The sequence below is a fragment of the Paenarthrobacter sp. YAF11_1 genome, from assembly GCF_052113445.1.
In the GTDB taxonomy this organism is placed as follows: Bacteria; Actinomycetota; Actinomycetes; order Actinomycetales; family Micrococcaceae; genus Arthrobacter.
On record NZ_JBFRDF010000007.1, the window covers coordinates 173015 to 230061 of the forward strand.

Sequence of the window (57047 nt, forward strand, 5' to 3'; positions counted from 1 at the left end):
GCCTTTGCTGCTTCCAGTGCCTCGTCAAGTTCTTCCACAGAACGGCCGCCCGGCTTTTCGCAGAAGGCATGCTTACCCGCGCGTGCTGCCGCCGCGATCAGCCCGGAATGAAAGCGGGCCGGCGCGGAGATCAGGACAGCATCCACTTCGGGATCATTCAGCACATCCTCCGGGTCAGTACTGATCTTGCGGACGCCCAGTCGGCCAGCCAGTGCCTGGACGGCCGGAAGGGCCGGATCCACGATGGCCTCAAGCCGGGCATTGGGGATGCGCTGCGCGACGGATTCGGCGTGGAAACTGCCAATCCATCCCGCTCCGATCAGAGCAATACGAACCGGTCGGTCTTCATTGACCTGGTGCTGAAGGTAAACCATTAAGAGCTCCTGACGCATGTCTTCTAGATCGTTCTAGTTTGACCATACTGACACGTGGTTTACGTCCCGTCTAGATCGTTCTATACACTGGTTGCAACGGGAGGAAACATGTCAGAACTGCAGCGCCGCCCCACCCTGATGGACGTAGCCGAGGCGGCCGGCGTCTCGCGGGCCTTGGTTTCCATCGTGATGCGGGGCGCACCCGGCGCGGCGGAATCCACCCGGCAAAGAGTCCTGCAGGCGGCCAGCGATCTCGGTTATCGGGCGGACTCCCGCGCGAGGCTGCTGCGGAGCAGCAGGACGAAACTCCTGGGCCTCGCCTTTTCCAGCTCACAGCCGTTTCACGCTGAAATCGTCGATGCCGCCTACGCGGAGGCGTCTGCCAGGGGATATGAGATAACGCTGAGCGCAGTGGCCGGCGGCAGGCCCGAGGCCCGCGCCATCGAGACCTTGCTGGATGTCGGCGCCGAGGCGTTGATCATCATCGCCCCCACCCTCAGCGTGGATAACCTGGCACAGCACGCCCGCCAGGTCCCGGTGGTCAGCCTCCTGCGCGACGATGTGGGCGAGTATGTGGATTCGGTCAGCAGCGACGATTACGCCGGCATCGCACTGGCCGTTGACCATCTGGTCAGTCTGGGTCACCGCCGGATCGTCCACGTGGACGGCGGCACGGCCATCTCGTCGGACAAGCGCCGGGAGACGTACCGCGCGGAAATGATCCGGCACGGCCTGCAACCTGTGGTTGTTTCCGGCGGCACCGGAGAGGAGGACGGCATGAGAGCGGGTCACACCCTTCAGGCTGATCTGCCAACGGCTGTTATTGCCTTCAACGACAGGTCGGCCCTCGGAGTCATGGAATGTTTCAGGGCCGCGGGAATCGGCATTCCCGCGGATGTCTCGGTACTCGGCTATGACGACAGCAACTTCGCCAAGCTGAGTTACGTCCAGTTATCCTCAGTCAGCCAGGACGCTCCGCTCCTTGCCGCCGCCGCCGTTGGCCGCGCCGTGGACCGGATCGAAGGAGTCTCGTCGCCGGGCAGCGTGGTCCGGACACCGCACCTGGTCATCCGTAAAACCACGGCCCGGGCTCCTGAAGGAAACAGCGACACCTGACAAACCCGCAGCTCTTAGTGACAGATCACTGTAAAGTGTCTATATGCCCAGGATCACGGCCGCCACGAATGCTGCCCAACGCGCCGAGACCCAACGGAGGATTCTCACTGCCTTCGGTGAACTCCTCTTCACCCATGGCCTCCCCGGCCTGACCATGACGGACGTCGCCCGTCACGCAGGAGTAGGCCGCACCGCCGTCTACAACTACTACGCTGACATGGAGCAGCTCCTCATCGCCTACGCCCTGGACGAGACCGAACGCTTCATTGTCGATCTCCGCGATTCGCTGGCGGCGCTGGAAAACCCGGTGGACAGGCTGGCCCTCTACGTCCGCGCGCAGGTGGAAGATCTGAGCCGCCGCCACCTGCCTCCGGGTCCGGCCATGGCCGCGGTCCTCTCCCCCGGTTCCTTCGCGAAGCTCGCGGACCACGTGGGCGACCTCAATATCCTTCTGCAGGACATCCTTCAAGACGGGGTCCGCCAGGGCTACCTTCCTGACGTCGACGTCGCCCAGCTGGCGCGACTCATTCACGGAACGCTGTCTGCCAGCGCCGCACGACGCAACCGAACGCCCGACGGCGGGACTACCGCGCCTGCCCCGGCCTCCGACGTCGAGATCAAGGCAGCTGTTGAGGCACACGAATCTGTTGAAGCCCATACTGCGCAGACCGTACATTTCATCCAGCTCGGGGCCGGCGCACGCTTCGACGAAGCCGGGCGGCCGATTCGGCTGGAAGCAGCCGTCCAGGAAGCACCCATCCACGACGCCCTGGCGGGCTAGTACAGGGGCGCGGCGCCAGTGTTGCTTCCTGCCGCTACTGTCCCGCCGGAAGCGTCGGAATGATCGGCCACTTGGAGTTGTCCGCAATACGCAGGTCTTCGCGGGGGCACAGCAGCTTCCCCGGGGTCTGATCCACCAGTTCGGGCTCCACCAGGCCTTCGTATCCTGAGGTGAGGATGACGTCCACGGACTCGTCCTCACGGTTGTCCTGGAAGTAGTCCGTCCCGGCAAGGTTGCGCTGGACATTGAAAGCAGCCGCCTGGCCCTTGACGCCGGAAACCACTACGGCCACTCCGGCATAGGCGGTCTCGCTATTGTCCACCGAGGCCACTTTGAAGCCCCGGGCAGTAAATTGCTCCGCCACGGTGCCTGCCAGACCGCCGCGGGACGTGGCGTTGAAAACGTTGAGGTTAACTGCTTCGTTCGGAACGTAGTCGAACGTTGTGGTGGGGCACAGGCTGATGGGGGCTTTGCTGGCGATCGCGGTGGGGACTTTGATCACGCCATTCATGATCGCCCAGGCGCCAACGGCCCCGGCAGCGATCAGACCCACGAGAAGGACCAGAACAATTCCGTGGAACAGCCGGCGCCGGAAACGGCTCTTCTGGGCCGCGGCATCCTCAGCAAAAGTTGCCCGGAGCTCTGGGCCGGTGACCACATGGTGGCCATGGAGCTGCGTCACATCCTTGGGACGCTTACGTTTTTTTGCTGGGGACTCCTCCGGGCTGGTCGGACCCGTCCGCCTAGCCATCGATCACCAATACGCGTGCGTGGATCGCGGTCCTCTGGTGGAGCGCCGTACGGACGGCCCGGTGGAGCCCGTCCTCGAGGTACATGACGCCCTGATACTGGACAACGTGCGGGAACAGATCGCCAAAGAAGGTTGAGTCCTCAGCCAACAATGCCTCCAAATCCAAGGTTCGTTTGGTGGTTACCAGTTCATCGAGGCGGATAGGGCGCGGGGGCAAGGCAGCCCAGTCCCGCGGCGCGGAGTATCCATGGTCAGGGTACGGGCGTCCCTCGCCCACAGCTTTGAAGATCACCCTGCAAGCCTATGGAAGTTGGCGCCCTAACGGAACTTGTGACCCGCGGCACAGGCAGGTTGTAGCCAAAAGGTGACTTCCGGCTTCTGCTCCTACGGCCCCTGACCTGGATGCCCGCAAATCACTGGCTCAAGCAACGCCTTGCTTTGCTTCACTGACACATTCAGTTCCTCGGCCACCTGTTCCGTCGTCAGGAATCGGTGCTTCATGCTTTCATCCGGCATGCATCCCTCCTAAAGGCGTCGAACACCATGGACCTCCGATCGGAACAAAGAGCAGTTATGCTAGTCGTTGGATTTATTGTTCTGGTTTGGGGGCGGGCATGGTAATTGCTTTTGATGACGGCGCGGCCGACGCGCTGATCACTGCCGCGAACTCCGCCGACGAGGTTCTGCGTGCCGAGGGAGGCTTCCTGTGCGGGGCCGTGGAGCAGGCAGTGCAGGATTTCAACGGGGGCTACGGGCGCTTGTTCAAGGACGCCTGCGCCATCAGGTCCGATGATCGCGGCAAGCTTTCAGGTGTCCTCGCGGCTCTGGCCGAGGACGTCGGCGAGGCCAACCACAGGGCCCAGCAAGAGAAGGCCCGGCAAAAGAACATGGAAGCCTGGCAGCAACGCGACAACATCCGCAAACAGCACCTGCTCTCCGGTGACATCGCCGAAGCATCAGTGACAGTTGCCACCATGGTCCTGGACCCGATGCCCGAGAGCACGCCGGTCCCTGCACCGGCTGTTTCAGCGGTGTTTTCTCCCCGGGACCGGCCCCGGTTCGCCGGCGGACCAGGAACCGGAACCACCTCGGCTGACCCGGAAAAGCTCCGCGGCTTTGCCTCAGTGTCCCGGACGGCCACGAACACCTTGAACTCACACTTTGTCGCAGTCCGGAACGCCTGGAGCAGCTTCACAGCATCGTGTTCCTGGGTGACCATCGAGACTGAATCTTTTGTTGCTGGTTTCGAGATGCTCCTCGCCGCCAACGCAGCAGATGCCGATTGGATAGAGCAGGTCGCCACCGCATTCGAAACAGCAGGCAGCGGCTCTATCGCGGACAGCATGCTCAACGGGCTCTTCATCCAGTACGCAGCACCAAACCAAGTCGGCTTGAACGACATCGCGGGCCTGAACGCCGCGCAACTGACAACCTGGCTTGCCGCACCTGCGAACAAAGCCCGGCTCCAGGGACTCCTGCAGAACCAGGAATACAACCCTGCGGTGACCGCAGCATGGTGGACCAGCCTCGGCCACACAGTAGATAACGGCACCGGCAAAGTTACCCTCGGCGAGACCCAGCAGCTCCTCATCAATACATTCCCGTCGATCATCGGGAATCTGCAAGGGGTCTCCTACACTGCAAGGAATCAGGCCAACCAACTGGTACTGACGCAGATGCTTAAAGAATTCGACGTCTTCGTGCATGAAACTGCGGTGGGGCGGCATCCCATTGCACCACCGTGGATCAATACTCCGGGATATTTGGATCGACTTCGGAGCATCAAAACCGCCCTGGAAACCGGGCAACATGGCGTTGCGAAGCAACTGATCAGCCTCAATCTCGATCAGCCCGGCGCTGCTATCAGTGTGGGAGACCTCGATGCAGCCAAAGTCACCACCTACCAGGTCCCTGGCGTCGACACGACCGTGGCCAAAAGCATGCCGGACCTCGCCCTGGCCGCTGACACGCAATATCATCAGCAACTTCGTGTTGCACAGCTGAACGACACCCACGCGGGTATCCCACCTCGACTGGCTGTGGTGGGATGGGTAGCTTTCGAACCGGCCCCGGCGGCTGGGGTCTTCGATGATGCCAATGCCCGGACAGGCGGGTCGTTCCTGAGCAAGGACATCAACACCCTTGCCGCCGTTCAAAACAGTTTGGGAAACACCGCCAGCAACAACATTTCAGGCTTGTCCTATGGCACGTTGACGGCCCAGGCTGCGGCAGTGGAGGGCATGGCCGTAGACAGCATCAATCTTAATGCCGACATTGGCGTACTGAAGGGTGTAGCAGGTGTCCAAGACTTCCATCTGAACCCGGGCGCTGATGTGTACCAAACCAAATTCACCGTCGACAACGTATCCGACATTGGAAATGTGAGCAGAGAACGCATTCAGGGATTCCACTATCAGACCAATCAGGCTCCCCAAGGTGGACCTTCGTTCACGGTTCCCGTCCCGGCGTACGGAGCAATACAGATCGGGGCCGACGGCGTGGGTACTGATGCGGGAAGTCTAACGCCACTGTCAACAGAGAATCATGGCTGGCTCGAGGACGGTGAGAAGCTTGGGTATGCATCTCTCAATACTGAGTCGAGCTTCAACCAAGCATATGTCTCTCTGGGGCTCACGGATAAGCTGACCAATTCAGGAGAACCTGTGGAAAATCACGAATGAAGGAAATCAGATTGTTGAATCGACGACGACTGACTGCAGCAGCCGTTTCCGCGGGCACCGTCCTGATGCTGCTGATATCCGGATGTGCCTCCGCCCCGCAGGACGGCGGCAACACGACACCGACTGTGTCTTCTCAAGCCACGTCAACGAACAAACTTCCCGACGACGGGAAAGGGGCAACTATGACACCGGAAGATGCCAGTAAGGAGTTCTTCGGACTCCTCGATGAGATCCAAGCCCTGGCACCAAATGAATGGGTGAACGAGGACGTTCCGGCAGGTGGATACTGCAACTTCCAGGACACCGGAAGCGGCAAGCAGTTCTCCGGCGGCCGGACCACGGGACCCCTTAGCGCCACCGAGCGCGAGACACTCAGGCAGAAAGTCTCAGCATTTTATGAATCACGCGGGTACAAAATTCAGACCCTCGATAAATCAACCACCACGAATAATTTGCTCATCACTACTGCATTCGGACCCGATGGGTTATCCGTCGCCCTATACACGGGCGACCTCGGCACAATAATTGATGGCAGCAGCCGCTGTGTCCCGGACCCGGAGGTAGCAAAATAGCCTCTCCACGGGCACGGTAATGGTTACAGCGGCCAAAGAGGGAATCAAGAAACGTTGAATCGACTGCTGATGCCGTCTAGGTCCAGGCGCGCCCTTCCCGCCGCGGCGATCATTCTTCTCACCCTTGCAGGGTGCGGGACAACGCCGAGCACCACCCCACCTACCAGCGCCGCGGAGCAGACTATGGGACCAGAACAAGCCCGCACGGAATACCTCGACATCTTCACACAAATTCAAGCTCTCGCCCCGGGCGATTGGACGAAAATTACACCCGATAAACCCGGTATGGCGTGCCCCCTCCCGGACGGGACCGAGGGCACTCGGTTCAATTACGACAGTACGCAGGGCGCGATCTCAGAAGATCAGGCTGAAGCGATACACAAGACGGTAAAGGAAATCTTTGAAAGCAAAGGGCTAAGAGTCGTACAAACCCAGCCCTCGGGGGCGAACCGAGACCAGACGACCACAGGCTATGGCGATGGCAAGTTCTCCATGCAGCTTGGAACGAGCAGCTTCGGAACCACGCTCGGCGGCAACACCCGATGCGCGCCGGATCCCGAGGGAAAATTCCGCTAGGAAACGATGACGACGATGCACCACCGCCGGTACTGGCGCGTACTTTCCACGAGTGCCGTCTTGCTGCTGCTCGTGTCCGGATGCGTTCCTGGGTCTTCGGGTGAGGGCACAGCCCCATCAACCTCTCAAACCACCGCAACGAGCAACATGCTTCCCGAAGACGGGAAAGGAGCAACCATGACACCGGAAGAGGCCAGAACGGAGTTCTTCGGACTCCTCGACGAGATCCAAGCGATGGCACCGGGCGATTGGACCAATAAGGATGTTCCGGCGGGCGGCTACTGCAATTTCCAGGGAACTGGAAGCGGCAAAGAATTCGGCGGATCCAGGACCAGAGGTCCCCTTAGTGTCACGGACCGCGAGGTGCTCAGGCAAAAAGTCGAGGAGTTCTTCAAGTCCCGCGGATACGACGTGAAGGTCTTTGATCAATCAACGGCCACGAACAAGCTCATCATAACCAACGGCTTCGGGCCAGATGGACTGGTTCTCCAGGTTTATACCGGCGATCTCGGCACTACTGTCGCCGGCAATAGCCGCTGCGTTCCGGATTCGCAGGGTAGCAATTAGCGTGTCCTGCGGAGGCTAATGGTTAGCGGCGAATGAGGGAATCAAGAATGTTGAATCGACTACTGATGGCGTCTAGGTCCAGACGCGTCCTTCCCGCCGCAGTGGCCCTTCTTCTCACCCTGCCAGGGTGCGGGACAACACCGAACACCAACCCGGCGATCAGCACAGCAGAGCAGACCATGAACCCGGTACAAGCCCGCACAGAGTACTTCGACCTCTTCAACAAGATTCAAGCCCTCGCCCCGGCGACTGGACAAAAGTCACTCCAGAGGCACAGGGGGACGTCTGCCATCTGCCTCTGGGCATGGGAGGGACTCAATTCAGCTTCGACAGTACGCAGGGCGCGATCTCAGAAGATCAGGCTGAAGCGATACACAAGACGGTAAAGGAAGTCTTTGAAAGCAAAGGGCTAAGAGTCGTACAAACCCAGCCCTCGGGGGCGAACCGAGACCAGACGACCACAGGCTTTGGCGATGGCAAGTTCTCCATGCAGCTTGGAACGAGCAGCTTCGGAACCACGCTCGGCGGCAACACCCGATGCGCGCCGGATCCCGAGGGCAAATTCCGCTAGGAAACGATGACCAGCCAAGTCCGCCGGTATTGGCACGTCCTTTCCACGATTGCCGTCTATATCCTTCGTGGGGCGTCACAGACGTCACAGCTGTGAGGGTCACCGTGCGGACTGACAGAATAGGGGCATGACTCAACCGCTCCAAGGTACTGACCGGACCGCTGCCCACGCTACGCCTGCCCTGGCGTTGCTGTTGGATGTCGACGGCCCCATCGCCAGCCCTGTGACGCGCGACGTCAAGCCGGACATCATCGCGGACATGGTGGCGCTGGCCTCGGCGGGTATTCCCGTCATTTTCAACACGGGCCGCTCCGACGCGTTCATCAGCGAGCAGGTCATGGAGCCCATGATTGCCGCCGGGATGCCGTCCAACACCGTCATCCACGCCATCTGCGAGAAGGGCGCTGTGTGGTTCAGCTACACGGCGGAGGGCCCCGGTCCCATCCATGTGGACCACGAACTCGCAGTGCCCAAGGCCTACGGCGACGATATACGCCGATTGGTTGCCGAGGACTATTCCGCGCACATGTTCTTTGACGAGACCAAGCGCGCCATGGTTTCCGTGGAGCAGCACCTCGACGTGGCCAGTGCGGACTACCTGGCCGAACAGAAACTCTTCGACGCCGACGCCTTGGACATCATGGGACGGCACGGCCTCAACGCGGCGATCCTGGACCACCATGCGCCGGAATCCGATGACACGGCGGATTACCGCTTGGACCCCACCATCATCTCCACGGACATCGAATCCGTCCGCCTCGGCAAAGACCTCGGAGCCAGCCGCGCCGTCGAACTGCTCGCGGCCCAGGGCATCACTCCGCTCTCTTGGCGGACCGTGGGTGATTCCCGCACGGACTATGCCATGGCAGACTGGCTTCACCACAACGATCACGACGTAAAGCACGTGGACGTCCGGCCCGCAGACGGCGTACCGGTGAAGCCCTACACCATACTGACGGCCGCTGACCTCCAACTGGCGGACGACGTCATCCACGATGACGCCGGCGGCGCTTTCCTCCGCAGCTGGCGCGAGGCCCTTTCCATCTAACAACCAGCGAGTCCAGTTTCACGCACCGACGATCCCGGAGATACAGCCATCACACAAGCACAGGTCGATCCGATTTACCACGGCAGCCCGTCCATTGAAGAGGACACGATTGCTGAGGCGATCTCGCCTGCCGTCGTCGCGCATCTTAAGCACAGGTCCGACGTCGTCCGTCACCGTGGGCGGTACGCCCTGATCAACGCCGACCTCACCCCGCAACAGGCCATGGTGTCCGATCTCCTGGCTGTCAGGGCGGCGCTGGACGCTGCCGGCATCGATTTCATCCTGGTGCGCGGCAATGACGAGAGGCCGGTTGTCGCTGTCGACTGGGAGTCGCGCAAGGAGGTCCGTGAGGCGCTGGTGTCAGCGTTCCACAACGAGCCTTTCTACTCCATGACTGTGGACGCCAAGAAGAAGACCTCGGTCCTGGTAGCCGACGGCGAGTTGTCCGCCAACAGGAAAGCCCGCATCTTCCGCCTGTACCGCCCGCGCGTCGAAACAGGCGGTGGCCTCTGGTACGGCCCGGCGCTGGGTGTGCAGCTGGAGCTGTGGCGGTTTGAAGGCGACCACCTTGAGTTGCCCGTGGAGAACTCCCTGACCCGCCGCACCATGCTGCGGCAGGACGCCGTCCGTGGCACCGTCCAGCGGCACGGCCTGACCTGGCCCACCATCGAGAACATGTTCGCGGACCACGCCAGCGACATCGACTTTGATGTCGATATGGTTTTCTCGTGGGTGGATGGCAGCGACCCCGAGTACATCGCCAGGCGGCGCGCGCAGCAGGCCGATACCGTCCTGGGCGAGGGTGACGACCATGAGGCACGCTTCCGCCAGATCAACGAACTGAAGTATGCGCTGCGATCAGTGCACATGTTCGCACCGTGGGTACGGCGTATCTTCATCGCCACCGACTCCCCCGCCCCGGAATGGCTGGCAGACCACCCCTCTGTCACGATCGTTCGCAGCGAGGATTTCTTCGCCGATACCTCGGTCCTGCCCACGCACAACTCGCAAGCCGTGGAATGCCAGCTCCACCACATCGAGGGGCTTTCAGAGCACTTCCTGTACTCCAATGACGACATGTTCTTTGGCCGCCCAGTGGGCCCGGACATGTTCTTCACTCCAGGCGGCATCACCAAGTTCATCGAGGCTGACACCCGGATCGGGCTCGGCGAGAACGACACCGAACGCAGCGGCTTCGAGAACGCGGCACGCGTCAACCGCAAGCTGCTCTGGGAGCGCTTCGGCCGGATCACCACCCGGCACCTGGAACACACCGCGGCTCCCCTGCGGCGCAGCGTGGTGGCCCGCATGGAGAAGGAATTTCCGGCGGAATTCGCCAAGACCGCCGGCAGCCGTTTCCGCGCCGCGGACAACATCTCGGTCACTAACTCGTTCTACCACTACTACGCGCTGCTCACGGGCCGCGCCGTCACGCAGACCAACGCCAAGGTCAGGTACGTGGACTCCACCATGTGGGCCGGTCTTCACTACCTGCCCAAGCTTCTGGCGAAGCGCCACATGGACTTCTTCTGCCTTAACGACGGCAGCTTCCCGGAGGTTGAAGCCAACGAGCGCGCCGATCTGGTGACGGACTTCCTGGAGAAGTACTTCCCGGTCAAGGCGCCTTGGGAGAAGTAAAGCCACCGGGAGCAACAAGCGGCATCGACGAGGTGTGCGTGCCCGGTGACGTGTGGGCACCCACCCGCGATTCGTGGGGAATGCGGATGCCGGCTTCAGCCAGCCGACGCTGAACCTCGTCAGCGTCCACGGGCTCGCCCACGGTGACCCCGCCTGACATTGGCACCACCGAATGCACGATCGTGTGCTCGTATACGTGGATCATGTTGTACGACTGCGCGCCGTCCCTGCCTCGCTGTGCCCCTGCACGGACGCCAAGGTCCTGTGTGTAACACGTGGCCGAGGCCACCGATACCGGAATGCCGGCGAAGCCCGCCGTCGTGGAGTAATGCAGGTGGCCACCCAGGATGGTGCGGACGTCGGTATTACGCACGACGGCGGCCAGCGCGGCTTGGCCGCGCAGCTCCACCAACACGGCGAGGTCCTGGACGCACGGGACGGGCGGGTGGTGCAGGGCAAGGATGGTGCCGTCGGGGGCCGGGGTGGCCAGCTCGGCAGCGAGCCATTCCAGCTGGGACTCCGACAGTTCACCGTAGTGGTGGCCGGGGACAGTGGTGTCCAGCGTGATGATGCGGAGCCCGTTGACGAAGTAGCTGCGGTCCACGGGATCGTGGGGCTTGCTGTCCTCGGAAGCATCCACGAAGGCGGAACGGAAGTTGGCACGGTTGTCGTGGTTGCCCATGGCCCAGATGGCTTTGGCGCCGAGGGCGTCGCAGACGGGTTCGATCATGTCACGGAGCCGCTTGTAGGCTTCCAACTCACCTTTGTCCGCGAGGTCTCCGGTGAAAATGATGGCTTCCGGCCTGATCCGGGAGGCGATGATCTGGTCGCAGATCTCCTGGAGCCTGGTGGCGCTGTCCACAGAGCCGTAGAGCGTGCCCGGACCACCCACCAGGTGCAGATCACTCAGGTGCAAAAGCACATGACCTGGTTTGGGGTACTCGGCCTCGATGAGCTCCATAGCTTGCCTTAGCGTTTGGTGGGAGACGGCGTCTCCCGTATCAATCCAGTAGGGCTAATCCAACCAGACAACTAGCCAACAACTGGCTAACACCCGGCGGAATGTTGGAAAATTACTTTCCTCCCTTCAGAATTGATGGCTTTATGCCAGCGCCTTTTCCACTGCCTTTACAAGGTCTTCGGAGTCAGGCTCCACTGTGGATGGGAACCTCGCCACGAGATCTCCGCCCCGGTTTATGACGAACTTCTCGAAGTTCCATTTCACCTTGGCAGGCTGGCCGTCCTCGTCCTGGGTCAACTCCGCGAACAGGGGGTGCTGCTGCTTCCCCAGGACGTTCGCTTTGCTGGTCAGGGGGAAGGTCACGCCGAAATTCCGCTCACAGAATTCCGCGATCTCCTCATCCGCGCCGGGTTCCTGCCCACCGAACTGGTTGCAGGGCACCCCGAGGATCTCCAGTCCCTGTTCGCGATATTTGCCGTACAGCTCCTCGAGCCCGGCGTACTGGCGGGTGAAGCCGCATTCAGAAGCGACGTTGACCACCAGGACTGCTTTCCCCTCGAACCGGCCGAAGTCCGCTTCGGTGCCATCGTTAAAGGTGAGGGGAATGCTGTACAGGCTGGTCATGGGATTCGCTTCCTGACGACGTCGGCTGGCGGGCTTGCCGCCATCGAGCTTACGGGAGCCGGCTTTGGGGCGCGAAACGCAGGCGTTCAGGCGTTTCGCGTGTCCTCAGCGTCGTGACCTTTAGGGCGTCGGAGGAAGTACCAGGGTGGACAACAGGACCACCGTGCCATTGGGCAGCCGAACCTTGTCCGGTGCCACCAGGACATATCCAGGCGGAAGAACTACCGCTGGGAGCGTCGAGGGCAGGACCGCGACGGGAGCCGGAGCAGGCACAGGAGCCACCGGCGCTACGGGTGCCGGAGCAGGAGCCACGGCCTGCGTTACGGCCGGCGCAGCAGGCGCCGGAGCGACCACTACCGGAGCCGGGACTACTGCGGCCGGCACAGCAGGTGCTGGAGCGGCCGGGGCAACCACAGCGGGCGCCGCCGGCGCTGGTGCCACAGGAGCGGGAGCAGCCGGGGCTGGAGCCGCCGGAGCCGGTGCCGCAGGGGGCACGACGGCGGTCGGCGCGGAAGCGTCCGACGACGTCACTGGCGGTGCCACAGTCTTCGCGGCAGGCGCCGTGGTCGTAGCAGGCGACGTGGTGGTCGCTGGTGCCGTGGTGGTCGCTGGTGCCGTGGTGGTCGGCGAAGGTGTCGGAGTCGGGGTAGCGGTCTGCGTAGGCGTGGCCGTGGGTGAAGCAGTCTGTGTAGCGGTCGGCGTCGGGGTGGGCGTAGCAGTCTGCGTCGGAGTCGGGGTCGGCGTTGCCGTCACGGACGGTGAGGGGGTCGCCGTCGGCGTCTGCGTTGGCGTCGGCGTGTGCGTAACCGGCGGCGTCGTGGTGGTAGGCGGAACCACTACCGGCAGCGGCTCGGGCTCTTCGTGCTCGCCGCCGATGACGGCGCGGTTGGTGCCGTCGGCTACCGGCACGGCCCAGACCGGAGTCGCGGACGTTCCTGTTCCGACACCGGGCTGGTAGTTGACCATGGAGATGGTCTGCAGCGGATCAATCTGCCGCATGGGCAGATAGGTCCAACCGTTGGGGTTGGTGTGCAGGCCGTTCACGATTGTTTCGAAGTGGAGGTGGCAGCCTGTGGACCAGCCGGTAGTGCCAACCTGGGCGATGACCTCGCCAACCCGAACGGATTGGCCCTTGGTGACACCGATGGCCTGCAGGTGGTTGTAGGTGGTGACCAGGCCGTTGCCGTGTTCGATCTCCACGCGGTTTCCGCCGCCCCAGAGGTGCCAGCCGACGGCCCGGACCACACCGGCGTCGGCCGCGTAAACGCGCGTGCCGCAGGCGGCGGCGTAGTCCTGGCCCCAGTGGAACTCACCGGCCAAGCCCGTCAATGGGCTGTAACGGTAGCCATAATTGGAACTCAGATTGAGGACCTCAAGGGGTGCGTACAGGGCACCGGTGGGCGGACGGGACAGCCCAGCGGACGCTACCGTGAGGCCTGTGGAACCGTCTTTGCTGACAGTTCGGACCATGGCGCGGTCGAAGTAGACCATCGGCGTTCCGGGAAGTTGCTCCGGGGGTTCGGGCATGGGGTCGATGACGAGTGTCTCGGCCTCCGGCGGCACCAAGGTCCCCAATGCCGTGGGCCCGACGACGCCCTGCGCCAGGGAATTATCAACCGTAGTGGTGGGAACCGCATTGAGCGGCTGGAAGCCAAAAGCGAAGAAAGCCAGAACTGCGAGGCTTCCCGCGATGAGAACGCGATGGAAACCTTCGGCGCGGATCAAATCAATTGCCCGGTCTGAATCATGATGCTTGCCCACAAAACACTCCCCAAAGCCAGCGGCACCAAACCCCAGCCTGGCGTGCAAGCACCATTGTTGCGGGTATCAGGGGAGAAATAAAGGCTTCATGGGTCCTTGTCGCGGAAAGGTTCCATCAGTTTTAGCTCAAGATGTCTTGAGCTTCGATCTGAGTGCAAGCGTCAACGACAGTCCAATCCTTCCTGGCCTGCGTTGAGGCGAATCGGATCTAGTATTCGTTCTTCTTCGTAGGCCGTTCAACTTTCGATTCCTTCACCATGCGCTACGGGCGTTCGACGGCTTCGGCTTCATCGAGCCATCCACGGGTTCTTTGCCCAGCCCCGCTGCGATAGCCGAGGCCGTTTCACGCCAGGAGGTAAGCTCGGCAATCGCGAGGTGGGGCTGATGGGTGGCGAATGAGGCACGGGCTGCTGCCAGCACAGCAGTCGCGCAGGCTTCCTGGTCAGCCGGGCTCAGGGCCAACATCCAGGGGAAGCGGTCGCTCATGCGGCAAGCCAGGGTCCCTTCGACGGTCGTGGATACCGCAACGAGTTGCGCCGCGAGATCCAGCAGTGCATCGCGCGCTTTGTCGGCACTCTCGGACATCAGCACCAGCGATTCGCCGTCGCGTCGCGTTAGTCCATTAGCCCAAGGGGCGTTACCTAGCCCAGGTTTTCCTTCAGCAGCGCGCGGTGCTCGACGGCGGCCGTGGAGTGGAGCGCACGGCCGGCGTCCGTCAGTTCCAGGAACAGCGAGCGGCGATCATCCGCACAGGTTTGGCGGGACACCAAGCCTGCTTTTTCGAGCCTGTCCACCACCTTGGAGACGGCGCTCTGCGTCATGGGGGTACGCTCCCCCAGGGCCTTCATCCGGCAGGCTGATTCTTCGCTTTCAGCCACGAGGTCCAGGATTTCGAACTCATTGAGCCCAATGTCGAACTTGGCTTCGAGGGCGCGGTCGATCGCTCCTGCGGTGCGGAAGTAGGAGTTCTGGATGCTGCGCCACTGCTCAACCAGTTGACGGTCACGCGTCGTTGCCATGTGCCGATTCTAGTTCATTACGCGATTTGAATCCACGTCATACAATTCTGCGTCACCCAATGACATGTCATCGTAGTCCTTGTCATTGAATGACGCGTCATATAGATTGAAGCGCATGACATCACCCACCACCCTCAAAACCTCAACTGAGCCGCCTTTGGTTTCAGCCGTTCACTGGACCCGTGCCCAGTGGCTGCTGCTGATGGTTGTCTGCACCGTTTTGGCCCTCGACGGGCTGGACGTTTCCATGGTTGGCGTTGCCCTGCCTTCCATCGGACAGGAACTCAATCTCGGAACCGATTCACTGCAGTGGATCGTCTCCGCCTACGTTCTCGGCTACGGAAGCCTGTTGCTCCTGGGCGGCCGACTCGCGGACCTGTTGGGCCGCCGTCGTATCTTCCTGATTGCTTTGACCGTTTTCGCCGCGGCGTCGCTTCTTGGCGGGCTGGTGGACGACCCCGCCATCCTGATCGCCACCCGGTTCATCAAGGGACTCGCGGCCGCCTTCACCGCGCCCACAGGATTCTCCATCATCACCACCAACTTCGCGGAGGGACGCGAGCGCAACAAGGCGCTGTCCATCTTCACGACGTTCGGCGCCAGCGGCTTCTCGTTGGGCTTGGTGGTGGGTGGCCTCATGACCAGCCTCAGTTGGCGCTGGACGTTCCTGGTCTCGGTGCCGATCGCGGTGGTGGTTGTCCTTCTGGGCATGAAGTTCATTCCCAAGGACAAGCCGTCCGTTGAGGACAGCGGCCACGATGTCTGGGGCGCCGTGACCCTGGCACTGGGCATGCTTGGCCTCGTCTACACCTTGGTTTCAGCACCGGAACAGGGATGGGGATCTGTGGCAACAATCGCCGGATTCGCAGTTTCCGTTGCCGTGCTGGCAGCCTTCGCGGTGATCGAGAACAAGGTCAAGCACCCCCTGATCCGCTTCAGCATCCTCAAGGAAGGCTGGGTGGCACGGGCCAACCTCAGCGCGGTGGGGTTGTTCGGGTCCTACCTGAGCTTCCAGTTCATCGTCACCATGTACCTGCAGTCGGTGCTCGGCTGGACCCCGCTGGGCATGGCACTGGCCCTGCTGCCGGCTGGCCTGTTGGTGGCGACCAGCGCACCTTTTGCGGACAAGCTCATCGAAAAGTTCGGCGCCACCCAGCTGATCCTGACAGGCCTCACCGCCCTCGGATTGGGCTACGTCCTGTTCCTGCGCGTCGGCACCACGCCCAACTATGTGCTGGATATCCTGCCGTCGGTGGTCTTGCTGGGTATCGGATTTGCCCTGGCTTTCCCGTCCATCAACGTGCAAGCGACCGCCGGGATCAAGGATTCCGAACAAGGGCTGGCAGCCGGCCTGATCCAGACCAGCACCCAAGTGGGAGCCGCGCTGGTTCTGGCCGTCACCACAGCCTTGGTCAGCGGTCACGGCCAAGCCGCCGGAACCGTCAGCGCCCAAGCCATGCTGGAACAGTACCGGCCGGGGCTCATCCTGAGTGCCGCCGTCGCCATTGCCGCCCTGCTGGTGGCAGCGGCACCATCCAGGCGCCGCGTCCGCTCCTGACCCACCGGAGTTTTTGTACAGATAATGCCCTTATGTGACCCTCATAAGGGCATTATCTGTACACAATCTGCTCTGTACACCTCCGCCAAATGGAGGTCTCATGGGACCTATGAGTAATTACCTCACGGAGTACAGGCACGAATTGCAGCGCACCTTCACGGGAACGTCGGGCACGCCTCCGGAGTGGGTGCCGCGCCTCGCAGACGGGAACGACGCCGGATATCACCTTCCGGGCTCGGCCGTCTGGGCGGTGCATGGCCATGTGGCCACCATCGTGGCGGGCATCCGCGTCCTGCTGATGCAGGCCCTCCATCCCGGCGCTCTTGCCGGTGTGTACGAACACTCCGGCTTCCAGAAAGACCCCTTGGGCCGGCTCGCCAACACCGTGCGGTGGATCTTCACGGTGACGTACGGCTCTACGGAGGCCGCCGAGGCCGCGACCGCACGGGTCCGGAAGATCCACGAACGTGTCCGCGGATCCTACCTTGATGGACAGGGCGTGGAGCGCGAATACGCAGCCAACGATCCCGAACTGCTCCGCTGGGTCCACGTCACCTACGCGGACTCCTTCATCACGGCCAACCGGATCTGGGGCAGACCCATCCCCGGCGGACCGGATGCCTATGTCCGCGAGTGGGCCGCGGCCGGCCGGCTCATGGGGGTCACCGATCCCCCGCTCACCGAAGCCCAGGTCCGCGAGGAACTGGAGCAGTGGTACGCCTCGGGGATACTCCGGGCCGATGAGCGGCTGGCCGAGACGGTGTCGTTTATTCGCTACCCTCCCCTGAGCCCCTTGCTGGCGCCTGGCTACCGCATCCTGTTCGCGGCCGCCGTCGCAAGCCTTGAGCCCAAGTATCGGGACTTACTAGGCCTTCGCGCCCCGCGGGTTGGGCCAGTTCCTTTGCCGGTGGTCACCGCTACCAGGGCCGTGCTGGGCATGGTCCGGTTTGCCCTGGGCTCCCATGGACCGAGCGAGCTAGCCGCCCGTCGCAGGCTGCAAAGGCTGGGCTACGCGGAGGCTTGAGGTGCCTTTCGCTCTCCCCACCTCCGCCGAGGGGTCAGCTCTCAACCCTTAGGCACCTATCGCTTCTCCCCCACCTCCGAGGGGTTAGCTTTCAACCCTTTTCACGCGCACTTTACTGCCGGGAATTCACCCCTCGACGCAGACCCCTTAAGGCGAAAGCCAACCCCTCGGCGGGGACCCACGTGGTGTGGACCTCGCCGAGGGGCTGGCTTTCAACCTTTTGAAGCGTGATTACTGCCGAGAGCTCACCCCTCGGCGGGAACTTACTGCCGAGAGCTCACCCCTCGGCGGGAACTTACTTCCGAGAGCTCACCCCTCGGCGCACACCGTGACGCGCCCTAGATCAGGTGATCGGACAGGTGGTTCGGCGTGCCGAAGCGGTGGGCGGTGATGGACACTGCCTGTTCGTGGAGGAATGGCAGCATCTCGATCCGACCGGCCTGGGTCACCACACCGTGGTACACCGCGACGTCCGGACGGCCACCCATGGCTGCGCTCAGCGCAGCGAAGTCGCCACCGATCAGGCGGATCCGGCCGGCGTCGAACTTTGACGCACGGGCCAGCCACGCGGCGTCGTCCTCGATCCGGACGCTGACGCCCAGGTTCGCGAACACAGTCACCACGGCATCGGGAAGTACGACGGCGGAGCTCACCTTGAGCGCCGAACCCGCCACGGCGCCGGCTGCTGCAACACGGAGCAGGTCAGCGAGCCGTTCGCCTTCGGAGAGGCGGATGGTGACAGGGAGGGAGCGGTAGCGGAAGACGTTGCGCTCTGCGGAGAGGGCGGAGACGTCCTTGGTGGTGCCGAACTCGGATTCCCATGCTGCGGCATCGCTGAACAGTGACTGTTGCAGGGACTGGAGCTCGCTACCGGAGACAGCGGCAGACTTCGCAGCAGCGAGAAGCTGCGCGGCTGCACCTTGGAGCACGGTGCCGCGCTTGGCCTTGGCTTCGGCGGGGAGCCAACTGCCCAGTCCGATGAGGTAGTTCGGTCCACCGGCCTTGGTTCCGGCACCGACAGCGGACTTCTTCCATCCACCGAACGGCTGGCGCTGGACGATCGCACCGGTGATGCCGCGGTTGACGTACAGGTTTCCGGCCTGGATGGTGTCCAGCCAGACGCCCATTTCAGCGGAATCCAGGGAGTGCAGGCCGGCAGTGAGGCCGTACTCGATCTCGTTCTGGATGGCGATGGCTTCCTCAAGGGTCTCGGCGGTCATGACGCCCAGGACCGGGCCGAAGAACTCGGTGAGGTGGAAGTAGGAGCCACGCTTGACGCCCGAGCGGATGCCCGGGGACCACAAACGGCCGGTTTCGTCGAGGCGCTCAGGCTTGACGGCCCAGGTTTCGCCGTCGCCCAGGGTGGTGAGGGCGTTGAGGAGCTTGCCGTTGGCGGCCTCGATGATCGGCCCCATTTGTGTGGTGGCGTCCTCGGGGTAACCGACGGTCAGGGAACGTGCGGCGTCGATCAGCTGGTTGTGGAAGCGGGCACTCTTGGCGACCGAGCCCACCAGGATCACCAGTGAGGCGGCCGAGCATTTCTGGCCTGCGTGGCCGAACGCCGAGTAGACAACGTCCTTGGCAGCCAGGTCCAGGTCAGCACTGGGGGTGACGATGATGGCGTTCTTACCGGACGTCTCCGCGAGCAGCGGCAAGTCCTGGCGGAAGGAACGGAACAGTTCGGCGGTTTCGTAGCCACCAGTGAGGATCACGCGGTCTACGCTGAGGTGCGAGACCAACTGGGTGCCAAGCTCGCGCTCTTCGAGCTGCACCAGCGCCAGCACTTCGCGCGGCACACCGGCTTCCCAAAGGGCATCCACCATGACTGAACCGGAACGACGGGCCTGCTTTGCAGGCTTGATCACGACGGCGGAGCCTGAGGCGAGCGCTGCAAGCGTCGAGCCTGCGGGGATCGCCACCGGGAAGTTCCACGGCGGGGTCACCACGGTGAGGTTGGCTGGGACGAACGTGGCGCCGTCGACCGTTTCCAGGTCCTTGGCGCGCTCGGCGTAGTAGTGCGCGAAGTCGATTGCTTCGCTGACTTCGGGGTCGCCTTGGTCGATGGTCTTGCCGGTTTCCGAGGCCATGACTTCCAGGAGCTCAGCGCGGCGTGCCTCAAGGATGTCGCCGGCGCGGTGCAGGATCACTGCGCGCTCGGCGGCCGGAAGGGCGCCCCAGGCCTTGCCGTGGTCCACGGCGGTGGCGATGATGCGGTCCAGTTCGGCGGCGTCGGAGACCTTGGTGGACTCGACGATCTTGTTGCCTGCGGTAGAACCGGGGATGCGGCTGAGGATGTCGCGGCCCCAGGCGCGGTTGGCCGGGAGTGCCGGGTCCGTGTCCGGGGTGTTGCCGAAGCCCTCGAGCGGTGCGGGCTCGGCGGGGAGACGGCGGTCCTGCTGGCGGTTGGGCCCAGGAACCTCGTCCGTCATTCCGGCCAGGGAGTCCAGGAAGCGCTGCTGTTCGCGCTTGAACAGGGCTTCATTTTCGCTCAGTTCGAAGACCGCGCTCATGAAGTTTTCCTGGCTGGCGCCTTCTTCAAGGCGACGGATCAGGTACGCGATGGCGACGTCGAATTCGCCCGGGTGGACCACCGGTGTGTAGAGCAGGAGGCTGCCGACGTCCTTGCGGACTGCGGTGGCCTGGCCGGTTGCCATGCCCAGGAGCATTTCGAACTCAATGCCCGTGGTGACGCCACGTTCCTTGGCGAGCAACCATGCGAAGGCGACGTCGAACAGGTTGTGGCCTGCGACGCCGATGCGGACCGCGTCAATGCGCTCCGGGGTGAGGGCGTAGTTGATGACGTTCTTGTAGCTGGTGTCCGAGTCCTGCTTGGTCCCCCAGGTGGCCAGCGGCCAGTCGTGAAGGGAAGCTTCAACCTGCTCCATGGGAAGGTTGGCGCCCTTGACCACGCGGACCTTGATGGGGGCGCCACCCTGGGCGCGGCGGGCGGTGGCCCATTCCTGCAGTTCCTGCATGGCACCAAGGGCGTCGGGGAGGTATGCCTGGAGGACGATGCCGGCTTCCAGGTTCTTGAACTCCGGCATGTCCAGGATTCGCTTGAACACCGCGATGGTCATGCTGAGGTCTTTGTATTCCTCCATGTCCAGGTTGATGAACTTGGGCTTGGGGAAGGACGCTGCAAGGCGGTACAGCGGGGTGAGCTTCTCCACCACGTGGTCGACGGCTTCGTCGAAGGCCCACGGGGAGTGCGGTGCAACTGTGGAGGACTCCTTGATGGAGACGTAGTCCACGTCATCGCGGGCAAGGAGCTTGAGGGTGCCTTCCAGGCGGCGCTGCGCTTCGTGCTCTCCCAAAACGGCTTCGCCGAGGAGGTTCACGTTCAGGTGAACGCCGTCCTGGCGGATCTTGGCGATGGCCGGGCCGAGCTTGGCGTCAGTGGCGTCCACGATCAGGTGGCCCACCATTTCGCGGAGCACGCGGCGGGCGATCGGGATAACTACCTGCGGGACGATCGGAGCCATGACGCCACCGACGCGGACAGCGCTGCGCATGTACCACGGGAGGAACTTGGGCACCTTGGGTGCCAGCTCTGCGAGTTTACGGCCGGCGACCGACAGGTCCTCGGGGCGGATGACGCCGTCGACGAATCCAACCGTGAAGTCCAGGCCGTTGGGGTCTTTCAAGACGCCGGCGAGGCGCTGGGCGGACACGTCCACGGGGATCTTGCCGGCTTCTGTGAGCCAGTGGCGGACCAAGGCGATGGCTTCCTGCGCCAAGGCGTCGAACTGTCCGGAATCCTGGCTGCTCGGGGCGGTGGCATCCGGGATGGTGCTGGTCATGGGGGCTCCTTCTGGGACGGAGAAGTTTGTTTGTTTCCATCAGTATGGATCTACAATCACGTTAGGAAAAGCGATCTTTTCTGACGAATATTGATTACCCATCCCGACCTTTTGGAGGCCGCCGTGCTGGACGTCCGCAGGCTGCGTTTGCTGCACGAGTTGAAGATCCGCGGAACCCTCGCGGAGGTGGCCGATGCCATGCAGTACAGCCCATCCTCGGTCTCCCAGCAGTTGACTCTGCTGGAGAAGGAAGCCGGCGTGGAATTGCTGCGCAAAGCGGGTCGTCGCGTGCAACTGACGCCCCAGGCGGAGATCCTCGTGGCACACACCGCGGCGCTGCTGGAAACCCTTGAACGCGCGGAAACCGAACTTGCCGCCTCGCTGTCCATGGTCACGGGAACAGTTCGCTTGGCCGTCTTCCAGTCCGCGGCGTTGGCCCTGCTGCCGGATTTCCTCACCATCATGCGGCACGAGTATCCCGAGGTGCGGGTGGAGATGACCCAACGCGAGCCCGAGACCGCCCTGTACGAAACGTGGGCGCGGGACTTCGACCTCGTGGTGGCCGAGCAGTACCCCGGCCACGCCGCCCCGCACCACAGCGGGCTGGACCGCGTCACCCTCACCAGCGATGCCATCCGCCTGGCCACTCCCCCGGTGGGACTCGGCGGTGAAACGGTGTCGACCCTTGTGGACACCGCGTCGATGCCATGGGTCATGGAACCCCGAGGCGCAGCTTCACGGCACTGGGCGGAACAGGCATGCCGGTCTGCGGGCTTCGAACCCGACGTCAGGTACGAAACGGCCGATCTCCAAGCACAGATCCGGCTCATTGAATCCGGGAACGCCGTGGCACTCATGCCGGACCTCGTCTGGACCGGGCGCTTGCGTACCGTTCAGCTGCTGGATCTTCCGGCCCTGCCAAAGCGGACCGTATTCACCTCCACCAGGACAGCCGGCCGCATCCACCCCGCAACCGCAGCCTGCCGCGAAGTGTTGGAACGGGTGGCGGCGGCACAACAGCAGGACGCCGAGCAGCAGGCTGACGCGGACTAGCGTCCTGCTGTGCAAGAACCCATCCGGGAACGCAAAAGGCCCCAGTCCAAGGACTGGGGCCAAACGCGGAGAATGGGGGATTTGAACCCCCGAGGGCGTTAACCCAACACGCGTTCCAGGCGTGCGCCATAGGCCGCTAGGCGAATTCTCCTTGCTTCCGATTCGAAAGCAGATACTACTGTACCTGAGAATTTCGGCAACGTGTAATCGGGCCGAATGACCACCCCTGGAAGGCCCAGGAAACTCCCCCGTTAACGGAAAAATGGACGCCCCCAACGCGCCCATTCTTGCGGTACATCGTTGAGCCACCGGGTCCGGCCCCTCGCCCCCAGGCCCCGCAGCTCACAATCTTGAGATTGCCCCAATCGGTGTACATATCCATGGTCCGCTGTGATACCGGCTTTTGCAATGGTTGAGACCTGTTTGTAGCCGAACTTTATTGACAGGATGTTCCCATGACCCAGCTCCACGCCTTGGTGGTTTACGTTCCTGAGACCCAGATCGAAGAGGTCCTCCTGGCCATTGGGGACGCCGGCGCCGGGCGGATCGGCAACTACTCCCACTGCGCCTTTACATCGCCTGGCACCGGCCGCTTCACGCCCCTGCCAGGAGCGCGGCCCTCCGTTGGCGTGGTGGGGATTGAGGATCAGGTGCCCGAGACCCGGGTCGAGTGCGTGGTGGAGGAAGACATGCTCGACGGCGTTGTGCGGGCCCTGCGGGCCGCCCACCCCTACGAGGAGCCGGCTTTCATGACGTGGCCGGTGAGTGGGTGGCGATAAATCGCGAACCAAACCACCCGCCGTCGAGCCTTATCCACAGCCACTCAAGCCGATTCGAACCCCAACCCAAGTTCGGGTAAGCTTGTCGACGGCCCCTCATGTGGCGTCATCCTGTTGAACTCCCCCAGGACCGGAAGGTAGCAAGGGTAGATGGGCTCTGGCGGGTGCATGAGGGGTCACTTATTTAAATGTCAGTCTCTATAGGTAGGTTTCACTTGTGACTGTTACAACTGCCCTGTATCGAAGGTATCGCCCGGACTCTTTCGCGGACGTTATCGGGCAGGAACACGTCACGGAGCCGCTGATGACGGCGCTCCGCAAGAACCGTGTGAACCACGCCTACCTCTTCTCCGGCCCCCGCGGCTGCGGCAAGACCACGTCGGCGCGCATCCTGGCCCGCTGCCTGAACTGCGCCGAGGGCCCCACTGACACCCCCTGCGGCAAGTGCCCCAGTTGCATCGAACTGGCGCGCGGCGGCTCCGGCTCGCTGGACGTCATCGAAATCGACGCCGCCAGCCACGGTGGCGTTGACGACGCCCGGGATCTCCGGGAACGCGCGACTTTCGCGCCGGTCCGCGACCGCTACAAGATCTTCATCATTGACGAGGCCCACATGGTCACGTCGGCCGGCTTCAACGCGCTCCTGAAGATCGTCGAAGAGCCGCCGGAACACATCAAGTTCATCTTCGCCACCACGGAGCCGGACAAGGTCATCGGGACCATCCGCTCCCGCACGCACCACTACCCCTTCCGGCTGGTGCCGCCCGAGCCGCTGATGCAGTACCTCGAGCTCCTTTGCCAGCAAGAGAACGTTCCGGTCGCCCCCGGTGTGCTCTCTCTCGTCATCCGCGCAGGCGGCGGCTCGGTTCGCGACACCCTGTCCGTCCTTGACCAGCTCATGGCAGGCGCCGGCCCGCATGGACTGGACTACGAACTCGCTGTGGCCCTGCTCGGCTACACCCACGCTTCCTTGCTGGACGACATCGTGGATGCCGTTGCCGCGACCGACGCCGCAACCGTGTTCCGCGCCGTAGACCGCGTTATCCAAACCGGTCACGACCCCCGGCGTTTCGTCGAGGACCTCTTGGAGCGCTTCCGCGACCTCATCATCGTTCAGGCGATGCCCGAGAGCGCCCAGGCCATTCTTCGCGGCATGCCGGCGGACCAGATCGCCCGGATGCGCAACCAAGCAACCAACCTTGGCGCTGCCGAGCTCTCCCGGGCAGCGGACGTCACCAACACCGCACTCACCGAGATGACAGGCGCCACATCGCCGCGCCTCCACCTTGAACTGCTGTGCGCGCGCATCCTGCTGCCCAGCGCTGAGCAGACCGAACGAGGCATCGCTGCCCGCATCGACCGCGTGGAACGTCGCCTGAATTACACGGGCGACGGCGGTGCGCCTGCTGTTGCTGCTGGCCCGCCGGTTACTGCGGCTGCTGTGCGGGAAACTGCGCCGGCTTCGCAAACCGCACCGGTTTCCCAGCCCGCGCCCGCTACCCACGCCGCGCCGGCTGTGTCCGAGCCGACCTCTGAGCCTGCGTCACGGGAAGCCCTGACAGCACCGCGGGTATCAACCAGTGATTGGCCAGTGGAGGACCGGCAAACCTCCGGTCGCCCCTCACAGTCCGCTCCTGCGCAGGAGGCCGCACCCCAAGCTGCTGCCTCGGCACCAGCACAGCAGCCCGAAGCCACCCAGGCACCGACGTCTCGTCCAGCCCAGGCAACGCCGCAGGCACAGCAGCCGGCACCTGCCCAGCCAGCCCCAGTGCGCCCTGAACCAGTGCGCCCTGAACCGGTGCAGCCGGCACAGTCCGAGTCAGTGCAGTCCGCACCAGCGCAGGTTGCACCTCAAGCACCGACACCGCAGCCGAACGCAGCCGGAGGACCGCCTGCATCCGGCGGAACCGGAGACGTGGAGGCTCTGCGCCGTGCATGGCCGGATGTCCTGCAGACGCTGACCAAGATCAAGCGCAGTACCTGGGCGCTCGTGGAACCCAATGCCCAGGTTGCCCATTTCGAAGGCCAGATCCTGACTTTGGCATTCACCACCGGCGGCCTTGCAGGTGCGTTCGGACGTGCGGATCACTCCGAGAACCTTCGGCAGGCGATTCATAAGACCATCGGCATCGACTGCCAGATCGTCGCAATCGCTGGCGGCAACAGCTCAGCGAGCTCTGAGCCAAACCCAAAAGCACCTACTAGCCGGGAAACTCCGGCTGCTGCAGCACCAGCGGGCGCCCCGGCGTCGGCGGGTGCTGAATCCCCCGAGGCAGCAGCGGCAAACGCCACGTCGTCGCCTGCGGAAACAGCATCGGCGCCGGCACCGGTGTCTGCTGTCGACTCCGCGTGGGGTCTGGCACCAGCTGCCGCACCGGCAGCAGCATCCGTGCCGGCAGAGGCAACCCCTGCCCCTGCAGAACCCGCCGCGGCGGTAGTTGCCCCCGCACCAGTAGCACCGGCACCACCAGCACCCACGGCCCCGACGCCGGCTGCGCACATGCCGGAACCGGCTGCTTCAACGCAAGCACCCACCACACCGATCCCGGCCGCTCCTCCGACTCCCGAGCCATCCGGCGACTACTCGTACCCCGACGACGACTGGGGTCCGCCGCTCGACGAGGACGCTCCGCCCTTGGACGAAGAGCCACCTGCGGATTGGGAACCCCCCTCGGGTTACGGCCAACCAAGTAAGGCACCGGCAACTGCGGCGCCGGCAACCAGTGTCCCAACATCCCCTTCGAGCGCCTCGGCGCCTTCAGCGGCCACCACTTCGGCTTCAGCAAGCAGCGCAACAGCGGCTGCACCTTCGCCCTCTGCCGGCACGACGAAGGCGACGGCGTCCAACGACCCCTGGTCCAGGGCAGTCGAGCAAGCGCCGGGTACTTGGGTTGTGGGCACGGAGTCCAATGTGGGCAAGAAGCCCGCCGAAGCGGCCGAAGTAACCGCAACGGCAGCAGACGCTCCTGACTACGAGCCAGCCGCAGCCCAGGTTCCGGAAACAACCACGGGCGCCTACGGTCATCCAACCAACGCGGAGCAGAACCCAAGCTCCAGCTGGGACGTCGCACCGGCGTCGAGCTGGCCCGCATCGCAATCGATGCCCGAGCCCGTCGGCAGCAGCGCCCCGGGCGTCAGCAGTGGCGCTCCGGCCGTCAGCAGCGGCGTCCCCGCCGGAAGCGGCAACGCCGCCGCGCCCACCTGGCCCTCCTTGGCGACCCAACCCGAGGAAGCCCACGGTTCGGTTGCGACGCTGGAGGAGGCCGCGCCGTCGGGCAATCCGAATGGCCGCCAAAGCCTGTACCAGCGGTTGACCAACAGCCCCGAAGCCCAAGCGGGTCGCGTTCAGGCGCCGGTGAGGACGCAGGCGAAGCCGGAGTCGGTCGCGGACGACATCCCCAGCCCGGAAGATGAAACCATCGAAGAGTCCCGTGTCTTTGGGCGGGCTGCGGTGGAGCGTATTCTGGGCGGAAAGCTGATTGAAGAGCGCGCCTTGGACGGTTCTCCCCTGCTACCCCGCTGACTCCAGCATTGATTTCAACCTAACGAGGACATTGTGTACGAAGGTGCAGTTCAAGAGCTGATTGACGAGCTCGGCCGGCTTCCCGGTGTGGGTCCCAAATCGGCGCAGCGCCTGGCGTTCCACATTCTTGAGGCCGATCCTGAGGATATGAAGCGCCTGGTTACCGCGATCACCACGGTCAAGGAACGCGTGAAGTTCTGCTCCGTCTGCTTCAACGTGACCGAGCAGGAAAAGTGCAACATCTGCCGCGACCAGCGCCGTGACCCGTCGGTTATCTGCGTCGTTGAGGAGTCCAAAGACGTCCTGGCCGTCGAGCGCACCCGGTCTTTCCGCGGCCGCTATCACGTGCTGGGCGGGGCCATTAATCCCATTGCGGGTATCGGTCCGGAGCAGTTGCGGATCCGGGAGCTCCTCACCCGCCTCAATGACGGCGCCATCCAGGAAATCATCATCGCCACCGACCCCAACCTTGAGGGTGAAGCCACTGCAACGTATTTGGCCCGCATGCTCAAATCGATCGGCATCACCGTGACCCGGTTGGCGTCCGGCCTGCCGGTGGGTGGAGACCTGGAGTACGCCGACGAAGTGACCCTCGGCAGGGCCTTCGAGGGCAGGCGCAACGCACTGCTGTAGTCTCGCAATCACCAACAACAACCGTGATGGGGGTCCCGTGCGGGAGCTTGTGTACTACGTTGCCGTCAGCCTGGATGGGTACATTGCCGGCCCCGGGGGCGAGTTCGACGCATTTCCGGTGGAAGGCGACCATATGGCCGCCCAAAATGAGCGCTTCCCGGAGGCGATCCCCACGGTTATCGCCGATGCCATGGGCATCGAACGCACCGGGTCGATGTTCGACACCGTGGTGATGGGATGGAACACTTACGCGGTGGGTCTGCCTGCCGGCATGACCAGCCCTTACCAGCATCTTCAGCAAGTGGTCTTTTCCCGGAAGCGGACCGAGGAAGACATCCCGGGCGAGCACCCAAATCTGCAGCTCACCCATGAGGACCCGGTGGACGTGGTGCGCCGCTTGAAATCCGGGCCAGGAAAATCGATCTGGCTGTGTGGAGGTGGCCAACTGGCTACGCAGCTTTCCGGTGAGATCGACAGGCTGGTTCTGAAACGAAGCCCACTCCTGTTCGGCGATGGCATACCGCTCTTCGCGCGAGGCGCCTACCAGCCAAGCGCCTTCGAAGAGGTCTCGACGACGGCCTTCGGCTCCGGCGTCGTGATTTCCGAGTACGTGCGCCGACGGGCCTAGTCAGAGCCCGCCGCCAGTCGCCGCGCCCTCAACCACCGGCCGGGTACCAGCACCAAGGCAGCCACTAGGGCCTGCAGCGCGAGGCCGGTCACGGAGACAGGAACCGACGGTGCCAGTCCGTCGCTGGATTCGCCACCAAGGCACGGCACTTCCCGTGAGGGCCCATCGGCGGCCCACTGCAGGCCGGCCAACAACCAGCCAAGTTCATTGTCCGTAGGCACCACGTCGGCGCCCACGCTCCCCAAAAGCAGGGCCGGGTTGGCTGCCGCAATCCAGGCAACCCGTTCTGTGTGGACCACTTCAACCGGGCGGAGATTGCCCACGCACTCGTAGGCAATGATCCTGCCGGAATCGTCGCGTTCCACATTCACCGGGATAGTCGCCTGGTCCATCACCGTGGTCCCGGGAACCAGAAGGATGGTGGCCACCACGTTTCCGATGCAAAGGAAAGCCACCACCACAGCGGTCAATGCCGCCCCCGGCGCCGCTGCCGCAAAGCATGCCCGCGCACCCGCACCGATCAGTCCGAACAGGGCCACTTCCAGGACAATAACGACGACGGCGGCACCGGCCAACGCTATCGGCCCGCCGACGCTGGCGCCAACCACGAGCAAAACACCACCCGCGAGCGCTCCTAAAGCAACACCTCGAATACCTCCGGCCAGCAACAGGACAAGGAGGCGCCCGTGGGAATGCCGGAAGCCCCACGCCGCTCCCAGCACGGCGGCAGCGAGCGCCAGGAATACCGCAGTGATCAGGTAGATGGCACTGGCAACCTTGGTATCGAACCATCCGTTGGCTTCTGCAAAGGCAACCACGGCCGCAGCCATGCCCCAGGCGGCGGCAATCCCCAGTGCGCAGGCAAGCCAGAACCACCACGTGGTGAAGGACGTCCGGGCACTCCGCCATGCCTCCGCTGCAGCAGCCCCAAAGTTTCCCGTGGTTCTGGGCGGGGACCCGGCTCCCGGCTTATGGCTGGCCAAGCCGGAGGGCTGATCGTCGATCACGCCGCCGATCACTTCGTATTCGGGCTCGTTACCCGCCGGACCCGATCCGCCCGTGTGATCAGGTCCGGCCATCGCCTGCCGAAGTCCTCATGAAGTGGATGGTACGCCGGGCACGCCACCACCGATACGCCGAGGCGCCGGGGGTTTCACGGGGAGATCCCAGCCGAGGGTGCCACCATGGGTGGATGGTCTCCCATCGCAGTGTTTCCGGCGTCTTTCGGCGTCCCCGTCCCGTCAAGCCCGCCCCAGGACAGGAATCGGTGTGGGATTACCCGCGGCCGCCCAAGGTGGAGCCTCGCTCCGAGCGGGTTGTGGTGCGGCTGGGAGGCCAGGTGATTGTTGATACCACTGACTCCGTCAGGGTCCTGGAGACCAGCCATCCTCCTGCTTACTACGTGCCGTTGGACGCCTTCCCGGACGGTGCGCTGGTTCCCGTTGGGGGCACAACTTTCTGCGAGTTCAAGGGCGAGGCCAGCTACTTCACGATCACCGCCGGCGGGACGGTGGTTGAACGTGCAGGATGGACCTACCCAAGCCCCACGCGGGGCTTCGAAGCGCTGGGCAGCAGAGTGGCGCTTTACCCGGAGTACATGGACTCATGCGAGGTAGACGGCGAGCGGGTGACGTTCCAGGAAGGCAACTTCTATGGAGGGTGGATCACACAGCAGATCGTCGGCCCGTTCAAGGGTGGTCCGGGCACTGCCGGGTGGTAGTCATCGCAGGTAGCCGCCATGTGGTCACAATTCCTGCAGGGACAGTGCGCGGCGATAAACTGGGCAAATAAGCTACGCTGGCGTGCTCAAATTTGAAATTGGCATGCCGCGTTCGAACCCTATTGATGCAGTGAGGGTGCGCGCATGACTATGCCCACTACCGAAGTGAAGATCGAAGAGCTCTCCAACGAGGCTGCCATTACCAAGCAGCTGATCGTTCAGAAGTTCGGCGGTTCCTCGGTTGCCGATGCCGATGGCATCAAGCGGGTCGCACAGCGCGTCGTGGATGCGCAGAAGGCCGGCAACGAGGTTGTGGTTGTTGTCTCCGCAATGGGTGACACCACCGATGAACTCCTGGACCTCGCGGGGCAGGTCACTGATTCCGCTCCCGCCCGCGAGATGGACATGCTGTTGTCCGCCGGCGAACGAATTTCCATGGCCCTGCTTGCCATGGCCATCAACAAGTTCGGTGCCTCCGCACAGTCCTTCACGGGCTCCCAGGCCGGCATGATTACCGACGGCATCCACGGCAAGGCGCGAATTATCGACGTCGACCCCCACCGCATCCGCACCGCCCTGGACAAGGGCCACATCGCGATCGTGGCCGGCTTCCAGGGCATGAGCCGCAGCACCAACGAGATCACCACGCTTGGCCGCGGCGGCTCCGACACCACCGCCGTCGCCTTGGCCGCAGCGCTGGAAGCCGATGTTTGCGAGATCTACACGGACGTGGACGGCATCTATACCGCCGACCCCCGCGTAGTGACGTCCGCCCAGAAGATCGACCGCATCTCCAGCGAGGAAATGCTGGAGTTGGCCGCTTCCGGCGCCAAAATCCTGCACTTGCGCTGCGTCGAGTACGCCCGCCGTTTCGGGGTGCCGCTGCACGTCCGTTCCTCATTCAGCCAGCACGAAGGCACGTGGGTCATCCCGGGCGCCGACGAAAAGTTCAACATTCAAGAGGGAGTTGCCTTGGAGCAGCCAATCATCTCCGGCGTTGCACACGACCGGTCCGAAGCCAAGGTCACCGTAGTAGGCGTCCCGGATATCCCCGGCAAGGCTGCTGCGATTTTCCAGGTGATCGCTGATGCGCACTCGAACATCGACATGATTGTCCAGAACGTCTCAACCCACGGCACCGGCCGCACGGACATCTCGTTCACGCTGCCCATCGTTGAAGGCGCCGACGCCCTGGCCGCCCTGCGCGCTGCCGAAGGCCAGATCGGCTTCGAGAGCATTGAATACAACGAGCACGTCGGCAAGCTCTCCCTGATCGGCGCGGGCATGCGTTCACACCCGGGCGTTTCTGCCACGTTTTTCAAGGCCCTCTCCGACGCCGGGATCAACATTGACATGATCTCCACTTCGGAAATCCGCATCTCTGTGGTCACCAGCGCGGACGCCCTGGATGACGCCGTCCGCGCCATCCACAATGCGTTCGAGCTCGACGGCGACGCTGAGGCTACCGTCTACGGCGGCACCGGCCGCTAGCAGCACCCTGGGCACGCCCCCAAGTAAAACGCCCCAAGTAAGTAGCAGTTAAGGCCGTTCTGAGAACTCAGAACGGCCTTAACTGCTACTTACTTGGGTGGGGCGGTGCCAGCAAAACGTCAATGAGCTGCCGGAGTCCGTCGGCCATGTCCACGTCCTTGTCATACAGCCATTGCAGCTGGAGCCCGTCGAAGGCGGCCACGGTCAGCCGTGCCAGCATGACGGCGTCGACGTCGGTGCGTACCTCGCCGGAAGACTGGCGCCGTTCGATGTCGACGGCGATGTCCCGCACCACCGTTTCGTACCGCTCTTTGAAGTAGCCGTGTGAGGCATGCTCAGGATCGTTGGCGGTAGCTGAGGCGACCGCGTAGAGAGTGGTCAGTCCGGGCTCGCCCACGTTCCGCTCGGCGATGGGCGGCATCAGGTTGAGGCCCACTTCGACCTCGCCGCCAACGGCCAAAGAGCGGCGATCCCGTTCGGCGAGGACTGCAGTCAACAGTTCCTGCTTGCCCTTGAAGTAGTGGAACAGCGTGGCTTCCTTAACGCCCACCAACTCGGCAACGCGCTTGAGTGCAGTGCCCTCAAATCCTTCGGTAGCGAAGACATCGGTTGCCGTCTGGATGATCTGTTCGCGGCGTTCGGCCCCCTTGGCGTACTGGCCCCGGGCCCTCGTCGTAGACATCCGTTCAGTCTATTTCACGGTTCAAATATCCCGGGTCACTCGACTTTTCAACCAAAACCTAGTCACACTAGATTTTTAGGGCTAGAGTCATTGCAGCGGCCCAACGGTGGGCCACCCGTTCATCAGGAGGCAATGTGGCCCTCAATATCGATCAGCAGATGGCAGGCGCAGCAACCGCCGCCCCGGGCGCCGGAAGCACCCCGCCTCAATCCGCTTCCCGCGCCTACGTCATCGGCATGCCCATCGCGAGCGCCGGTCTCTGGATGGCCGTTCTTGCCCCGGCGCTGGTGGTCCTCGCCATCAAGGTTTCGGAGATCACCACCCCCGATACGCGAGCCGGGGCACTCAGCCTTGTTGCTGGAGTCGGGGCAGCCGTCGCGTTGCTCGCCAACCCATTCTTCGGACGCCTCAGTGACCGCACTACGTCCCGGTTCGGCATGCGCAAACCCTGGATCGTGGGCGGCTCCCTGATAGGCCTGGCAGCACTCTTTCTGCTTGGTTCGGCCACGGAAGTCGGCGCAGTCCTCGTAGCCTGGGTTGTAGCACAGCTGGGCTTCAACGCTGCCCTGGCCGCCCTGGTCGCAACCCTTCCCGACCAAGCGGGCCCAGCAGAGCGCGGACGCCTCTCCGGCCTCATCGGCATGACGTTGCCCATTGGCCTCGTGGCAGCGGCCTTCTTCGCACAAATGTTTGAGACCGCCCTGCAGATGGCCGTAGTCCCCGGGATCGTCGGCACGGCAATAGCCATTGCCTTCGCCTTCACCTTTAAGGACCGCGTCCTCACCGAAAAACCGGCACCGCTGAATCTCAAGGAAATCCTCGGTTCCTTCTACTTCAACCCCAAGGATCACCCCGGCCTGGGATGGGCTTGGGTCACCAAGTTCCTGGTCTATGTGGGCTACTGCGCTGGCCTGCTCTACCTGCCGTACTTCTTTACGGACCACCTCCACGTCGCCGAAACCCAAGTCACCAGCCTGGTGTTCCAAGCAACCCTGGTGAGCTCTGCGGGAACCGTCATCACCAGCCTCGCCGGTGGCTGGATCAGCGACCGTCTGGGCAAACGCAAGAGCATGGTCATCATCTCTGCCCTCATCATGATGGGCGGCTTGGTGGTTATCGCCACCAGCACCGACACCGGCCAGGTCTTGCTGGGCCAAGGAATCCTGGGCTTGGGTCTCGGTGTCTTCAGCGCCGTGGACGTCGCGCTCATCACGGACCTGTTGCCCAAAGACCAGTCGGAGAACGCCAAAACGTTCGGCGTGTTCAACATCGCCCAGGCCCTCCCCCAATCCCTGGTGCCTGCCATTGCCTTCCCTGTCATCGCACTGGGCGGCTACCCCGCATTGTTCCTCGGTGGTGCTGTTGTCGGCATCATCGGTGCCCTTCTCGTCACACGCATCAAAGGAGTCAAGTAAATGAATCCCACACTTTCGGCCGCCGTCACAGCACCATCAGCAGGAGCCCAGGATGCGGAAACCAGGATCCAGGAACTCGCCCGGAGCCTCACGCTTGAGCAGCAGGTGCAACTGCTGACGGGCGCAGATGTGTGGTCTACCCACGCCATCCCGGAGATCGGGCTGTCCCGCGTGGTCATGTCCGACGGACCGGCAGGCGTCCGGGGTGAAGACTTCGATGAGCGTCACGACTCCGTCTCCTTGCCGTCGTCGTCCGCTTTGTCCGCGACGTGGAGCGTCGAAACCGCGCGCCGCTACGGGCAGGTCCTGGGCCAGGAGGCCCGCCGTAAAGGCGTCCACGCCGTCCTGGGCCCCACCATCAACCTGCACCGCTCCCCGTTGGGCGGCCGCCACTTCGAATGCATGAGCGAGGACCCACGGCTCACCGCCACCATGGCCGCCGGCTACGTGGCCGGCGTCCAGTCCATGGGAGTCGGCGCCACGCCCAAGCACTACCTCGCCAACGAGGCCGAGACCGACCGTTTCACCGCCGACTCCGTGGTGGAAGAACGACCTTTGCGGGAGCTCTACCTGGCAGCCTTCGAGGACGCCATCACCGAAGCCCGCGCCTGGCTGGTCATGAGCTCGTACAACTCCATCAACGGCACCACCGCCAGCGAGAACCCGCTCCTTGAAACGCCGCTGTCCACCGAGTGGGGCTTCGACGGCGTCGTCGTCTCCGACTGGACCGGCGTCCGCTCCGTCGAAGCCGCCAACGCCCACCAGGACCTGGAAATGCCCGGCCCGGTAGGCCATTGGGGTCCCAAGCTCCTCGCCGCCGTCAACGATGGCCGCGTCAGCCGGGAGGCGATCCTGGAAAAGGTTACCCGGATCCTGCGCCTCGCAGCCCGTGTTGGCTCCCTGGAAGGCTTCGAACCTGCAGTCACCCAGCTCCCGGCGTCACTGGACGGGGCCGCCGTCGCGCGTGAAGTCGCCGTCCGCGGCGCCGTGCTGGTCCGCAACAAGGGCCTTCTTCCGCTGGATGCCAAGGCACTCAGCAGCGTCGCGGTGATCGGCCACAACGCCGACGAAGCCCGCACCCAAGGCGGCGGCAGCGCCACCGTGATGCCCAAGTACACCGTCTCACCGCTCGAGGGCCTGCAGAAAGCACTGCCCGACGACGTCACCGTCACCTACGCCCGCGGCGCCAAGGTGGCCGAAGGCATCCAGGCCTTCCCCCGCACCTCCCTCCGCAACCCGGTCTCCGACGTCCCCGGAATCCGCGTGACCTTCCTCGCCGAAGACGGCACGGAAATCTCCGGAGAAGACCGCCTGGCCTCGCACCTGATCTGGTTCGGCGTGGGAATTCCCGACGGCGCCGCCTCCATCCGCATGGAAGCGGACTGGACAGCCGAAACAGCAGGCGTCCACTACCTGGGCGTTGGGACCGTGGGGCAGATCCGCTTTGTCCTGGACGGAACGGAAGTCTTCAACGACGAGATCAAGGACGACACCGACGTCCTGGGCGCCGCCCTCTTCGATCCCCCCAAGACCGTCCATGCTGTGGAAACCACCGCAGGCCAGACCGTCCGGATCGAGGCCGAGTACCAACTGCCCAAGGAACAGGTCATCCCGTTCACGGCCATCCTGCTGGGCGAGGAGACTGTGGTTACGGACCCGCAAGCCGAGATCGATGCCGCTGTGGAAGCTGCCCGGACTTCCGACGTCGCTGTGGTTGTGGTGGGCACCAACGCCGCCATTGAGTCCGAAGGCTTCGACCGCAAGGACCTGGACCTCCCCGGCTACCAGAACCAGTTGGTGGAGGCCGTCGCAGCAGCCAACCCGCGCACGGTAGTGGTGGTGAACTCCGGCTCGCCGGTGCTCATGCCGTGGTTGGACACGGTGGATGCGGTCCTGTTGGGCTGGTTCGGTGGCCAGGAATTCGGCAGCGCCATCGCAGACATCCTGCTGGGCATCGAAGAGCCTGGCGGACGCTTGCCCACCACATGGCCCGCAGCGCTGGAAGACGTCCCGGTGTTGAACACCACGCCCGTTGACGGCAAGGTGGTCTACACCGAAGGAATCCACATCGGCTACCGCGCCTGGCTCAAGCAGGAAGCCGCCGGCGGCGCAGCTCCTGCCCTGCCGTTCGGCTACGGACTGGGCTACACCACCTTCGAACTCGGCACAGCCCACGCCCCGCAGGCAGTGCAGGCCGGGAAGGATGTTGTGGTGCACGTTCCGGTCAAGAACACCGGCACACGCACCGGCCGGGATGTGGTCCAGGTGTATCTGGACCGCGCCGATTCCGCCGTCGAACGTCCCGTCCGTTGGCTGGCCGGCTACGCCGGAACGCACCTCGCCGCGAACGGAACCGAGAGTGTGGAAATAAGCATCCCCGCCAAGGCGTTTGCACATTACGACGGCGGCTGGCAGTTTGAGCAGGGCACGTTCCGCCTGTTGGTTGGTCGCCACTCGGCCGACCAATTCCAATCATTGGACATCGAACTCCGGTAACACATGGGCAAAATCACGCTGGGTGGCGGGTTTTTTTGCCCGTCACCCACGTGGTTTTCGCCACAAGCGGTAGAACTGGGGTATGGTATGGAATTTTCGTGGCATGCTGTACGTTGCATACCCGGTAACCCCCTAACACGAAGAGGCATTAAAAAGTGGCAGCCGATTACGACGAACTCCGTACCGATGTAAAAGAGAACCAGGAGCAGTCCCTCCAGGCTCTTCAATCCGCCAGCGCTCCCACGGCCAAGAGTGTCGTGCTTGAACTGGACGAAACCGATGGCCTCGACGCCAACGGCCCCGGCGGCGAAATCGTCGCCGAAGAACTGGTGATCCAGGTTATTCCGCAGGCAAATGACGAGTTCACTTGTCACTCCTGCTTCCTGGTTCGCCACCGCTCGCAGATCGCACGCGAAAAAGATGGCGTCGCCTACTGCACCGACTGCGAAGGCTAAGACAGCCCACCACCCCGGCGGAATGAACATCGTCAGGGAGTGCCGCCGTCGGGATTAAATTGCGGAAGGACCGGAGCACAAGCTCCGGTCCTTCCGCAGTTAACAGCTCCTTGGCAGCACGCGCTCCTATGGCGCCGCCCCCGGGCGGCCCACGGTCTTCTTGCGGCGATGATTGACCATTCTGAGCTGGAGGATCCTCGCACCGCCGGCCAGGGCCACCAGCACGCCTCCGCCCACAGCCGCGATGAACAGCGTGGTGCCCAGCGCGAGGGTTCCCTGCAGCCCGAAGAACCGGACCGTGATCATGTCCTGGTTCTGGACGAAGAACACGATCAGCATCACCAGGACCACCAAGCCAACGGCGACTGCCACCCACAAGGCGGCCGTGCGGGTTGGCCTGGACGCACTGGCCACCGGAGGTGGGACGGCACGTTCCTGACGGGGAGCCCCACTGGGAACCCCTGCAACATCATCCTGGAAACTCATCGACGACCCCCTCTTGTCACGGCACCACCCTGCTCTTTACATACTAAGCATGCTGATGAGTTAGGCGATAGTCAGTGACGCACCGAATAGTCAGTTGAGGTAGGGCCAGGATCGTTGTTACGGACAGCGTAGTGATGGCCTTCGGAATCGGTCTCGACGTCGAAGTTCTTCAGGTCCGCCTCGGAAGCCGTCTCAAAATCGTCATGCCTGTGCAGCACCGGGGTGTCAGTGTCACCGTGGGTTGCCGGTCCAAAAACGGACTGCAGTCGCTCGGTCACATGCTGGAAACCCTCCAATTTGCGTCCCATATTCTTCCACCTCCTTTCTTACGGGAGAGAAAGAGCGGCAGGGTCAGTGCGTGCCGTTCAGTGAGGCAATTTTACGCCCAAAATCCAACGCCGAGATGGCATTTGATGACAATGTTTGTCGAAAACATGGGGGCCAAGTGCCAACTCGGCGGGGAGCAGAAGGGGGTTACCGCAGCGACTTGTCGTCCGGGTTGCGGGGCACCACGTAGGTGCTGCCATCGGGGCGGCGGAGTGTTTCCCACTGCTGGGTCTCGGCCTGGCGCTGGGCCAGCAGCTTCCGGTTGGCTTCGGTCATTTCATGGTCGAGGGAACTGCTGTGCGCGGGGCCGAAAACAACCCTGAACTTCCCTGTGGCGCGCATGAACTTCCGGGTGAGGGATTCCTTGGCCACGCGGATCGACTCCTTTTTAGACGGTTCAATGAGTCCATAGTACGCTAATCATTAGTACACTAACTAATTGATCGGCGTGAGCGGATGCAAGCACAGGAGGCAGCCATGACGGCCACAGACCAGAGCACCCAGGAAGTCGACGACCTCCTTTTGGAGCGCCAACTGTGCTTTGCCCTCACCGTTGCTTCCCGCAGCGTGGTGGGCGTTTACAAGCCCGTGCTGGAACGCCTCGGGCTCACGCACCCCCAGTACCTGGTGATGCTGGCCCTCTGGGAACGGAGCCCCAGGACATTGAAGGACATCAGCGACAGCCTCCTCCACGAGCCCGCTACGCTCTCCCCCTTGCTGAAGCGCCTGGAAGAAGCGAAGCTCATCACCCGCGAACGCGTGCCGGGCAACGAACGCGCCTTGGCCATCACACTGACCGAAAAGGGCGCCGCCCTCCGCGAACAGGCCACAGCCGTCCCCGGTGAAATCCGCGAGCGCCTCCAGCTCAGCCGGGAAGAGGTAGCCGAGCTGCACCAGGCCATGACGGGCCTGATCGCAGCAACCCAGCGGAACAACTCCCACTAACCAACCGCCAATCCAGGCAGACCACCCGCGTGCCCCCTAGCCAAGCGCCCTGCCCTGGTGGTCTTCTTGAAGCGAACACAGAAACGGGCACCACAAGTGCCACGTAAAATGGACGCAACCTAGGAGATTCCATGCGCATGCGATTTGTTCGGCCCTTGTTGGCAGTCCTGGCCGTCGCCGGCTTGGCCGCATGCTCAGGCACCCCAACCCCAGGTTCCACAGGCAGCGCAAGCCAGGCCCCGTCGTCGTCGTCTTCCAGCAGCAGCGCAAGCAGCAGCCCCAGCAGCAGCGCAACTCCCAGCGCGTCAGCAGCCACCGGCGCCGGCAGCGCCGAACTCTCCATCACGCTGGTGGAATCCCCCGACGCCGCGCCCCAGACCTTCACGCTCGTCTGCGCGGACGGCGTCCCGGCCGCTGAAAGCAACCACCCAACAGCCGCCGAAGCCTGCACCTCCATCAAGAACAGCCCGGCCATCCTGAGTCCTGCCCCCACAAAAACGGACCAAGCCTGCACCATGCAGTACGGCGGCCCGGCAACGGCCAAGGTGACCGGCGCGGTGGACGGCAAGGAAGTCTCTGCGGCCTTCAGCCGCACGGACGGCTGCCAGATCGCACTATGGGACGCCGCCAAGAGCATCCTCGGATCAGATGGCGGCCTCTAGGCTGCGGCACCTCCCCCAGGAGCAATGGCTCGGGCTGGAGGCAGCCCATCACGCCCGGGTAGCGCGCTACGCGGACCCGTACCTGGCCAGGCGTTCGGCCGGCCGGAAGCACCCTGTTGAAGATTTCCTGTTCACCTACTACACACAGAAGCCGGGCCAATTGCTGCGCTGGCATCCGGGCGACGGCACTGTCCTCAGCGGTCCACGTGCCCTTGAGCGCGCCACGTGGAAGTTCTACCGAACGCTCGACGACGGCGAACTCACCTCCCTCGGGTTGCCGGCGGGAACGCCGGCGGTCACCTTTGACCGCCGCGGCTTCCTGGCCGACCGCGCCGAAGCTGTCCGCTTCGCGGGCATCATCCTCGCGGGCACGGCGAAGCGCCCGGCCCAGTTCGGCTGCTTTGGCCTGCACGAGTGGGCCATGGTGTACCGGCAGGAGAAGTTCGAACTGCGGCACGAATACCTGAAGCTGCGGCTCGGTGGCGAAGGCACGGACACCGTGGTGGAAGGGAACCGTATCCGCTGCTCGCATTTCGACGCTTTCCGGTTCTACACTCCGGACGCCATTCCCCTGAACGAGCTCGAACCCACCCGTGAAAACCAGCGGTCCATGGAGCAGCCGGGCTGCCTGCACGCCAACATGGACCTCTACAAGTGGGCGTACAAGCTGACGCCGGCACTGCCAAGCGAGCTGGTGATGGACTGCTTCGAGCTCTCGTGGAGGATCCGCGCCATGGATATGAAGGCTTCCCCTTACGATCTCGAAGAATGGGGCTACCCACCCATCAGGATCGAGACACCGCAGGGCAAGGCCGAGTACGTTGAATACCAGCGGGCTTTCGCGGCCGAATCCCAGGAGCTGCGGACCCGCGTGCTCCAGGCAGTAGATCCGCTCCTCCATGAGCTGAGCGGATTGGCCGCCTGAGCACCCGCCGCCACCAGCGAAAGGTCACTATGGTTTCCCCCACGAGCGAGTCACCCAACAGCGAGTACGACGTCGACCTCACAGTCACGCTGACAGAGGCACCTGGCGCTGAGAGCCACGAATTCCACCTCCGGTCCGTCGCCGGCCTCCTCTCGCCGGACCCCGGTTCACTGGACTCGAACTTGCCGGACGCACCTGCGGCGCTGGCCGCCGTCGAGCAGTTTGGCGAGGAGATCTTCTTCCCGGAACCCCGGCCGGACCGGATCTGCACGCAGCAATACGGTGGTCCACAGGTAGCCGTAGTCACGGGCTGGTTCCGTGGCCGCAAGGTCAACAGCCAGTTCAGCCGGACAGACGGCTGCGAGATCGCACGCTGGAAGACCCTGGCATCGCTGCTGGGCAACACCGGGGGCTCATCCGGAAACGTCTAGGCGGCGAACCCGCCCGCTCAGCTTTCCCAGGGAGGAACCCGCCCTAAGCCGGCTGATCCATTCGCCGGGCTTGCATCCATTCGACCACTTTGGGCCAATGCGTGCCATCCGGGTTAATGGCTTGCAGATGGTCCAAACGGGGCAGCTCCCAGAAGTCGACTGCGTCGCCAAAGCTCTTGGCTTTAGTGACGTATTCTCTGGAGTGGGCAACCGGGACCCTTTGGTCGTCTGAACCGTGGACAAGGAGCACGGGCGACCGGAGAGGCAACTGGTGGAGAGGCGAGTACGTTTCCAGCAGGGTCGGCAGGTCTTCGGTGTGGTCACCAATGAACCCCTCCACGGCACCTTCACCAAGGCTTTCACTGTGGGTTCGGGGCAAATCGGTGACGGGAGCCAGTGCCACGAACGCATCCAGAAGGTCCATGGTGAGCATCCCGAGTTGCGCCCCTACCGAGTGGCCAATTCCTATCACGTTCCCCGGGTACCCTGACTCGGCACTCCAACCCAGAGCGGACTGCACCGCGGTTGAAACGTCATTGACCATAGCCGAGGGTGTTGGGGCTTGACCCACCCGCCGGTACTCCACATTGGCAACCGCCCAACCTCGCGTGACCAGGTCTGCCGCAAGCGCCAACATGAGGTCGGCAGTGAAGGCCGCACGCCAATATCCGCCATGCACCAGCACCGCCGTCCCCTGAATCGCTTCACCTTCGCGCGGGTGAAGAAAACTGACCACTTGGTGCTCGGATGAACCGTACTGGTGAAGTGAAGAATGCATGGTAATTCAGCCTCTCATATGGATTTGTTGGAGGAGGGGGACGCGGCTAGTCTGGTTTTCAGGAATCAATTCTCAGAGGACCTCACATTATGAGCAGCCACGACGTCCCTCCCGAACTGCTTGATGACTGGATCCGCGCCTGCAATGACGTGTACCGGGTGCTGCGTCGGGGACGCAGCCGGGTGGGCGTGTTGGGTGAAGGCGAGACCCTCACTGAGTCCCAGGTAGCAGTTCTGGATTCCGTCGCCCAGCGGGGCGCCCTTCCTGTTGGTGAGATCGCGAGGCAAGCCGGAATTGCGCAGCCAACCGTGACTCGAATGCTGAACTCCCTTGAAGAACGCGGCATAGTTTCCCGCAGGCCCTCGGACCATGATGACCGGGTAACACTGGTTGAACTCACAACCCGTGGCGCGGAATTGTGGGAAGGAAAAAGGCGTATCCTCCGGGACTTCCAGAAAGATTCGCTTCTTCAATTCCCGCCGGAAACGCGCCGCCAGGTTGTCGCCGTCCTGCAGGACTTCGTCCAGATAGTCGATGCGCAGATCTCCGCCAAATAGCGGGACTTGGACGGCCAGTCCCTGAACCTTCAGCCCACTTCCACCGGCAACTTCAGTCCTGTGGGAACCGTTGACGCCGCACGGGCCCGGGCACGGCCGATCCGCGGCAAGGCTGCGGAACTTTGAGGATTTCCCGACGCGCCTCGTCAGGGACACCATTCAGCTCGCTCACCCGCACGGAGAATCTCTGGGTGTGTTCAATCACCGGCCGCTCCGTGGCTTCCCACAGCGCCAGCGATGCTTCGATGGAACCTCCGGGTTGGGAGACAGCATGGGCCAAGCCAAGCGCCGACATCATGGCGCAGCCGCCGCCTTGGCCCAGGTAGGGTGGCTGTGCATGGGCCGCATCTCCGATGACGGCAACCCGCCCGGCGGACCACTTTGACAGCTCTACCCACTCAAAGTCATCCCAACGGGGAACGGGGCCCAATCTACGGATAAGTGATTCCAAGGCAGGGAAGGACCGGACCCATTCGTCCTGAGGCAGATGGCCGCCCATCGCCCTCAGATCCGACGCTGCGCAAACGAGAGCCACGTAGAGATCCCCTGAACTGCTGGGCGTGTAGAGAATGAACCGTTGGCCTGACATGTACTCGATGTAGCTGTCTTCGATCTCAGCGGGAACATCGCCCACTGCACGTGGCAGGAGTAGCCGTGCGCATCGTTGGCCCAAGGCCTGCCGACGACGCAACAGTCCCAGGCTCTCACGCACTTGCGACCCCACACCATCTGCGGCAATGACCAGATCAGCTGTTTGTGAACTGCCATTGGCGAACCTGAGAGTGCCCTCCGATTCCGCCGCCACGGCCACCGAACCCGTGACAATTTCGACGCCGGACTCGACGGCTGCGTGATGCAGGGCTCCTATCAACTTTTCGCGCAACACCGTAAGAACCCGAACGGATCCGTCGGTGTTGATGGGCGTCTCTCCTATCAGGCCTCCGTGACCGTCCCGACTCTGAATGCTCGGTCCGTAATGGGCGCCTTCGGTGGCCATATCCTCAACTCCCAGCGCGCGGAGCACAGCCAACCCGTTGTCCCACAGGTAGATCCCGGCACCCAAAGCCCGGATGGATTGATTGGCTTCGTGGAGGCGGACCTTCCAGCCGCGCTGCGCCAAGGCAGCTGCCGCAGTCAAACCCCCGATGCCGCCACCGGCAATCTCAACATGACCCTGGGAAACGCTCATTGGAACTCCTCGATCGGTGCTTCTGTGGATGTGAGCTCGCTCACGCCGAGAAGTATTACATAGCTAGGTATGTAATTGATAGACCCCAAATTATTTACATAGCAGGCTATTGACTTGACGGAGTGCCCAACCATAAGCTTCCGGTGACGCTCGTCACATTGAATCAACATCCCCCATCTTTCCGGCGCTCCAGAGTGAGGTCATCGTGCAGCTCAAAACCACGTCCATCAACACCACTACCCTCGAATACGTCGAGTCGGGCGATCCTTTGGCTCCCCCGCTCATCCTCATCCACGGCTGGGCCCAGGACCACCGGCTGTTTCGACTTCTGGAACCCCACCTGAGTGACCACTTCCGTGTGCTGCGGTTGAACTTCCGGGGCCACGACGGCAGCGCAGTGTCGCCTGACGATTTCACGGCAGAGGACCTCATCCAGGACACCGTGGATTTCATCGATCAACTCGGCCTCGAAGACGTCAGGATCGCGTCCACTTCCCACGGTTGCTGGGTCAACATCGGAGTGCAGGAGCGACTGGGTGCCCGGGGTTACGGCCAAGCCGTGGTCATCGACTGGTTGCTCCAGCCTTTCGAAGGTTTTAACCAACAGATCGAGCAGGGAGCCTCGCCCGATACTGTCGCCGCAGCCCGACAGAGCATGTTCGATGAGTGGACCGAAGGCACGGACTCCGTTGACGTGATCGACCACGTTCAGCGGGAGATGACCTGGTTCGGCGAAAGCATGTGGATGCGGGCCTGCCGGGAGATCCGTAAGAGCTATGCACAATGGGAAAACCCACTGGAACGGATGAAAGCTGTCCCCGGAAACCTCGAGGTGGCTCACATCTATTCCCAACCGTTGGACCCCGGCTACCGGAGGTTCCAAGAGGACTTCGCGGCCGGGAACCCTTGGTTCACTCCCATCCACATCCCGGGAAAGACTCACTTCCCCACGCTGGAGAATCCTGAATCAGTCGCCGCCGCCATCAAGACGTTCTTCAGTTAAGCGCCGGTTCCCGACATGAAGAGTCAACTCCAGCAGAGCACTTCCACACGATGGGTCATGCTGGGCGTCATAGCCATAGGGTTCGTGGCCATGACCTTCAACTGGTTCGTTATGCCAACCACGTTCGCCGGCATTTCCGCTGATTACGATGCTGACCTGCCCCAACTGGCCTTGCTGATTTCCGGCTTCGTCATCGGCTACGGAATCATGCACATTCCCGCCGGCTTCATCGCGGCGAAATATGGCATCCGCGCGGCCTTGGTGGGAGGACTTCTCCTGGAAGGCCTCTTCACCACCTTGGCCGGGATCGTTGACGGCTACCCCATGCTGCTGTCCTTGCGGATCTTGGCCGGGCTTGCCGCATCGGTGTATGCCGGCATAGGGATCGCGGCCGTCAGCGTATGGTTCCGAGGGCGCGAACATGCTGCAGCCTTGGGTGTTGTCTCCGCCGCCTTCAGCGCCGGCGTCGCCGTCGGCTTGTACGCCTGGGGGCCAGTGGAACAGTCAATGGGTTGGCGGGGATCCCTCATCCTGGCCGGGCTGGTTGCCATGGCATGCGCGGTTCTGGTGCTGGTGGTGTACCGGATTCCTCGAGGAGTTCCGGCACTACTGGGCACCACACTTAGCGGCCGCAGCATTGCGGCCATACTCCGCAACCGGAGGCTGTGGCGTCAGAGCATGGCGTTCTTTGGCGGCTACGGGGCATATTTCGTCGCCTCCCAGCTGATCGGAGTGTACGCGGCAGAAGAACGCGGCTTCTCCGTGGGAGTGGTCGCATTGGCCGGGCTCTTGGTTGGCCTCGCCGGGATTCCTGGCAGCATCATTGCCGGATTACTCGCCGACCGCCTGTTGAGCTCACGGATCACTTTCCTTCTCTTCCTGGCGATTCAGGGGATCGGCATCCTGACGCTGCCTGCTGTGGGCCCGGAAATGCTGTGGCTGTCAGCAGCGCTCATTGGGTTTGGCTTCAACGGGTGCTTTGCGGTGTGGCAAACCGCTCCGGGCGACGATCCGGAGGTGCCTCCCGAGCTCATCGGGACGGCTGTGGGTCTTCTGCTGACCGTGACGGCTGTCAGCGGGTTTATTCTGCCCTGGCTCTTCGGTGAAATGGCAGCCTCAGTGGGTTACACGGCGGCGTGGTTGATGATTGGTCTCGCGACTCTGATCTTCGGACTGTTTGTCCTTGGGTCCAGCAAAGTCAGGCCGCCTGCAGCCAGCGTGGATGCTCCGCCGATTTCTGAACCGTCCAGCGCCCACCCTTCCCTTAACAGCTAGGCGAAACAGCAGTGGCCGGCGGGAATCCCCGCCGGCCACTGCCGTTATTGGATCAGACGGACACTAGCCGGCGTTGTTGCTCTGCGTCGGTTCGTCAGCGCGGATCTTGCCGCGGTTCTTCTTGTCTTTCTTGTCCTTCTTCGGGTCTTCCTCATCCGGAACCACTACGGTTCCGCCCGGGTTGACCAGGACGGTGACGAAGCTCGGCTCGCTGGTTCCTGCGAAGGTCAGGCGCCCGATGTAGGAGCCAGGTGCCAGGTTCTTCCAGTTCAGCGAAATCTGGCCCGTCTTGCCGTTGGCGAGGCGGATCGGGTTCGGCGTCACGGTGGCGTTGCCCTGGTTGGCACCCAATACGGCGGCATCAACGGTGGCCTTGGTGGCCTGGTTGTTGGGGCTCGCGTAGAGGTTGGCGAAGACGTAGTAGTCGCCGGGTGCCGGGTTGGGCACGGACAGGGTTTCGCTGGCGGACGCCGTGGCGGCCGGCAACTGCTGACCGGACGGGGTGAGCACCAGCATGTCGAAGTCCGCGGCCTCGTTGGAGGAGATGACTGAGAACTTGGCCAGCGCACTGCCTTGGCCAACGGTCACTTTCTTCACGAAGTTGGAGGCATTGGTCTCGCCCGCGAACGGGCCGGGAACCAGCTCAACTGCCGAAGAATCAGCCTTGGACAGTCCATCAATGGTGACGCCCACCGGGAGGTTGGTGCCGGAGGTGATGTTGATGGCGGCGGAGCCGTTGGGGCCCGTTCCCGTGAAGGCCAGGGCCTTGTCCGCGATGACGGACTGCGGCCGGACGGCGATCGGCGAGGTGACGGTCTTGTTGGCACCCTGCCAGCTCAGCGAACCCATGGCGAACTTGCCCAGCTCAGCATTCTTGTTTTCGAACTGGACCTTGAAGGTCTTCTTCTCACCCGGAGCCCCGAAGGTCAGCACGGACGGCGTGACCTTGACGTTGACACCCGGAACGTTGACCGATGCCCGGTAGGTTCCCGGAGTCAAAGCGGTCAGTGTGCGGGTGACCTCGATCTTGCCTGCGAGGTTGCCGAGGGCGAAGGAAGGAACGTTCATGTCACGAGGTGCCGTGGTGCCAAGCCCTTCCATGCCCAGGTCCATGCCTGTGCCCTGGATGAACTTGAGGTAATCCTCGGTGGTGGCGTCGTACACGAGGCCGGGAGAAAGGACCTTTGCGGGGTCCACCTGACCGGCACCCGTGGCGAAGACGTCCTTGTTGACGGCGCCGTTGGCCAGCTTGACCGGTCCGGCGGTAGTCATCATGGCTGACTTCACGGTGGCCGGGGACCACTGCGGGTTCTTGCCCAGGATCAGTGCGCCGAAACCGGCAACGTGCGGTGATGCCATGGACGTTCCGGAGAGGAAGCCGAAGTTGTCTCCGCCGGTTCCGATCGGCGAAACACCAGCAAGGATCGCGACGCCGGGAGCGGACACGTCAGGCTTCAGCAGGTCCGAGTCGGTGGCGAGCAGCGGACCTCGGGAAGAGAAGCCGGCAATCTGCGGCTGCGCTTCGGCAGGCAGGCCAGTGGTGTCGCGGTTCAGCAAGGAGACGGTGATGGCCGGGTTGGCTGTGACTTTGTCCTTGATGGTCTGCGTTGCAGGCGGGTTCACGTGAACCGTGGGGATGACGTGCTTGTCCGTGTCCAGCGACGAATCCGTCAGGTTCACCAGGATCATGCCGACGCCACCGCCGCGCAGGACTTCAGCGCTCTTGGCAGTGCGGTCAACAACGCCGCGGTCGCAGACTACAACCTTGCCGGTTACCTTGGCCGGGTCAAGCGAGCCCGGGGCGCAGAGTGCCGCGTTGCCTTCACCGCTTGCAGCGTTGGTGGAAAGCACGACGCCGGCCCCGCTCACCTCGCGGTTCATGATGGAAGCTCCGCGGAACTTGCTGCCATCGGAGAACTCAACGGTGCCCTGGAGTTCCTGTGAGAACGAGGTCGCGGCAACCGTGGTCAGCCAGGGCGCTCCGTGGTTCACGGTGCTGGCCGTCGGACCGGAGTTGCCGGCCGAGGTGGCCACGAAGATCCCCGCCGAAGCTGCCGACAGGAACGCCAGCGAAACAGGATCCGTAGTGGTCGTGGTGGAACCGGAGATGGAGTAGTTCAGGACGTCCACGCCGTCCAGGATTGCTTGCTCGATCGCGTCCACGGAAGCGGAGCCGTAGCAACCACCCGTGGCGGGATCGGTGTCTTCCCAGCAGACCTTGTACACGGAGAGTTTGGCGGCGGGTGCGATCCCGCTGGTGGTTCCGAAGCTGCGGCCGTCCACTACGGCGTCCACGTTGGCGTTACCCGCCGCGGTGCTGGCCGTGTGGGTTCCGTGGCTGTCCACGTCAACGGGAGAAATGACTTCTTCGGGAGCGCGGTTTTCCGGGGCAACGGTCTCAAGGAAGGCGTCTGCGAAGTAGTGGGTGCTGAGGACCTTGGAGTTGCAGGCGCTGCCGTCGTAGTCAGCGCCGGTGTCGGTACCGGGCTGGCATTCACCGATGAAGGTATCGCCGTCAGCCTTGAGCATGGCGATCTTGCCATCTGCCGTGCGGTAGGGAACGCCGACCTGCGGGTTGCCCACCAGTGGACCGACGGGCTCGCCGGCGAAGAACGGGTTGGAGGGGGTGTAGCCGGTATCGATCACGCCAACAACGGTGCCCTTGCCGGCGTTGTCCTGGCCACCGTACTGGGTGGCCCACGTGCCGTTGGGGCCGCTGAGCTTCAGGAAGTCCGTGGTGGAGTAATCCGGGGCGTACTGGGTGTCCGGCGCCACCATGAGGACCTTGGGATCCTTGGCCAGGTTGATGGCTTGGTCTGCCGTCAGGTTGGCACTGAAGCCGTTGACGGCGGTGGTGAAGTCACGCTCGATGGTGATGTTTTCCTGGGTGGCAATGTCCTGCTGCTGCGTCTGCAGGTGCTGCTGGTATTCCTTCACCTCGGCGCTGTCGGCGTCGAGCTTCTTGCCCTCTTCCGGCTTGGTGGCCGCGAAGCCCGCCGTGCCGCCGTCGTAGGTTGCTGCAGGTTTCTCCGCCAGGACAACCATGTAACGGCCGTCCTTGTAGGCGCTGGGGTCAAGGTTCTTCTTGGCCACGCCTGCAACGTTCCCGGGCGTCTCCGGCGTGGGAGCGGCCTGGGCCGGCATCGCCATCGAAGAGAGAAGCAACGGCAAGCCCACGGCCAGCGCCGCGGCCTTTCGAAGTCCCCCGCTTCTGACGAAGCTCTTTCCTTGTGATTTCACGAGTGGTTGCACCTTTCACTGAGGGAGGACCAGGCTCCATCGCCTGGACCTGTCAACTTTTAGTTGGTTGAACCTTTGACAGTTCTTGTCAAAGCCGCGCAACCAGCCGAGTCACAGAGTACCTAGTGAGAGCCGAATATGACATAGAGCACATTTCGGGAATTTTGTCTTGTCACGCCGGAGGTGATTCGTCATGGAACGACCAACAACGGACCGCAGGAATACCCTGCGGTCCGTTGCCGATTTTCGAACGGTTCAAGTCAGCCCTTCGGCGTCACCTGCAGCCGGTCAAAGGAGACCTGAACGCCGTCCCCGTCCAGGACCACCACGTCATCCCGCCCGTTCTTGACGTCCGAGGGAAGGACGAATTCCACGGTGTTCTCCGTGGTCGGGAAGACCCAGCCAAGGCGGTAGCCAGTCTTGTTCAGGTACACGTAGTACCAGTCGCCATACTCGAGGCCGTTCAGCACCACCTTCTGGCCCGTGCGGTACTTGTCCGCAGTACCGAGGTCGGTTGGCGGCGTGCCCAGTTCCTGGACAGTCAGCGCGGGCTCAGTCACCGGCTGAGCAGGCTTGGTGTCACGGACTTTCAGGTCCACCTGGCCACCGCTGACCGTCAGGGTTTTGGTGGTTTGCCCAGCGGCACTGACCTCCCACGTACTCGTAGGCACGAAGAACCCCTGCTCAGCTTCTTCTGCAGTCACCGTGTGGCGCGGGGTGGCGCACTGGTAGCTTTGCCCGGCCGGCAGCACGCTGTAGCGGCAGTTGCCCGGACCTTCCGGAAGGAAGGGGCTGAAGTTGCCGGCCGTCGGGACTACCTTCTCCACCAGCGGGCTCGTGTTCTTCACCGTGAACGTATATGGGACCAGGTCACCTGCAGCGTACGGCTGGGTTGCAAGATCACGCCCGACGTCGGCACGCGCCCCGCTGATGTCGGCCGTCAGCAGTCCGTCGCGCAAGGCGACCGCAGCGCCGGTGAACGGGACAGTCTTGGTGAGCGACGGCGTCGAACTTGCCGTGATGCTGAAGCTTGCCTCCGGCACGAAGTAGCCGCGTTCAACGTCTGCAGCGGTGATGACGTGCCTGGCGGTGGTGCAGTTGTAATTCGCACCTGCGCCCAGGTTGTTGTAACGGCAATTAGGGGCCGACGGCGGCAGGAAGCCGGAGTCGAACGTCCCGGAAACCGGCACAGCGTTGGCTGTGACGTTGGCGGTGCTCTTGACGTTCAAGGAGTAAGCCAGGACCTCGCCCACTTGATAGGGGTTGGCAGCGACGTCACGGGTTGGCGCCGTTCCAGTGATGGTGAGACCCACTTGCGGGGCCATCGGAACTGTGGCGGTGAAGGTGAACTGCGAAACCCGGCCATTCGTCGTCGTGAACGCGGCATTGAGATTCTGCGGACCGCTGGCATGTGCGGGTGCCGTCAGCGCAACGTTGACGGTGACCGAGGCGCCGGGAGCGACGTCGGGAACCGGCACCGTGGTGGCGGACCAACCGGTGGGGGTATGGATGGTGGCGGTGGCACCGGACAGCGTGGTGCTCTCCTGGTTGGTGACGGTCACGGGCACCTGCTGGGTGGCTCCGGGCGCAGTGGTGACGGCCGGGACGGACAACGGTGCGCAGACGTAGTTCAGCCAGGCGTCGTCGAACTTCGCGAACGGCATGTTGTCCGTGTAATTGCCCTCGTAGAGCACTCCGAACTTGCCGTCCTCCAGGCGGGAGACCGTGGAGTAGGCGGAGAAGCCTGAACGGATGGTGCGGACGCCGGGCCACGTGGCGCCGTCGTCGCAGGAGATCCGGGCAGAGACGTTTTCGCGGCCCGTCTTGGAGTTGGCGTTGGTGAAAATGAGCTTCCTGGCGTCAGCAGAACCCTGGGCAGCGCTGGGGAACATACGTGCGATAGCACCGTTATTTGCGGGGTCCGGCAGTTCTGTGTCCTGCGTAACCGGTCCGTAGGTTGCGCCGCCGTCCGTGGAAACTGCCACCTTGCGGTAACCCTGGTTGGCGTTGTCCCGGGAGTTCAGGAGCACACGGCCATCGGAAAGCTCCACCGTCTTGTTTTCGTCCATCCGGTCGCCGACGTTGGCGCCCTTATGCCATGTGACGCCGTGGTCATCGGAGTAGACGCTGTAGGCCTGGATCTTGTTGGTGCCGTCCGCCTGACGGATGTCCCCTGCGTACTGCTGGATCAGGCGGCCCTTGTACTGGCCGTACTTCAGCTGGATGCCCTCGCCGGAGGACGCGAAGTTGGACCGGACATCGCCTGCCGCAGGGCTGGTCTTGCTGGTTCCGGGCTTGGTCACACTGGTGATGAGCCGCGGCTGGCTCCAGGTGACTCCACCATCGGACGACTCGATGACGGCCGAGGAAATGACGGTCCGGTCGGCGTCGCTGTTGCCGAACTGGCTGCCACCGAACCCCTGGTCCTTGGAGTAGACGAAGAAAGCGAACACCTTGCCCGCTTCAGAGTCGTAAATGTAGGAGGGATCGCTGTAGCCGTACTTCGGCCCACTGGCATCCCCCACGTGGCCCGCGGCGATGACTGTCACCGGCCCCCACGTCTGGCCGCCGTCGGTGCTGCGGCGCTGCACGATCGAGTTCGGGTTGGGAGCATCCGCGGCTGAACCCGGGCGCCCGTCCCACGCCGCGAGCACCACGTTGTTGCCGAGGTACGTCAAGGCGGGGATCCGATAGAAGAAGTTTGCAGCTGTTCGATCCGCGCCAATGTTGGCTTCCGTGAAAATGCCGGGCGCTGCCGCGGGGTTTGCGGGTGGGATGGGCGCTGCAGTGGCCGGAAGACCCAGCCCGGCCAGAAGGCCAAGGCTCAGGGTGCCGGCGGCAGCGATGCGRGCGAGAGGTGATGCTGAGGATCTCAAATCCGATGTCCTTTCGAAACTGCTTCGAGGGGAGGATGCAGAACAACGTGGAGAAGCTTGTGTTACGTGCCACGTCGAACGTCCTACAACCATAGGGTGTTGGCCGTCACATTGCTAGGGATGAAGCGTGGGGAGGTTGCCTCCGCTCCAAAGCGGTAGCCTCGAAAGCGAATCGACTACCCGCATTGACCCTTGGAGCCGCAGTGAAAATCCTTGTCCCCGACACCATCGACCTGGACGCCTCCCTCCTCTCTGACACAGAGGACAATGTGGTGGTTTACGCAGTGGACAAGCCCATTCCCAGCGAACACCGCGATGCGGAGGTGCTGGTGGTGTGGCGCAACACCTCGGAGAACCTGACCGACGCGGCCCGCTCGATGCCCACCCTCAAGCTGGTTCAGACGCTCGCAGCAGGCCCTGATTCAGTCCTCGCGGCCGGCTTCGCGGACACCGTGGCCATCACCTCCGGCCGCTCACTTCATGACCGCCCAGTGGCTGAGCACGCGTTGGCGCTGGTCCTGGCTGCCATCCGCCGGCTTGATGTCCTGCTCGAATCCCAGAAGGACGCCTCGTGGAACGCGCCCTATAACGCGGCTCAGTCCAACCCGAAGACCGAACAGCTCTACACGCTCGACGGCGCCAACGTCACCATTTGGGGCTTTGGTTCGATCGCCGGACGCTTGGCTCCCCTGTTGGCAGCCTTGGGCGCAAAGGTCACCGGAGTGGCCAACTCGAAGGGCGAACGCTACGGCTTCCCGGTGGTGTCAACGGAGGACCTGCCGGAAGTCCTGCGCACCACCGACGTCCTGATTTCCATCCTGCCGGCCACGCCGGAAACCACAGACTCCCTCAACGACGCGATCCTGCGGGCCCTTCCGGAGACCGCAGTTTTTGTGAACGTGGGCCGTGGCGCGACGGTTGACGAGGACGCCCTGCTTGCGGCCTTGCAGGAGGGCCGCCTGCGAGTGGCAGCGCTCGATGTCACCAAGGAGGAGCCACTGCCGTCGGACTCGAGGCTGTGGGATGCGCCGAACCTGATCATCACACCGCACGTTGCCGGCAACCGGCCCAAGGGCTCGGCACAACTGGTCACCGCAAATATCACGGCACTCAAGGAGGGCCGGACGCTGACCAACCAGGTGGCCGGCTGACACCTCCCACTTTCTTGCGTGATTTCCTTGCGCGCAAATAGTAAGCATGCTTATGGTGAGGTTTCCGGGGTGGCCAGCAGTGGGTTTCCATCCCGCGGACGCAGCTGGAACAACGTGAGGAATCGCAATGTATCTGCACACCCAACTTCTCATCAACGAAATTGCCGTAGACGAACCCGACCCCGCTGCAGCCAACGCCCTCCAGGAAGGACTGGGGGGTCAGTTCGGTGAAATGCGGACCATGATGCAGTACCTCTTCCAGAGCATGAACTTCCGTGGCGACCCCGCCTCCAAGCCCTACAAGGACCTCCTGCAAGGAATCGGCACCGAAGAGATCAGCCACGTGGAGCTCATTGGAACCACGATCTCCCAGCTCCTCGACGGTTCCCCGCGATACCAAGGCAAGAAGTCCGATCCTGTGGACCAGCCCGGCGCTGGAGGAGCTACACCGCTGAAGATCGCCCTGGACACCAGCAACATCCATCACTACCTGGTGGGTGCCCAGGGCGCCTCGCCGGTAGATGCGGCGGGCAATCCGTGGAGCGGATCCTACGTTTACAACAGTGGAAACCTCGTGCTGGACTTGCTTTACAACCTGATGCTCGAATCCACGGGCAGGCTGCAGAAGTGCCGCATCTACGAGATGACGGACAACAAGACCGCGCGTTCCACCATCGCGTACCTGATTGTCCGCGACCAGGCGCATGAGAACGCCTATGCCAAGGCACTGGAGAGCCTGGGAGTGAACTGGGGCAAGGTCCTGCCGATCCCCAAAACCAATGCGGAGCAATTCCCTGAAGTGAAGAAGCTGCTGGACACCGGCCTCCAGAGCATCCAGTACACCTTCAGTGCCGACAATCTGAGCGAGGCCGGCAAGCTTTACCGCGGGGCTTCTCCCTCCAACGACGGGACCGAGCTCAGCACCGACGTCATGCCCGACGGATTCCCCATCACCATCTCCCCCGAACGCAAGGAAGAGTTCGCGCCGGGGCTGGATCCGGAACTGCTGGCGCTGATCCAGGCCACGGCCGAGCAGGAACTCAAGGACGCCGACAGCCCCAAGGAAGCCGCATCAAAGGATGCCACCAAGCCGAAGGCGACCAAAAAGAAGTAGCACCCACAAAAAGGGTCCCCACCTCAACCGAGGCGGGGACCCTTTTTGTCCGTCGGGAAATATCAGGAGTGCTCGTACGTCAGGCAATCGGCGGCTTCGCGGCCCGGACCGACCTTGACGTCGTGTGCCTCGCACATGAGGTTGTTGTTGTGGACGCACTCCGAACGCTGGCAGGCGCCTACGTGGGCGAGGACCTTGGGAAGGCCACCCATGGCGTTGGTGTCGATGAACGTCGCGCAGGAAGCGTGATCCGCGGTTCCACCAATGGTGATTCCAAAGGCAGTGCAGCCATCGTGGTTGAATCCGCAGCTGCCAACGCTACAGGCGGATACTTCGGCAATGTGTTCGGTCATTGTTCCTCCTGGTGGATCCTGAATAGTACTGGGGTTGAACCCCGCGTGTACTTTCCAAACTACGCCGGAATCACACCTTTTAACCCGATTGAATAGCGCATTTGTATGTGCCCTAATCCGCGCCATTCCGCCGAAAAAAGACCCTTTTCAGCTGAGGCTTCACTTACTGGGAGTGCGTAAGGCATCACTGATTTTGGCGCGGGTTTCAGCATCCAGCGGAGCGGTCACACGGTGCTCACGCGCCGCCCGGTCCGCCAGGATTTTCTGGATGACCATGCGTCCCAAACCAGCAAAAACTGCAGCGGCCACAACACCCAGCACCATCGATTTCGGTTTCTCAGCCATGCCGCAATCCTAGTGACGCCGGACACCCCCTGCCAGTGCCGGCGCCAGCCCCGCCAGCAAGCACAACCAGCCCCCGCCGTCGAGCCTTCAGTTGGCTCTTTTTTCCCCGCCGCGGCGGGGTGTCCTCGCGCAATCGCGCTGAATAGGGTATGTGCGCCCGTCCCGGTAGAATAGGTGTGCAAGCTCGCGGAGCGCCCCCCATGCCGTTCAAACATTGCAGTTCACCACCGTGTTTAACCCTGTGTTCTAGACGCTGTTTGAATGCGGCTGAACGGCGTGAGACGGCACCTCCGCGGCAGCCTTATTTAAGGTTCACCCAACTCACCGCACAGGAGTTACCGGATGCCCCGGATCGTCGTTGACGTCATGCCCAAGCCCGAGATTCTGGACCCCCAGGGGAAGGCCATCGTGGGTGCATTGCCCCGCCTCGGCTTCAACAGCTTCAGCGCAGTCCGCCAAGGCAAGCGTTTTGAACTGACCGTCGACGGCGAGGTGACCGACGCTATCCTGGCCCAGGCCCGCGAAGCTGCCGAGACCCTCTTGTCCAACCCGGTGATCGAGGATGTTGTCAACGTCGAGGTCGTCGAGGCCTGATATGACGTCGATCCCCCTGATTGGCGAGGCTGTAGCCGTCGCCGCAGAACCCCGGTTGGCAGGCGCCAAGATCGGCGTCGTCACCTTCCCCGGCACCCTTGACGACCGCGACGCCGCCCGTGCAGTGCGGCTTGCAGGCGCCACGGCGGTGCCGCTATGGCATGCCGACAGCGAACTCGGCGATGTTGACGCGGTCATCATCCCCGGCGGCTTCTCCTACGGTGACTACCTCCGTGCCGGCGCCATTTCCCGGTTCGCTCCGTTGATGTCCAAGATCATCGACGCTGCCAACTCCGAAGCAAAGCTCCCGGTTCTGGGTATTTGCAATGGTTTCCAGATCCTGACCGAGTCGCACCTGCTGCCCGGGTCCATGATCAAGAACGACCACCTGAAGTTCATCTGCCGCGACCAGACGCTCCGCGTGGAGAACGCCAACACCGCCTGGACCGTGGACTACACCGACGGCCAGGAAATCATTGTGCCGTTGAAGAACCAGGACGGCCAGTACATCGCCGACGAGAAGACCCTCGATGCCCTTGAGGCTGAAGGCCGCGTGGTGTTCCGCTACGTGGGCTTCAACCCGAACGGCTCCCGCCGCGACATCGCCGGCATCTCCAACGCAGCCGGCAACGTAGTGGGCCTCATGCCGCACCCCGAGCACGCTGTGGAGACCGGCTTCGGCCCCGAATCCCTTGATGGCGCCCCCCGCGACACCGACGGACTGGGCTTCTTCACCTCCGTTTTGACCAAGATTGTGGGAGGCGACAAGTGACCACGGAAACCACCAAGAAGTTCAACATCGATACCGTTGAGCACGCTGCCAAGACCCCGGACACGGAACTCCCGTGGGCCGAGCTGGGCCTGAAGCAGAACGAATTCGACGAGATCGTCAAGGTCCTTGGCCGCCGCCCCACCGGCGCCGAGCTGGCCATGTACTCCGTCATGTGGAGCGAGCACTGCTCCTACAAGTCCTCGAAGAACCACCTCCGCCAGTTCGGCGAGAAGGTCACCGAGGAAATGAAGAAGGACATGCTGGTGGGCATCGGCGAGAACGCCGGCGTCACCAACCTTGGCGACGGCTGGGCCGTGACGTTCAAGATCGAGTCCCACAACTCGCCGTCGTTCGTTGAGCCTTACCAGGGTGCCGCTACCGGTATCGGCGGCATCGTCCGCGACATCATTTCCATGGGCGCACGCCCGGTTGCCGTGATGGACCCGTTGCGCTTCGGTGCGATCGACCACCCGGACACCGCCCGCGTCATGCACGGTGCCGTTGCCGGCATCGGCGGCTACGGCAACTGCCTTGGCCTGCCGAACATCGGCGGCGAAATGGTCTTCGACTCCGTCTACCAGGGCAACCCGCTGGTGAATGCACTGGCCGTGGGCGTCATGCGCCACGAGGATATTCGCCTCGCCAACGCCTCCGGCAAGGGCAACAAGGTTGTCCTGTTCGGTGCCCGCACAGGTGGCGACGGCATCGGCGGCGCCTCCGTGCTGGCCTCGGAGTCCTTCGACGACACCAAGCCGTCCAAGCGTCCTGCCGTCCAGGTGGGCGACCCCTTCGCTGAGAAGGTCCTGATCGAGTGCTGCCTGGAGCTCTTCAAGGGCTCGCTGGTTGAAGGCATCCAGGACCTCGGCGCTGCAGGTATTTCCTGCGCCACGTCTGAGCTCGCCTCCAACGGCGACGGCGGCATGGAGGTCGAACTGACCTCCGTCCTGCTCCGTGATCCCACGCTGACCCCGGGCGAGATCCTCATGTCCGAGTCGCAGGAGCGCATGATGGCCGTGGTCACCCCGGAGAACATCGCCGCTTTCGAAGCTGTGATGGACAAGTGGGCCGTGGAGTACTCCTGGTTGGGTGAGGTCACCGACACCGGTCGCCTCATCATCACCTGGGAAGGCGAAGTAATCGTCGACGTCGATCCCCGTACGGTTGCGCACGACGGACCGGTCTACGACCGCCCGTTCGCCCGCCCGGAGTGGCAGGATTCGGTGCAGGCCAACACCTTCACCGGTTCCGTTGAGGATGCCGGCCGTCCGGCAGCTCCGTCCGAGCTCGCCGCAGCAGTCACCGAACTCGTGGCATCGCCCAACATGTGCAGCAAGGCCTGGATCACCAACCAGTACGACCGCTACGTTGGCGGCAACACGGCCATGGCTTTCCCGGATGACTCCGGTGTGGTCCGCGTTGACGAGGAAACCGGCCTGGGCGTTGCCCTGGCCACCGACGCCAACGGCCGCTACACCTATCTGGAGCCGTACCAGGGTGCACAGCTTGCGCTGGCCGAGGCCTACCGCAACGTGGCCACGTCCGGCGCTGTTCCGATGGCCGTCAGCGACTGCCTGAACTTCGGTTCCCCTGAGGACCCGGATGTCATGTGGCAGCTCGCCGAGGCCATCCGTGGCCTGTCGGACGCCTGCATGGAGCTCGGCATCCCGGTTACGGGCGGCAACGTCTCCCTGTACAACCAGACCGGCACCACGCCGATCCACCCCTCC

The 57047-nt window shown here is 63.2% G+C and carries 54 protein-coding genes, 1 tRNA gene and 1 other RNA gene (2 of these 56 running past the window's edge); 34 read left to right on the forward strand and 22 right to left on the reverse strand.

Going from position 1 to position 57047, the window contains the following annotated elements; all coding sequences use genetic code 11:
• A protein-coding gene (locus AB4Y77_RS13035; protein WP_442014246.1) for a Gfo/Idh/MocA family oxidoreductase crosses the window boundary here: on the reverse strand, positions 1-374 show its start. Its footprint begins 748 nt before the window's first position; only the first 374 of its 1122 coding nucleotides appear in the window; it begins with the start codon at positions 372-374; its stop codon lies beyond the left edge, outside the window.
• 108 nt (positions 375-482) lie between these two features.
• Here AB4Y77_RS13035 and AB4Y77_RS13040 point away from each other — a divergent pair, with 108 nt between their 5' ends.
• Together AB4Y77_RS13040 and AB4Y77_RS13045 are read left to right on the forward strand one after the other, a co-directional pair.
• On the forward strand, positions 483-1490 hold the full coding sequence (locus tag AB4Y77_RS13040; RefSeq protein WP_442014247.1) for a LacI family DNA-binding transcriptional regulator: 1008 nt from the start codon (positions 483-485) through the stop codon (positions 1488-1490).
• A 43-nt stretch (positions 1491-1533) separates the two neighbouring features.
• Complete coding sequence (locus AB4Y77_RS13045) at positions 1534-2271, forward strand: TetR/AcrR family transcriptional regulator (protein WP_400383875.1); 738 nt, start codon at positions 1534-1536, stop codon at positions 2269-2271.
• 34 nt (positions 2272-2305) lie between these two features.
• Here the strand turns inward: AB4Y77_RS13045 and AB4Y77_RS13050 are convergent, their stop codons facing one another.
• From AB4Y77_RS13050 to AB4Y77_RS13060, 3 genes are all read right to left on the reverse strand, one after another.
• Positions 2306-2953 (reverse strand): LytR C-terminal domain-containing protein, encoded by a 648-nt coding sequence (locus tag AB4Y77_RS13050; protein ID WP_442014248.1) that lies wholly within the window; start codon positions 2951-2953, stop codon positions 2306-2308.
• A 61-nt stretch (positions 2954-3014) separates the two neighbouring features.
• On the reverse strand, positions 3015-3314 hold the full coding sequence (locus AB4Y77_RS13055; RefSeq protein WP_011773432.1) for a type II toxin-antitoxin system VapB family antitoxin: 300 nt from the start codon (positions 3312-3314) through the stop codon (positions 3015-3017).
• A 92-nt stretch (positions 3315-3406) separates the two neighbouring features.
• Positions 3407-3538, reverse strand: coding sequence for a hypothetical protein (locus AB4Y77_RS13060; RefSeq protein ID WP_442014249.1), 132 nt, complete (start codon positions 3536-3538; stop codon positions 3407-3409).
• 98 nt (positions 3539-3636) lie between these two features.
• On the opposite strand from AB4Y77_RS13060, the gene AB4Y77_RS13065 reads away from it, so the two are divergent.
• The 7 genes from AB4Y77_RS13065 (at position 3637) to AB4Y77_RS13095 (ending at position 10675) form a co-directional block, all read left to right on the forward strand.
• Complete coding sequence (locus AB4Y77_RS13065; RefSeq protein WP_442014250.1) at positions 3637-5703, forward strand: alpha/beta hydrolase; 2067 nt, start codon at positions 3637-3639, stop codon at positions 5701-5703.
• Positions 5704-5885: 182 nt separating this feature from the next.
• Entirely contained in the window at positions 5886-6275 is a 390-nt protein-coding gene (locus tag AB4Y77_RS13070; protein WP_442014251.1) for a hypothetical protein, read from the forward strand.
• A 183-nt stretch (positions 6276-6458) separates the two neighbouring features.
• Positions 6459-6851 carry a hypothetical protein gene (locus AB4Y77_RS13075; RefSeq protein ID WP_442014252.1) on the forward strand — a complete coding sequence of 131 codons (393 nt, stop codon included), beginning with the start codon at positions 6459-6461 and terminating at the stop codon, positions 6849-6851.
• A 177-nt stretch (positions 6852-7028) separates the two neighbouring features.
• Positions 7029-7418 carry a hypothetical protein gene (locus tag AB4Y77_RS13080; RefSeq protein ID WP_442014253.1) on the forward strand — a complete coding sequence of 130 codons (390 nt, stop codon included), beginning with the start codon at positions 7029-7031 and terminating at the stop codon, positions 7416-7418.
• Between the two features lie 304 nt (positions 7419-7722).
• Positions 7723-7989: a hypothetical protein gene (locus AB4Y77_RS13085; protein ID WP_442014254.1), complete on the forward strand. Its 267-nt coding sequence runs from the start codon at positions 7723-7725 to the stop codon at positions 7987-7989.
• A 127-nt stretch (positions 7990-8116) separates the two neighbouring features.
• Positions 8117-9037 carry a hypothetical protein gene (locus AB4Y77_RS13090; RefSeq protein WP_442014255.1) on the forward strand — a complete coding sequence of 307 codons (921 nt, stop codon included), beginning with the start codon at positions 8117-8119 and terminating at the stop codon, positions 9035-9037.
• Positions 9038-9259: 222 nt separating this feature from the next.
• Positions 9260-10675: a stealth family protein gene (locus AB4Y77_RS13095; protein ID WP_396136257.1), complete on the forward strand. Its 1416-nt coding sequence runs from the start codon at positions 9260-9262 to the stop codon at positions 10673-10675.
• Here AB4Y77_RS13095 and AB4Y77_RS13100 read toward each other — a convergent pair.
• From AB4Y77_RS13100 to AB4Y77_RS13120, 5 genes are all read right to left on the reverse strand, one after another.
• Positions 10653-11636 (reverse strand): phosphodiesterase, encoded by a 984-nt coding sequence (locus AB4Y77_RS13100; RefSeq protein WP_311211337.1) that lies wholly within the window; start codon positions 11634-11636, stop codon positions 10653-10655. The two genes, AB4Y77_RS13095 and AB4Y77_RS13100, sit on opposite strands and share 23 nt — an antisense overlap.
• 141 nt (positions 11637-11777) lie before the next feature.
• Complete coding sequence (locus AB4Y77_RS13105) at positions 11778-12260, reverse strand: glutathione peroxidase (protein WP_311211338.1); 483 nt, start codon at positions 12258-12260, stop codon at positions 11778-11780.
• Between the two features lie 120 nt (positions 12261-12380).
• Positions 12381-14021: a M23 family metallopeptidase gene (locus tag AB4Y77_RS13110; protein WP_442014256.1), complete on the reverse strand. Its 1641-nt coding sequence runs from the start codon at positions 14019-14021 to the stop codon at positions 12381-12383.
• A 252-nt stretch (positions 14022-14273) separates the two neighbouring features.
• On the reverse strand, positions 14274-14606 hold the full coding sequence (locus tag AB4Y77_RS13115; protein WP_442014257.1) for a hypothetical protein: 333 nt from the start codon (positions 14604-14606) through the stop codon (positions 14274-14276).
• Between the two features lie 56 nt (positions 14607-14662).
• Positions 14663-15040, reverse strand: a complete 378-nt coding sequence (locus AB4Y77_RS13120; protein ID WP_311211341.1) for a MarR family winged helix-turn-helix transcriptional regulator — start codon at positions 15038-15040, stop codon at positions 14663-14665.
• 115 nt (positions 15041-15155) lie between these two features.
• On the opposite strand from AB4Y77_RS13120, the gene AB4Y77_RS13125 reads away from it, so the two are divergent.
• The gene (locus tag AB4Y77_RS13125; protein WP_442014258.1) at positions 15156-16598 is read left to right on the forward strand and encodes an MFS transporter; all 1443 of its coding nucleotides are present in this window, start codon (positions 15156-15158) and stop codon (positions 16596-16598) included.
• Positions 16599-16698: 100 nt separating this feature from the next.
• On the forward strand, positions 16699-17622 hold the full coding sequence (locus AB4Y77_RS13130) for an oxygenase MpaB family protein (protein WP_442014259.1): 924 nt from the start codon (positions 16699-16701) through the stop codon (positions 17620-17622).
• A gap of 338 nt (positions 17623-17960) precedes the next feature.
• Here the strand turns inward: AB4Y77_RS13130 and AB4Y77_RS13135 are convergent, their stop codons facing one another.
• Positions 17961-21422 (reverse strand): bifunctional proline dehydrogenase/L-glutamate gamma-semialdehyde dehydrogenase, encoded by a 3462-nt coding sequence (locus tag AB4Y77_RS13135; RefSeq protein WP_442014260.1) that lies wholly within the window; start codon positions 21420-21422, stop codon positions 17961-17963.
• Between the two features lie 123 nt (positions 21423-21545).
• Between AB4Y77_RS13135 and AB4Y77_RS13140 the strand changes: the two genes are divergently transcribed.
• Positions 21546-22475, forward strand: coding sequence for a LysR family transcriptional regulator (locus AB4Y77_RS13140; protein WP_442014294.1), 930 nt, complete (start codon positions 21546-21548; stop codon positions 22473-22475).
• A 66-nt stretch (positions 22476-22541) separates the two neighbouring features.
• On the opposite strand, the gene AB4Y77_RS13145 is transcribed toward AB4Y77_RS13140, so the two are convergent.
• Positions 22542-22626, reverse strand: a tRNA-Ser gene (locus tag AB4Y77_RS13145).
• Positions 22627-22930: 304 nt separating this feature from the next.
• Here AB4Y77_RS13145 and AB4Y77_RS13150 point away from each other — a divergent pair.
• From AB4Y77_RS13150 to AB4Y77_RS13170, 5 genes are all read left to right on the forward strand, one after another.
• Positions 22931-23254 (forward strand): hypothetical protein, encoded by a 324-nt coding sequence (locus tag AB4Y77_RS13150; RefSeq protein ID WP_442014261.1) that lies wholly within the window; start codon positions 22931-22933, stop codon positions 23252-23254.
• 87 nt (positions 23255-23341) lie between these two features.
• Positions 23342-23438: signal recognition particle sRNA small type (gene ffs / locus AB4Y77_RS13155), an RNA gene on the forward strand.
• 33 nt (positions 23439-23471) lie between these two features.
• A complete protein-coding gene (locus AB4Y77_RS13160) occupies positions 23472-26777 on the forward strand; it encodes a DNA polymerase III subunit gamma and tau (protein WP_442014262.1) in 3306 nt (1101 codons plus the stop codon).
• Positions 26778-26810: 33 nt separating this feature from the next.
• Positions 26811-27410, forward strand: a complete 600-nt coding sequence (gene recR, locus AB4Y77_RS13165) for a recombination mediator RecR (RefSeq protein WP_089593619.1) — start codon at positions 26811-26813, stop codon at positions 27408-27410.
• Between the two features lie 37 nt (positions 27411-27447).
• Positions 27448-28038 (forward strand): dihydrofolate reductase family protein, encoded by a 591-nt coding sequence (locus tag AB4Y77_RS13170; protein WP_442014263.1) that lies wholly within the window; start codon positions 27448-27450, stop codon positions 28036-28038.
• On the opposite strand, the gene AB4Y77_RS13175 is transcribed toward AB4Y77_RS13170, so the two are convergent.
• On the reverse strand, positions 28035-29117 hold the full coding sequence (locus tag AB4Y77_RS13175) for a hypothetical protein (RefSeq protein ID WP_311211348.1): 1083 nt from the start codon (positions 29115-29117) through the stop codon (positions 28035-28037). The two genes, AB4Y77_RS13170 and AB4Y77_RS13175, sit on opposite strands and share 4 nt — an antisense overlap.
• Positions 29118-29230: 113 nt before the next feature.
• On the opposite strand from AB4Y77_RS13175, the gene AB4Y77_RS13180 reads away from it, so the two are divergent.
• On the forward strand, positions 29231-29758 hold the full coding sequence (locus AB4Y77_RS13180) for a DUF427 domain-containing protein (protein WP_442014264.1): 528 nt from the start codon (positions 29231-29233) through the stop codon (positions 29756-29758).
• A 144-nt stretch (positions 29759-29902) separates the two neighbouring features.
• A complete protein-coding gene (locus AB4Y77_RS13185; protein ID WP_011773413.1) occupies positions 29903-31249 on the forward strand; it encodes an aspartate kinase in 1347 nt (448 codons plus the stop codon).
• A gap of 85 nt (positions 31250-31334) precedes the next feature.
• Here AB4Y77_RS13185 and AB4Y77_RS13190 read toward each other — a convergent pair whose 3' ends face one another.
• Positions 31335-31931 (reverse strand): TetR/AcrR family transcriptional regulator, encoded by a 597-nt coding sequence (locus tag AB4Y77_RS13190; RefSeq protein ID WP_442014265.1) that lies wholly within the window; start codon positions 31929-31931, stop codon positions 31335-31337.
• 134 nt (positions 31932-32065) lie between these two features.
• On the opposite strand from AB4Y77_RS13190, the gene AB4Y77_RS13195 reads away from it, so the two are divergent.
• From AB4Y77_RS13195 to AB4Y77_RS13205, 3 genes are all read left to right on the forward strand, one after another.
• The gene (locus AB4Y77_RS13195) at positions 32066-33346 is read left to right on the forward strand and encodes an MFS transporter (RefSeq protein ID WP_442014266.1); all 1281 of its coding nucleotides are present in this window, start codon (positions 32066-32068) and stop codon (positions 33344-33346) included.
• Positions 33347-35842, forward strand: a complete 2496-nt coding sequence (locus tag AB4Y77_RS13200) for a beta-glucosidase (protein ID WP_442014267.1) — start codon at positions 33347-33349, stop codon at positions 35840-35842. It abuts the gene before it with no gap.
• Between the two features lie 155 nt (positions 35843-35997).
• A complete protein-coding gene (locus AB4Y77_RS13205) occupies positions 35998-36297 on the forward strand; it encodes a DUF4193 domain-containing protein (RefSeq protein ID WP_011773410.1) in 300 nt (99 codons plus the stop codon).
• Positions 36298-36423: 126 nt separating this feature from the next.
• On the opposite strand, the gene AB4Y77_RS13210 is transcribed toward AB4Y77_RS13205, so the two are convergent.
• The 3 genes from AB4Y77_RS13210 to AB4Y77_RS13220 form a co-directional block, all read right to left on the reverse strand.
• Entirely contained in the window at positions 36424-36783 is a 360-nt protein-coding gene (locus tag AB4Y77_RS13210) for a LapA family protein (RefSeq protein ID WP_311211353.1), read from the reverse strand.
• 71 nt (positions 36784-36854) lie between these two features.
• Positions 36855-37091 carry a hypothetical protein gene (locus tag AB4Y77_RS13215; protein WP_311211354.1) on the reverse strand — a complete coding sequence of 79 codons (237 nt, stop codon included), beginning with the start codon at positions 37089-37091 and terminating at the stop codon, positions 36855-36857.
• 166 nt (positions 37092-37257) lie between these two features.
• Positions 37258-37482 carry a hypothetical protein gene (locus AB4Y77_RS13220; protein ID WP_026541816.1) on the reverse strand — a complete coding sequence of 75 codons (225 nt, stop codon included), beginning with the start codon at positions 37480-37482 and terminating at the stop codon, positions 37258-37260.
• A gap of 105 nt (positions 37483-37587) precedes the next feature.
• Here AB4Y77_RS13220 and AB4Y77_RS13225 point away from each other — a divergent pair, with 105 nt between their 5' ends.
• The 4 genes from AB4Y77_RS13225 (at position 37588) to AB4Y77_RS13240 (ending at position 40073) form a co-directional block, all read left to right on the forward strand.
• Positions 37588-38055: a MarR family winged helix-turn-helix transcriptional regulator gene (locus AB4Y77_RS13225; RefSeq protein ID WP_442014268.1), complete on the forward strand. Its 468-nt coding sequence runs from the start codon at positions 37588-37590 to the stop codon at positions 38053-38055.
• A gap of 131 nt (positions 38056-38186) precedes the next feature.
• Positions 38187-38717: an SSI family serine proteinase inhibitor gene (locus tag AB4Y77_RS13230; protein ID WP_442014269.1), complete on the forward strand. Its 531-nt coding sequence runs from the start codon at positions 38187-38189 to the stop codon at positions 38715-38717.
• A complete protein-coding gene (locus tag AB4Y77_RS13235; protein ID WP_311211357.1) occupies positions 38704-39642 on the forward strand; it encodes a 3-methyladenine DNA glycosylase in 939 nt (312 codons plus the stop codon). Before AB4Y77_RS13230 ends, AB4Y77_RS13235 begins: the two co-directional genes overlap by 14 nt.
• 29 nt (positions 39643-39671) lie before the next feature.
• Positions 39672-40073, forward strand: a complete 402-nt coding sequence (locus tag AB4Y77_RS13240; RefSeq protein WP_311211358.1) for a serine protease inhibitor — start codon at positions 39672-39674, stop codon at positions 40071-40073.
• Positions 40074-40116: 43 nt separating this feature from the next.
• On the opposite strand, the gene AB4Y77_RS13245 is transcribed toward AB4Y77_RS13240, so the two are convergent.
• Complete coding sequence (locus tag AB4Y77_RS13245) at positions 40117-40851, reverse strand: alpha/beta hydrolase family protein (RefSeq protein WP_442014270.1); 735 nt, start codon at positions 40849-40851, stop codon at positions 40117-40119.
• A gap of 89 nt (positions 40852-40940) precedes the next feature.
• Between AB4Y77_RS13245 and AB4Y77_RS13250 the strand changes: the two genes are divergently transcribed.
• Positions 40941-41408: a MarR family transcriptional regulator gene (locus AB4Y77_RS13250; protein WP_209755291.1), complete on the forward strand. Its 468-nt coding sequence runs from the start codon at positions 40941-40943 to the stop codon at positions 41406-41408.
• Positions 41409-41460: 52 nt separating this feature from the next.
• On the opposite strand, the gene AB4Y77_RS13255 is transcribed toward AB4Y77_RS13250, so the two are convergent.
• The gene (locus AB4Y77_RS13255) at positions 41461-42597 is read right to left on the reverse strand and encodes an FAD-dependent oxidoreductase (RefSeq protein ID WP_442014271.1); all 1137 of its coding nucleotides are present in this window, start codon (positions 42595-42597) and stop codon (positions 41461-41463) included.
• A 205-nt stretch (positions 42598-42802) separates the two neighbouring features.
• Here AB4Y77_RS13255 and AB4Y77_RS13260 point away from each other — a divergent pair, with 205 nt between their 5' ends.
• A complete protein-coding gene (locus AB4Y77_RS13260; RefSeq protein ID WP_442014272.1) occupies positions 42803-43600 on the forward strand; it encodes an alpha/beta fold hydrolase in 798 nt (265 codons plus the stop codon).
• Between the two features lie 15 nt (positions 43601-43615).
• Positions 43616-44875 (forward strand): MFS transporter, encoded by a 1260-nt coding sequence (locus tag AB4Y77_RS13265; protein ID WP_442014273.1) that lies wholly within the window; start codon positions 43616-43618, stop codon positions 44873-44875.
• A gap of 63 nt (positions 44876-44938) precedes the next feature.
• On the opposite strand, the gene AB4Y77_RS13270 is transcribed toward AB4Y77_RS13265, so the two are convergent.
• Both AB4Y77_RS13270 and AB4Y77_RS13275 read right to left on the reverse strand, forming a co-directional pair.
• Positions 44939-48115 (reverse strand): S8 family serine peptidase, encoded by a 3177-nt coding sequence (locus AB4Y77_RS13270; protein ID WP_442014274.1) that lies wholly within the window; start codon positions 48113-48115, stop codon positions 44939-44941.
• Positions 48116-48375: 260 nt separating this feature from the next.
• Entirely contained in the window at positions 48376-51084 is a 2709-nt protein-coding gene (locus AB4Y77_RS13275) for an exo-alpha-sialidase (protein ID WP_442014275.1), read from the reverse strand.
• A 110-nt stretch (positions 51085-51194) separates the two neighbouring features.
• Here AB4Y77_RS13275 and AB4Y77_RS13280 point away from each other — a divergent pair, with 110 nt between their 5' ends.
• Entirely contained in the window at positions 51195-52142 is a 948-nt protein-coding gene (locus tag AB4Y77_RS13280) for a phosphoglycerate dehydrogenase (protein WP_442014276.1), read from the forward strand.
• Positions 52143-52269: 127 nt separating this feature from the next.
• A complete protein-coding gene (locus AB4Y77_RS13285) occupies positions 52270-53256 on the forward strand; it encodes a manganese catalase family protein (protein WP_442014277.1) in 987 nt (328 codons plus the stop codon).
• Between the two features lie 62 nt (positions 53257-53318).
• Here AB4Y77_RS13285 and AB4Y77_RS13290 read toward each other — a convergent pair whose 3' ends face one another.
• Both AB4Y77_RS13290 and AB4Y77_RS13295 read right to left on the reverse strand, forming a co-directional pair.
• The gene (locus tag AB4Y77_RS13290; protein WP_311211361.1) at positions 53319-53609 is read right to left on the reverse strand and encodes a DUF1540 domain-containing protein; all 291 of its coding nucleotides are present in this window, start codon (positions 53607-53609) and stop codon (positions 53319-53321) included.
• A gap of 159 nt (positions 53610-53768) precedes the next feature.
• Positions 53769-53954, reverse strand: a complete 186-nt coding sequence (locus AB4Y77_RS13295; protein ID WP_311211362.1) for a hypothetical protein — start codon at positions 53952-53954, stop codon at positions 53769-53771.
• A gap of 342 nt (positions 53955-54296) precedes the next feature.
• Between AB4Y77_RS13295 and purS the strand changes: the two genes are divergently transcribed.
• The 3 genes in view from purS to purL are tightly spaced (at most 1 nt apart) and all read left to right on the forward strand, a layout consistent with a single transcriptional unit that may run on beyond the window.
• Entirely contained in the window at positions 54297-54548 is a 252-nt protein-coding gene (gene purS / locus AB4Y77_RS13300) for a phosphoribosylformylglycinamidine synthase subunit PurS (RefSeq protein WP_011773385.1), read from the forward strand.
• A 1-nt stretch (position 54549) separates the two neighbouring features.
• Positions 54550-55320, forward strand: coding sequence for a phosphoribosylformylglycinamidine synthase subunit PurQ (purQ, locus tag AB4Y77_RS13305; RefSeq protein WP_090824608.1), 771 nt, complete (start codon positions 54550-54552; stop codon positions 55318-55320).
• On the forward strand, positions 55317-57047 hold the 5' portion of the coding sequence (gene purL / locus AB4Y77_RS13310) for a phosphoribosylformylglycinamidine synthase subunit PurL (protein ID WP_442014278.1). It continues 579 nt past the right edge of the window; the window shows 1731 of its 2310 coding nt (coding positions 1-1731); it begins with the start codon at positions 55317-55319; its stop codon lies beyond the right edge, outside the window. Before purQ ends, purL begins: the two co-directional genes overlap by 4 nt.

Excerpts from the sequence above, each read along its gene's own strand:
- AB4Y77_RS13045 (WP_400383875.1), top strand. The coding sequence starts at position 1,534 with ATGCCCAGGATCACGGCCGCCACGAATGCTGCCCAACGCGCCGAGACC.
- AB4Y77_RS13115 (WP_442014257.1), bottom strand. The coding sequence starts at position 14,606 with ATGTCCGAGAGTGCCGACAAAGCGCGCGATGCACTGCTGGATCTCGCG.
- AB4Y77_RS13185 (WP_011773413.1), top strand. The coding sequence starts at position 29,903 with ATGACTATGCCCACTACCGAAGTGAAGATCGAAGAGCTCTCCAACGAG.
- AB4Y77_RS13150 (WP_442014261.1), top strand. The coding sequence starts at position 22,931 with ATGACCCAGCTCCACGCCTTGGTGGTTTACGTTCCTGAGACCCAGATC.
- AB4Y77_RS13135 (WP_442014260.1), bottom strand. The coding sequence starts at position 21,422 with ATGACCAGCACCATCCCGGATGCCACCGCCCCGAGCAGCCAGGATTCC.
- AB4Y77_RS13250 (WP_209755291.1), top strand. The coding sequence starts at position 40,941 with ATGAGCAGCCACGACGTCCCTCCCGAACTGCTTGATGACTGGATCCGC.
- AB4Y77_RS13235 (WP_311211357.1), top strand. The coding sequence starts at position 38,704 with ATGGCGGCCTCTAGGCTGCGGCACCTCCCCCAGGAGCAATGGCTCGGG.
- AB4Y77_RS13100 (WP_311211337.1), bottom strand. The coding sequence starts at position 11,636 with ATGGAGCTCATCGAGGCCGAGTACCCCAAACCAGGTCATGTGCTTTTG.
- AB4Y77_RS13180 (WP_442014264.1), top strand. The coding sequence starts at position 29,231 with ATGGTCTCCCATCGCAGTGTTTCCGGCGTCTTTCGGCGTCCCCGTCCC.
- AB4Y77_RS13080 (WP_442014253.1), top strand. The coding sequence starts at position 7,029 with ATGACACCGGAAGAGGCCAGAACGGAGTTCTTCGGACTCCTCGACGAG.
- AB4Y77_RS13040 (WP_442014247.1), top strand. The coding sequence starts at position 483 with ATGTCAGAACTGCAGCGCCGCCCCACCCTGATGGACGTAGCCGAGGCG.
- AB4Y77_RS13215 (WP_311211354.1), bottom strand. The coding sequence starts at position 37,091 with ATGGGACGCAAATTGGAGGGTTTCCAGCATGTGACCGAGCGACTGCAG.
- AB4Y77_RS13085 (WP_442014254.1), top strand. The coding sequence starts at position 7,723 with ATGGGAGGGACTCAATTCAGCTTCGACAGTACGCAGGGCGCGATCTCA.
- AB4Y77_RS13175 (WP_311211348.1), bottom strand. The coding sequence starts at position 29,117 with ATGGCCGGACCTGATCACACGGGCGGATCGGGTCCGGCGGGTAACGAG.
- AB4Y77_RS13075 (WP_442014252.1), top strand. The coding sequence starts at position 6,459 with ATGGGACCAGAACAAGCCCGCACGGAATACCTCGACATCTTCACACAA.
- AB4Y77_RS13130 (WP_442014259.1), top strand. The coding sequence starts at position 16,699 with ATGGGACCTATGAGTAATTACCTCACGGAGTACAGGCACGAATTGCAG.
- AB4Y77_RS13245 (WP_442014270.1), bottom strand. The coding sequence starts at position 40,851 with ATGCATTCTTCACTTCACCAGTACGGTTCATCCGAGCACCAAGTGGTC.
- AB4Y77_RS13105 (WP_311211338.1), bottom strand. The coding sequence starts at position 12,260 with ATGACCAGCCTGTACAGCATTCCCCTCACCTTTAACGATGGCACCGAA.
- AB4Y77_RS13070 (WP_442014251.1), top strand. The coding sequence starts at position 5,886 with ATGACACCGGAAGATGCCAGTAAGGAGTTCTTCGGACTCCTCGATGAG.
- AB4Y77_RS13190 (WP_442014265.1), bottom strand. The coding sequence starts at position 31,931 with ATGTCTACGACGAGGGCCCGGGGCCAGTACGCCAAGGGGGCCGAACGC.
- AB4Y77_RS13200 (WP_442014267.1), top strand. The coding sequence starts at position 33,347 with ATGAATCCCACACTTTCGGCCGCCGTCACAGCACCATCAGCAGGAGCC.
- AB4Y77_RS13225 (WP_442014268.1), top strand. The coding sequence starts at position 37,588 with ATGACGGCCACAGACCAGAGCACCCAGGAAGTCGACGACCTCCTTTTG.
- AB4Y77_RS13240 (WP_311211358.1), top strand. The coding sequence starts at position 39,672 with ATGGTTTCCCCCACGAGCGAGTCACCCAACAGCGAGTACGACGTCGAC.
- AB4Y77_RS13095 (WP_396136257.1), top strand. The coding sequence starts at position 9,260 with ATGGTGTCCGATCTCCTGGCTGTCAGGGCGGCGCTGGACGCTGCCGGC.
- AB4Y77_RS13285 (WP_442014277.1), top strand. The coding sequence starts at position 52,270 with ATGTATCTGCACACCCAACTTCTCATCAACGAAATTGCCGTAGACGAA.
- AB4Y77_RS13210 (WP_311211353.1), bottom strand. The coding sequence starts at position 36,783 with ATGAGTTTCCAGGATGATGTTGCAGGGGTTCCCAGTGGGGCTCCCCGT.
- AB4Y77_RS13060 (WP_442014249.1), bottom strand. The coding sequence starts at position 3,538 with ATGCCGGATGAAAGCATGAAGCACCGATTCCTGACGACGGAACAGGTG.
- AB4Y77_RS13120 (WP_311211341.1), bottom strand. The coding sequence starts at position 15,040 with ATGGCAACGACGCGTGACCGTCAACTGGTTGAGCAGTGGCGCAGCATC.
- AB4Y77_RS13090 (WP_442014255.1), top strand. The coding sequence starts at position 8,117 with ATGACTCAACCGCTCCAAGGTACTGACCGGACCGCTGCCCACGCTACG.
- purQ (WP_090824608.1), top strand. The coding sequence starts at position 54,550 with ATGACGTCGATCCCCCTGATTGGCGAGGCTGTAGCCGTCGCCGCAGAA.
- AB4Y77_RS13290 (WP_311211361.1), bottom strand. The coding sequence starts at position 53,609 with ATGACCGAACACATTGCCGAAGTATCCGCCTGTAGCGTTGGCAGCTGC.
- AB4Y77_RS13295 (WP_311211362.1), bottom strand. The coding sequence starts at position 53,954 with ATGGCTGAGAAACCGAAATCGATGGTGCTGGGTGTTGTGGCCGCTGCA.
- purS (WP_011773385.1), top strand. The coding sequence starts at position 54,297 with ATGCCCCGGATCGTCGTTGACGTCATGCCCAAGCCCGAGATTCTGGAC.
- AB4Y77_RS13255 (WP_442014271.1), bottom strand. The coding sequence starts at position 42,597 with ATGAGCGTTTCCCAGGGTCATGTTGAGATTGCCGGTGGCGGCATCGGG.
- AB4Y77_RS13065 (WP_442014250.1), top strand. The coding sequence starts at position 3,637 with ATGGTAATTGCTTTTGATGACGGCGCGGCCGACGCGCTGATCACTGCC.
- AB4Y77_RS13125 (WP_442014258.1), top strand. The coding sequence starts at position 15,156 with ATGACATCACCCACCACCCTCAAAACCTCAACTGAGCCGCCTTTGGTT.
- AB4Y77_RS13265 (WP_442014273.1), top strand. The coding sequence starts at position 43,616 with ATGAAGAGTCAACTCCAGCAGAGCACTTCCACACGATGGGTCATGCTG.
- AB4Y77_RS13230 (WP_442014269.1), top strand. The coding sequence starts at position 38,187 with ATGCGCATGCGATTTGTTCGGCCCTTGTTGGCAGTCCTGGCCGTCGCC.